The sequence below is a fragment of the Mojavia sp. genome (genome assembly GCF_059505145.1).
In genome coordinates, this window is record NZ_JCACKA010000053.1 from 29,980 (window position 1) to 87,650 (window position 57,671).

52 protein-coding genes and 3 pseudogenes (1 of these 55 running past the window's edge) are annotated in these 57,671 nt (G+C 41.1%); 26 read left to right on the forward strand and 29 right to left on the reverse strand.

Annotation, left to right across the window (positions count from 1 at the left end; genetic code table 11):
• The 9 genes and pseudogenes from AC5JL8_RS10530 to AC5JL8_RS10570 form a co-directional block, all read left to right on the forward strand.
• The coding region (locus AC5JL8_RS10530; protein ID WP_495879723.1) for a WD40 repeat domain-containing protein at nt 1–879 on the forward strand (879 nt) is incomplete at its 5' end.
• Between the two features lie 126 nt (nt 880–1,005).
• Nucleotides 1,006–1,243, forward strand: a pseudogene (locus tag AC5JL8_RS10535) (DUF4277 domain-containing protein); the annotation flags it as partial.
• A gap of 122 nt (nt 1,244–1,365) precedes the next feature.
• On the forward strand, nt 1,366–1,509 hold the full coding sequence (locus AC5JL8_RS10540; RefSeq protein ID WP_495879724.1) for a hypothetical protein: 144 nt from the start codon (nt 1,366–1,368) through the stop codon (nt 1,507–1,509).
• Nucleotides 1,510–1,807: 298 nt separating this feature from the next.
• The gene (locus AC5JL8_RS10545) at nt 1,808–2,035 is read left to right on the forward strand and encodes a hypothetical protein (protein WP_495879725.1); all 228 of its coding nucleotides are present in this window, start codon (nt 1,808–1,810) and stop codon (nt 2,033–2,035) included.
• Nucleotides 2,036–2,220: 185 nt separating this feature from the next.
• Nucleotides 2,221–3,501: an acetyltransferase gene (locus AC5JL8_RS10550; protein ID WP_495879726.1), complete on the forward strand. Its 1,281-nt coding sequence runs from the start codon at nt 2,221–2,223 to the stop codon at nt 3,499–3,501.
• 19 nt (nt 3,502–3,520) lie between these two features.
• Complete coding sequence (locus tag AC5JL8_RS10555; RefSeq protein ID WP_495879727.1) at nt 3,521–4,042, forward strand: hypothetical protein; 522 nt, start codon at nt 3,521–3,523, stop codon at nt 4,040–4,042.
• A gap of 293 nt (nt 4,043–4,335) precedes the next feature.
• Nucleotides 4,336–4,515: pseudogene (locus AC5JL8_RS10560) on the forward strand (hypothetical protein); the annotation flags it as partial.
• A gap of 495 nt (nt 4,516–5,010) precedes the next feature.
• Entirely contained in the window at nt 5,011–6,186 is a 1,176-nt protein-coding gene (locus AC5JL8_RS10565) for a homospermidine biosynthesis protein (protein ID WP_495879728.1), read from the forward strand.
• Between the two features lie 561 nt (nt 6,187–6,747).
• Complete coding sequence (locus AC5JL8_RS10570) at nt 6,748–7,359, forward strand: exopolysaccharide biosynthesis protein (protein WP_495879729.1); 612 nt, start codon at nt 6,748–6,750, stop codon at nt 7,357–7,359.
• A gap of 119 nt (nt 7,360–7,478) precedes the next feature.
• On the opposite strand, the gene AC5JL8_RS10575 is transcribed toward AC5JL8_RS10570, so the two are convergent.
• The 3 genes from AC5JL8_RS10575 to AC5JL8_RS10585 form a co-directional block, all read right to left on the reverse strand.
• Nucleotides 7,479–11,486 carry a DUF2157 domain-containing protein gene (locus AC5JL8_RS10575; RefSeq protein WP_495879730.1) on the reverse strand — a complete coding sequence of 1,336 codons (4,008 nt, stop codon included), beginning with the start codon at nt 11,484–11,486 and terminating at the stop codon, nt 7,479–7,481.
• Nucleotides 11,487–11,928: 442 nt separating this feature from the next.
• Complete coding sequence (locus AC5JL8_RS10580) at nt 11,929–12,672, reverse strand: DsbA family protein (RefSeq protein WP_495879731.1); 744 nt, start codon at nt 12,670–12,672, stop codon at nt 11,929–11,931.
• Between the two features lie 380 nt (nt 12,673–13,052).
• Nucleotides 13,053–14,486, reverse strand: coding sequence for a deoxyribodipyrimidine photo-lyase, 8-HDF type (locus AC5JL8_RS10585; protein ID WP_495879732.1), 1,434 nt, complete (start codon nt 14,484–14,486; stop codon nt 13,053–13,055).
• 407 nt (nt 14,487–14,893) lie between these two features.
• Between AC5JL8_RS10585 and AC5JL8_RS10590 the strand changes: the two genes are divergently transcribed.
• A complete protein-coding gene (locus AC5JL8_RS10590) occupies nt 14,894–15,448 on the forward strand; it encodes a 1,2-dihydroxy-3-keto-5-methylthiopentene dioxygenase (RefSeq protein ID WP_495879733.1) in 555 nt (184 codons plus the stop codon).
• Nucleotides 15,449–15,800: 352 nt separating this feature from the next.
• Nucleotides 15,801–17,624: a tetratricopeptide repeat protein gene (locus AC5JL8_RS10595; protein ID WP_495879734.1), complete on the forward strand. Its 1,824-nt coding sequence runs from the start codon at nt 15,801–15,803 to the stop codon at nt 17,622–17,624.
• A 235-nt stretch (nt 17,625–17,859) separates the two neighbouring features.
• Here the strand turns inward: AC5JL8_RS10595 and AC5JL8_RS10600 are convergent, their stop codons facing one another.
• Entirely contained in the window at nt 17,860–18,255 is a 396-nt protein-coding gene (locus tag AC5JL8_RS10600) for a hypothetical protein (RefSeq protein ID WP_495879735.1), read from the reverse strand.
• Nucleotides 18,256–18,899: 644 nt separating this feature from the next.
• Here AC5JL8_RS10600 and AC5JL8_RS10605 point away from each other — a divergent pair.
• The 4 genes from AC5JL8_RS10605 to AC5JL8_RS10620 all read left to right on the forward strand — a co-directional run bounded on the left by AC5JL8_RS10605 (nt 18,900) and on the right by AC5JL8_RS10620 (nt 22,371).
• Nucleotides 18,900–19,199: a DUF433 domain-containing protein gene (locus AC5JL8_RS10605; RefSeq protein ID WP_495879736.1), complete on the forward strand. Its 300-nt coding sequence runs from the start codon at nt 18,900–18,902 to the stop codon at nt 19,197–19,199.
• The gene (locus AC5JL8_RS10610) at nt 19,196–19,561 is read left to right on the forward strand and encodes a DUF5615 family PIN-like protein (RefSeq protein WP_495879737.1); all 366 of its coding nucleotides are present in this window, start codon (nt 19,196–19,198) and stop codon (nt 19,559–19,561) included. Before AC5JL8_RS10605 ends, AC5JL8_RS10610 begins: the two co-directional genes overlap by 4 nt.
• 582 nt (nt 19,562–20,143) lie before the next feature.
• Nucleotides 20,144–21,484, forward strand: a complete 1,341-nt coding sequence (locus AC5JL8_RS10615) for a sensor histidine kinase (RefSeq protein WP_495879738.1) — start codon at nt 20,144–20,146, stop codon at nt 21,482–21,484.
• Between the two features lie 206 nt (nt 21,485–21,690).
• Nucleotides 21,691–22,371 (forward strand): response regulator, encoded by a 681-nt coding sequence (locus AC5JL8_RS10620; RefSeq protein WP_495879739.1) that lies wholly within the window; start codon nt 21,691–21,693, stop codon nt 22,369–22,371.
• Here the strand turns inward: AC5JL8_RS10620 and AC5JL8_RS10625 are convergent.
• Nucleotides 22,368–22,667, reverse strand: a complete 300-nt coding sequence (locus tag AC5JL8_RS10625) for a hypothetical protein (RefSeq protein ID WP_495879740.1) — start codon at nt 22,665–22,667, stop codon at nt 22,368–22,370. The genes AC5JL8_RS10620 and AC5JL8_RS10625 overlap by 4 nt on opposite strands.
• Before the next feature lie 850 nt (nt 22,668–23,517).
• Here AC5JL8_RS10625 and AC5JL8_RS10630 point away from each other — a divergent pair.
• A complete protein-coding gene (locus tag AC5JL8_RS10630) occupies nt 23,518–24,210 on the forward strand; it encodes a sugar transferase (protein ID WP_495879741.1) in 693 nt (230 codons plus the stop codon).
• An 815-nt stretch (nt 24,211–25,025) separates the two neighbouring features.
• Here the strand turns inward: AC5JL8_RS10630 and AC5JL8_RS10635 are convergent.
• The 8 genes from AC5JL8_RS10635 to AC5JL8_RS10670 all read right to left on the reverse strand — a co-directional run bounded on the left by AC5JL8_RS10635 (nt 25,026) and on the right by AC5JL8_RS10670 (nt 33,662).
• Entirely contained in the window at nt 25,026–25,967 is a 942-nt protein-coding gene (locus AC5JL8_RS10635; protein WP_495879742.1) for a tetratricopeptide repeat protein, read from the reverse strand.
• A 526-nt stretch (nt 25,968–26,493) separates the two neighbouring features.
• Nucleotides 26,494–27,360, reverse strand: a complete 867-nt coding sequence (locus AC5JL8_RS10640; protein WP_495879743.1) for an MBL fold metallo-hydrolase — start codon at nt 27,358–27,360, stop codon at nt 26,494–26,496.
• Between the two features lie 416 nt (nt 27,361–27,776).
• Nucleotides 27,777–28,838: an NAD(P)-dependent alcohol dehydrogenase gene (locus AC5JL8_RS10645; RefSeq protein WP_495879744.1), complete on the reverse strand. Its 1,062-nt coding sequence runs from the start codon at nt 28,836–28,838 to the stop codon at nt 27,777–27,779.
• 412 nt (nt 28,839–29,250) lie between these two features.
• Complete coding sequence (locus tag AC5JL8_RS10650; RefSeq protein WP_495879745.1) at nt 29,251–29,937, reverse strand: HAD family hydrolase; 687 nt, start codon at nt 29,935–29,937, stop codon at nt 29,251–29,253.
• Nucleotides 29,938–30,033: 96 nt separating this feature from the next.
• Nucleotides 30,034–31,719, reverse strand: coding sequence for a glycosyltransferase family 39 protein (locus tag AC5JL8_RS10655; RefSeq protein WP_495879746.1), 1,686 nt, complete (start codon nt 31,717–31,719; stop codon nt 30,034–30,036).
• 299 nt (nt 31,720–32,018) lie between these two features.
• On the reverse strand, nt 32,019–32,399 hold the full coding sequence (locus tag AC5JL8_RS10660) for a hypothetical protein (RefSeq protein WP_495879747.1): 381 nt from the start codon (nt 32,397–32,399) through the stop codon (nt 32,019–32,021).
• A gap of 240 nt (nt 32,400–32,639) precedes the next feature.
• Nucleotides 32,640–33,041 (reverse strand): fasciclin domain-containing protein, encoded by a 402-nt coding sequence (locus tag AC5JL8_RS10665; RefSeq protein WP_495879748.1) that lies wholly within the window; start codon nt 33,039–33,041, stop codon nt 32,640–32,642.
• Between the two features lie 315 nt (nt 33,042–33,356).
• Complete coding sequence (locus tag AC5JL8_RS10670; protein ID WP_495879749.1) at nt 33,357–33,662, reverse strand: hypothetical protein; 306 nt, start codon at nt 33,660–33,662, stop codon at nt 33,357–33,359.
• Between the two features lie 309 nt (nt 33,663–33,971).
• On the opposite strand from AC5JL8_RS10670, the gene AC5JL8_RS10675 reads away from it, so the two are divergent.
• Nucleotides 33,972–34,193, forward strand: a complete 222-nt coding sequence (locus AC5JL8_RS10675) for a hypothetical protein (protein ID WP_495879750.1) — start codon at nt 33,972–33,974, stop codon at nt 34,191–34,193.
• A 22-nt stretch (nt 34,194–34,215) separates the two neighbouring features.
• Here AC5JL8_RS10675 and AC5JL8_RS10680 read toward each other — a convergent pair whose 3' ends face one another.
• Nucleotides 34,216–34,485 (reverse strand): hypothetical protein, encoded by a 270-nt coding sequence (locus AC5JL8_RS10680; protein ID WP_495879751.1) that lies wholly within the window; start codon nt 34,483–34,485, stop codon nt 34,216–34,218.
• 157 nt (nt 34,486–34,642) lie between these two features.
• Between AC5JL8_RS10680 and AC5JL8_RS10685 the strand changes: the two genes are divergently transcribed.
• Nucleotides 34,643–35,068 (forward strand): hypothetical protein, encoded by a 426-nt coding sequence (locus tag AC5JL8_RS10685; protein WP_495879752.1) that lies wholly within the window; start codon nt 34,643–34,645, stop codon nt 35,066–35,068.
• A 236-nt stretch (nt 35,069–35,304) separates the two neighbouring features.
• Here AC5JL8_RS10685 and AC5JL8_RS10690 read toward each other — a convergent pair whose 3' ends face one another.
• The gene (locus tag AC5JL8_RS10690; protein ID WP_495879753.1) at nt 35,305–36,618 is read right to left on the reverse strand and encodes an MFS transporter; all 1,314 of its coding nucleotides are present in this window, start codon (nt 36,616–36,618) and stop codon (nt 35,305–35,307) included.
• Nucleotides 36,619–37,416: 798 nt separating this feature from the next.
• Here AC5JL8_RS10690 and AC5JL8_RS10695 point away from each other — a divergent pair.
• The gene (locus AC5JL8_RS10695; protein WP_495879754.1) at nt 37,417–37,683 is read left to right on the forward strand and encodes a type II toxin-antitoxin system HicA family toxin; all 267 of its coding nucleotides are present in this window, start codon (nt 37,417–37,419) and stop codon (nt 37,681–37,683) included.
• Nucleotides 37,667–37,879, forward strand: a complete 213-nt coding sequence (locus tag AC5JL8_RS10700; RefSeq protein WP_495879755.1) for a type II toxin-antitoxin system HicB family antitoxin — start codon at nt 37,667–37,669, stop codon at nt 37,877–37,879. The genes AC5JL8_RS10695 and AC5JL8_RS10700 overlap by 17 nt, the downstream gene beginning before the upstream one ends.
• 1 nt (nt 37,880) lies before the next feature.
• On the opposite strand, the gene AC5JL8_RS10705 is transcribed toward AC5JL8_RS10700, so the two are convergent.
• The gene (locus AC5JL8_RS10705; RefSeq protein ID WP_495879756.1) at nt 37,881–38,192 is read right to left on the reverse strand and encodes a hypothetical protein; all 312 of its coding nucleotides are present in this window, start codon (nt 38,190–38,192) and stop codon (nt 37,881–37,883) included.
• 1,044 nt (nt 38,193–39,236) lie between these two features.
• On the opposite strand from AC5JL8_RS10705, the gene AC5JL8_RS10710 reads away from it, so the two are divergent.
• Nucleotides 39,237–40,334, forward strand: coding sequence for an AI-2E family transporter (locus AC5JL8_RS10710; protein ID WP_495879757.1), 1,098 nt, complete (start codon nt 39,237–39,239; stop codon nt 40,332–40,334).
• Between the two features lie 32 nt (nt 40,335–40,366).
• On the opposite strand, the gene AC5JL8_RS10715 is transcribed toward AC5JL8_RS10710, so the two are convergent.
• The 6 genes from AC5JL8_RS10715 to AC5JL8_RS10740 are packed head-to-tail and all read right to left on the reverse strand — an operon-like array spanning nt 40,367 to nt 46,848.
• The gene (locus AC5JL8_RS10715) at nt 40,367–41,632 is read right to left on the reverse strand and encodes an HhoA/HhoB/HtrA family serine endopeptidase (RefSeq protein WP_495879758.1); all 1,266 of its coding nucleotides are present in this window, start codon (nt 41,630–41,632) and stop codon (nt 40,367–40,369) included.
• Nucleotides 41,633–41,664: 32 nt separating this feature from the next.
• Entirely contained in the window at nt 41,665–42,264 is a 600-nt protein-coding gene (locus AC5JL8_RS10720) for a DUF2238 domain-containing protein (RefSeq protein WP_495879759.1), read from the reverse strand.
• 38 nt (nt 42,265–42,302) lie between these two features.
• Nucleotides 42,303–43,655 (reverse strand): DUF2254 domain-containing protein, encoded by a 1,353-nt coding sequence (locus AC5JL8_RS10725; protein WP_495879760.1) that lies wholly within the window; start codon nt 43,653–43,655, stop codon nt 42,303–42,305.
• Nucleotides 43,652–44,659: a mechanosensitive ion channel family protein gene (locus AC5JL8_RS10730; protein ID WP_495879761.1), complete on the reverse strand. Its 1,008-nt coding sequence runs from the start codon at nt 44,657–44,659 to the stop codon at nt 43,652–43,654. The genes AC5JL8_RS10725 and AC5JL8_RS10730 overlap by 4 nt, the downstream gene beginning before the upstream one ends.
• A 32-nt stretch (nt 44,660–44,691) precedes the next feature.
• On the reverse strand, nt 44,692–45,507 hold the full coding sequence (locus tag AC5JL8_RS10735) for an ion transporter (RefSeq protein ID WP_495879762.1): 816 nt from the start codon (nt 45,505–45,507) through the stop codon (nt 44,692–44,694).
• 57 nt (nt 45,508–45,564) lie between these two features.
• Entirely contained in the window at nt 45,565–46,848 is a 1,284-nt protein-coding gene (locus AC5JL8_RS10740) for a TIGR00341 family protein (RefSeq protein ID WP_495879763.1), read from the reverse strand.
• A 512-nt stretch (nt 46,849–47,360) separates the two neighbouring features.
• On the opposite strand from AC5JL8_RS10740, the gene AC5JL8_RS10745 reads away from it, so the two are divergent.
• On the forward strand, nt 47,361–48,320 hold the full coding sequence (locus tag AC5JL8_RS10745) for an S-layer homology domain-containing protein (protein WP_495879764.1): 960 nt from the start codon (nt 47,361–47,363) through the stop codon (nt 48,318–48,320).
• A gap of 109 nt (nt 48,321–48,429) precedes the next feature.
• Here AC5JL8_RS10745 and AC5JL8_RS10750 read toward each other — a convergent pair whose 3' ends face one another.
• Both AC5JL8_RS10750 and AC5JL8_RS10755 read right to left on the reverse strand, forming a co-directional pair.
• Nucleotides 48,430–48,690 (reverse strand): hypothetical protein, encoded by a 261-nt coding sequence (locus AC5JL8_RS10750; RefSeq protein WP_495879765.1) that lies wholly within the window; start codon nt 48,688–48,690, stop codon nt 48,430–48,432.
• 82 nt (nt 48,691–48,772) lie between these two features.
• Nucleotides 48,773–49,963, reverse strand: coding sequence for a M48 family peptidase (locus AC5JL8_RS10755; protein ID WP_495879766.1), 1,191 nt, complete (start codon nt 49,961–49,963; stop codon nt 48,773–48,775).
• Between the two features lie 277 nt (nt 49,964–50,240).
• Here AC5JL8_RS10755 and AC5JL8_RS10760 point away from each other — a divergent pair.
• The 4 genes and pseudogenes from AC5JL8_RS10760 to AC5JL8_RS10775 all read left to right on the forward strand — a co-directional run.
• Nucleotides 50,241–50,345 (forward strand): annotated as a pseudogene (locus tag AC5JL8_RS10760) (glucose-1-dehydrogenase); the annotation flags it as partial.
• A gap of 27 nt (nt 50,346–50,372) precedes the next feature.
• Nucleotides 50,373–51,089: an NADPH-dependent FMN reductase gene (locus AC5JL8_RS10765; protein WP_495879767.1), complete on the forward strand. Its 717-nt coding sequence runs from the start codon at nt 50,373–50,375 to the stop codon at nt 51,087–51,089.
• Between the two features lie 49 nt (nt 51,090–51,138).
• Nucleotides 51,139–51,636 (forward strand): quercetin 2,3-dioxygenase, encoded by a 498-nt coding sequence (locus tag AC5JL8_RS10770; RefSeq protein WP_495879768.1) that lies wholly within the window; start codon nt 51,139–51,141, stop codon nt 51,634–51,636.
• A 60-nt stretch (nt 51,637–51,696) separates the two neighbouring features.
• Nucleotides 51,697–52,395: a type 1 glutamine amidotransferase gene (locus AC5JL8_RS10775; protein ID WP_495879769.1), complete on the forward strand. Its 699-nt coding sequence runs from the start codon at nt 51,697–51,699 to the stop codon at nt 52,393–52,395.
• Nucleotides 52,396–52,676: 281 nt separating this feature from the next.
• Here the strand turns inward: AC5JL8_RS10775 and egtD are convergent, their stop codons facing one another.
• From egtD to AC5JL8_RS10800, 5 genes are all read right to left on the reverse strand, one after another.
• Nucleotides 52,677–53,693: an L-histidine N(alpha)-methyltransferase gene (gene egtD / locus AC5JL8_RS10780; RefSeq protein WP_495879770.1), complete on the reverse strand. Its 1,017-nt coding sequence runs from the start codon at nt 53,691–53,693 to the stop codon at nt 52,677–52,679.
• Between the two features lie 155 nt (nt 53,694–53,848).
• Nucleotides 53,849–56,557 carry an MGH1-like glycoside hydrolase domain-containing protein gene (locus tag AC5JL8_RS10785; RefSeq protein WP_495879771.1) on the reverse strand — a complete coding sequence of 903 codons (2,709 nt, stop codon included), beginning with the start codon at nt 56,555–56,557 and terminating at the stop codon, nt 53,849–53,851.
• Nucleotides 56,558–56,829: 272 nt separating this feature from the next.
• Nucleotides 56,830–57,225, reverse strand: a complete 396-nt coding sequence (locus AC5JL8_RS10790; RefSeq protein ID WP_495879772.1) for a hypothetical protein — start codon at nt 57,223–57,225, stop codon at nt 56,830–56,832.
• Nucleotides 57,226–57,228: 3 nt separating this feature from the next.
• The gene (gene vapC / locus AC5JL8_RS10795) at nt 57,229–57,627 is read right to left on the reverse strand and encodes a type II toxin-antitoxin system VapC family toxin (protein WP_495879773.1); all 399 of its coding nucleotides are present in this window, start codon (nt 57,625–57,627) and stop codon (nt 57,229–57,231) included.
• Nucleotides 57,614–57,671, reverse strand: partial view of a type II toxin-antitoxin system VapB family antitoxin gene (locus AC5JL8_RS10800; protein WP_495879774.1) — the 3' end only. It continues 155 nt past the right edge of the window; 58 of the gene's 213 nt are visible here — the last part of the coding sequence; the start codon falls outside the window, past its right edge; the stop codon is at nt 57,614–57,616. Before AC5JL8_RS10800 ends, vapC begins: the two co-directional genes overlap by 14 nt.

Genomic DNA, 57,671 nt, shown 5'->3' on the forward strand with positions numbered 1-57,671 from the left:
GAAAAAGAAGTTAATTCTGTCGCCTTTAGCCCTGATGGTAAGTGGATTGTCAGTGTCAGCAATGATTCGACAGTGCGCTTGTGGGATATTAACGGCAACCCCATTGGTCAACCTTGGCGCGGACATGAAAAAGAAGTTAATTCTGTCGCCTTTAGCCCTGATGGTAAGTGGATTGTCAGTGCCAGCAATGATTCGACAGTGCGCTTGTGGGATATTAACGGCAACCCCATTGGTCAACCTTGGCGCGGACATGAAAAAGAAGTTAATTCTGTCGCCTTTAGCCCTGATGGTAAGTGGATTGTCAGTGCCAGCAATGATTCGACAGTGCGCTTGTGGGATATTAACGGCAACCCCATTGGTCAACCTTGGCGCGGACATGAAAAAGAAGTTAATTCTGTCGCCTTTAGCCCTGATGGTAAGTGGATTGTCAGTGCCAGCAATGATTCGACAGTGCGCTTGTGGGATATTAACGGCAACCCCATTGGTCAACCTTGGCGCGGGCATGAGTATTGGGTAAATTCCGTAGCTTTTAGCCCTGATTGTAAACTGATTGCCAGTGGTAGTCTTGATGGAACAGTGCGCTTGTGGGACTGTGGGTGGCAAGAATGGTTGCAAGTTTGCTGTAACAGGTTACATTATCATCCCATCTTTCAAAATCCTGAAAATGGCAGTGATGTAGAAATTGCCCACCAAACTTGTCAAAAATATGTATGGAATCCACAATGCCCTAAACAGTTGAACAACCAAGGTGCAGCAAAGCTAAAAGAGAAAGCTTTTTCAGCAGCTTTGGAGGACTTTAACCAAGCAGTTCAACTTAATTTCACATCGCACTGGAAACATCACCTTGCTTGGCAATCAGTATGGACAGAGAACCAATAATCCCTCTTTCAAGAAACATATTACTTAAGCGTGTGCTGACTGAACTCGATTACATGACAGAACGGCGTTGTTGCATGTATTTTAGATTCCGCAGGTAAGCAAAGAGATTAATGGTGTTTTTTATTCATGACATCATTAATATCACAAATCAGCTTACAAGATATTGACCACTGTGGGCTAGTAGCGGGAATCATAGACCAGATATGTTTGGTAGAGCAAATCAACCAAATACTAGGAACACATCACCAAGAAATTGTCAGTCCAGGTCAAGCAGTCAAAGCTCCCGATCGTTAATGGCTTGGGTTTAGTAAGTGCGCCACTATACTTGTTTGAGAAGTTTTTTGTAGGCAAGGTCACAGAGCATTAACTATTACGGTAATAGCTGTTGAAGTTCCAGAGTTGACCGAGCAGGAGCAGAGCGTAGACGCGCAGCGGCTTGTCGTAGACATCGCCTGCATCTAGAGCGCAAAGTGGAGAGAGCGGTTTTTGAAGCGGGTAAAGCACTTATGGAGTTGCGCGATCGCCTCCGGCACTGGCGAAGCCAATCGCCGACTGTACCGTTCAACGCATAAAACCTTTGAAGACTATTGCCGCGATCGCTTTGGTCATAGTCTTCAAGAATTGAATTAAATATTCATCCTCCCCAAGGTAGAATTTGAATTATTTTTTTACCTATACTGATTATCTTTTACTAGCAGCAATTAATCTAATTTCTTCCTTAAGATAGATAACTTTTTTTAGTAAATCATTTCTCGTCCAACACAGTTTTCCATAATAAACTTAATATTATTTTTATTATTTCCATAAATTTTATCAATATCTAAAACTCTAGTGTTAAACAGCAAATAATATTACAATGAATTCTTAATTGCTTGATGTATTAATTTGTACTCCATTAGATGTGAAAGTTATTAGGTATCAAGAAATAATGTTGAAACGTCGCACAATACTAATTGGTTTAGCTGCGCTTGGCTTAACGTTAGCTGTTAGTACACAAGTTCATGGACAGTCCACAACTGGGCCAGATGCTTGGGAGACTGTCTACAATAATGCAGTAGCCGGGGCAACAACGACAATTTCAGTCCCGCTTTTGCAGCCTTTATTATCACTTGTCTTAGACACCTTCTACAAATTGGCAGGTTATTGGGGCGGTTAATTCTTTGTCTCATACCTAAAAAGAGTCTAAATAGAAGCTGTTGCAGTGTAGTTTTTTGGTAATTTCTCAGCCTGCATGGACGCTCTGCGTCTTGTCGCTAGAAATCGCTTCAACATATCTCGTATTCATTAACGCAGATTTTCCCATAGCCAAATATTTCATAAACCGTGAGGACTTTTCTTTCTATGTTCAAACCTCGCACAATTTTTAGTGCCTTAACTGCGATTATCCTAGCGTTTGCCATCAGCACACAGATATATATACAACCCGCAGTAGCTGCTGGAGGAACGTGTAATCCAACTGTGGGAAACCTACCTATATGCCCAAGTACAGCACCTTCCGAGTCAGCTAGTTTCATTGACCCAACTGCAACAATCATCAATCCCACAAATATTACCTTAGGGGAAAATGTCTACGTTGCCCCATTTGCCCAGTTAGACGCTACTAATGGCCCCATTAGCATTGCGGCCGATTCTAACGTCCAAGACCAAGTGAAAATTACAGCTTCGGGAACAGGAGTGCAAGTAGGTGAGCGTGTGATTATGGCACACTTGACCACAATCAAAGGTGCAGCTAAAATCGGGCTTCAAGGCTCAACCGGGCCTTTTACCGACCCAATTACTAATACTCAGTTTAGCAACACTGTTCCAGAGACATTTCTCGCCTTCAACTGTGAAGTAGACGGTGCAACTATAGAAAGAAACTCAGTAGTCAACTTTCTCTCGCGGGTTGGCCCTGGCGTTACCTTGCCGTCTGGTAAAGTTGTCTTGCCTGGTAAAAACGTCACAACTAACCTAGAAGCTAGTAGCGGCACCTTTGGAAAGGTTGCAAACCTGACACAAGCCGACGTTAGATTGATGGAAGGTGTCGTTGAAGTCAATGAAGCATTGGCCAAAGGTTACGCACAATTAGCCAGAGCAGACTTGTCAAATGTAAAAGGAATTAATTACGCTCCCGTCACCTCTTTTAACTCTGGAGGTCTGCCACAGATAGGTGGAATTTCGACTCGTGATCCAAACTTTCGTAACCGCATCATCGGTAATGTGATTATAGAAGATTCTTTAGCAACGCTCAACAACAAATTGGCTAATAGAATTTCGCTGCGTGGTGATGAGGGTGAACCTATTCATATTGGTCAAATTGCTGGTATGGCAAACGATGTTGTCTTTCATGCGTTAGCATCAACTAACTTGACTCTTGGTGATGGTATTGGTTATGGGCCTCGCGTTCTAGTTCATGGCGGTAGGCAGGTTATCAATGGTGTTTCTAATGGCCCTGAGACTCGTGTAGGTGATGACGTAGGGCTGGGGCCGAACGCCTTGATATACAGTGCAGTTATCGGCGACAACTCAGCGGTTGGGCAAAAAAGCGCAGTCTTCAACTCTACAATACCTCCCAGAACGCATATCCGTTCTCGAACAATCTATGCCGACAACGGCAACCTGATTTTACCTGTGGAGTGGTAAGCAACTGAACTTTTGCATCATGATGAATCGGAAAATATTGTCGGTGCAATTACAATGCCTACGATTGATTGTGCTGTTCACTTTGATATTTGGGCTGGTACTAAGTGTTGATGGTGGTTACTCTTTAGCTGCTGACATATCCGCCAATCAGCCCCAGGTGGTACAACCTCCAGTCACAGGACTTGTCTCTACATTGTCGGATGAAGTCGAGGAATTACCAGCAGAGTTAATTCGCTGGTCAACCTACTGGCAACTTTGTTGGGAACCATATCCTGAAGCTAAAGAATACGAACTGCAAACGGTGCTTATGCAAGGGAAATCTCCAAAGTTGAAACGTCAAAGCGATCGCTGCTTTCGTATACAAGCTGCATCTAATGAAAACCATTTGTCACAAGGATTACTCAACCGTGATTTAATCTTGTTAATGCATAAAATTCAGCTTGGTTATCGAGTGCGAGCCGTCTTAGATAACAACCGCGTCAGTGAATGGTCTCAAGTCATGGCGGTCGGTGCAACTACTATTTCTAGCGTTGCTGATTAAGCATCCCCGCTCTCATAACCCGCATTTCTCACAAGCTTCAGGCGTTTGATGGAGCAGAGGGGTAGAGGGGAAAGAACTTGTACAAGAACTCTCCTTTGCTCCCCTGCACCCCTGCACCCTTGCTGGCTCCACACAACAATTTTGGATTGGCAGACTACTAGCCCTTCTTCTTCTCCTGTCGGAGACGCTACGCGAACGGAGACGAAGGCAGGGGAACATCTCACTTTTTAAAGTGGCTCAAACTGGCAATAATCCATTAAGATAAGCACAGCGATGAGCAAGGACTTGAGGTACATTTTCTCGTTCGCCAGCGTGTAGATATTTCTAAGGAATTACGTCACAGTGCGATCACTACTATTGAAGCTGTGCAAACATTAATATTTATGGGTGCAATGCCCAAAGCTATCAAAACAAAACGGTGTGACGGATGCAGTCTATATTCGCACGTTGAAATTTCACTTACTCCCTATTAGGGATTGAAACTATTTTGAATACTTGCGGGAGATTGATATTCAAGTTGAAATTTCACTTACTCCCTATTAGAGATTGAAACAAAAAACAAACTGAACTTACACAACAACAAAAGAGTTGAAATTTCACTTACTCCCTATTAGGCATTAAAACATAGTTGCGTCAACTGTTAAGGTATAAACTAGGCATTGCTGAATTAGAATATGAAATGCCAAAATCACCTTTCTTTTTCTTTGTATTTTTGCGACTTTGCGTGAGACAAATTAATATTTCCAATCAGCAACGCCATAAACTACTATACGTTTCCCATGTAACACGCTTGCAGAATTACACTGACAAAAGTTAATAAGTTGTTACACAGCCATAAATGCCCAGAACAAGTAATTTTTGTGTGTTTTGGACAAAATACCTACGATTGCTACCTAAATATCATAAAAGAAGTGGCTGAAACCTAGATAACATTAGATTCGGCGTGTTTACTTTTCAGGATTGTCAAAATGTCAAAACAGCTAGGTCAAAAAATTGCACCGATACCGATGTCAACAGATATTGGAGTGGTTGATTTGATTGATAATTACTTCACCGCTTACAATTCGGCACGTTTGCGAGAAATTTGCCAATTGATGAGTCGTGATGTGCTAACTGATGGCGTAACAGTGGGTGTTAGCCTTTCTGGTGCAATGACACCAGCTGGATTCGGGGTTTCAGTCCTTGCACCTTTGATTCGCAACGGCTTTATTGATTGGATGATTAGCACAGGTGCAAATCTTTACCATGATATGCACTACGGCTTGGGTTTTGAACTATTTGCTGGGAATCCATTTTTGGATGATGTGAAGCTGCGTCAAGAAGGTACTATTCGGATTTATGACATTATCTTTGGCTATGATGTGTTGCTGGAAACTGATGCTTTCATCCGCAAGATTCTACAAGCTGAACCTTTCCAAAAGCGCATGGGGACTGCTGAATTTCACCATCTGCTAGGTAAATATGTCTGGGAAGTAGAAAAGCAATTAGGAGTAAAAAATTCTTGTTTGCTAGCTACAGCTTACGAATGTGGCGTACCTATTTATACTTCTTCTCCCGGAGATAGTTCAATTGGGATGAACGTGGCGGCTTTAGCATTAGAAGGTTCGCAGTTAATTTTAGATCCCTCAATTGACGTGAATGAAACAGCAGCGATCGCCTATGATGCCAGAGAAGGAGAAGGCAAAAGTGCAGCTGTGATTATCGGTGGCGGCAGCCCCAAAAACTTTTTACTACAAACACAACCGCAAATTCACGAGGTACTAGGTCTAGAAGAACGGGGACACGATTATTTTGTACAGTTTACTGATGCCCGTCCAGATACTGGTGGTTTATCTGGGGCAACACCCTCGGAAGCCGTGAGTTGGGGTAAAATTGACCCGGAAGAATTACCTAGCACGATTGTTTGTTATACCGATAGTACGATCGCTTTACCGCTGGTAACAGCATACGTTCTCAACCAGTGCCAGCCTCGTCCCTTAAAACGGCTGTACGATAGACGCGAAGCAATAGTAGAGAAACTACGAACCGATTATCTGGCAGCTAAATCACAACCATCAGATCAAATCCCTGCGGCTATGGCAGAAAGTGCATCCCAGCAAGCAGCTACTTATCCCTGCGGCAGATTAATTCCTAATACTCTTTAATCAGAGGGGAGACGCGGGGAAAATTTATCTAACAGCTTCTCCGTGTCTATCCAAATTCAAGGGCAACAATCATCGCTAAACTAGCCAGATAAAGATTTAGACGGTACAAACCCCTTCAAAAAACAGAATCGAATTTTTGATCGCTTTTACCGTGTTAGCGATCGCACTTACAATATTTACCTAGAGAATTTGTGCAGGTACAATCGGCGCAGTATTACCCAGCAATACGCTTAGAAAAATCGTCATTGCTTTTCCAGCACTGATGGGTAAAATAAAACCTGTTGCTCGTTGGAGATTACGATTTAAGACTAGAAGAATAAACTTCAGTTCATCTGCTCTATGATTTAAGTCCGTTAATTTTCTTATTTATTTTGTATTGCTAACATACAATGTATTGTAATAAATTAAACTTGCTTAACCACAATATTACTGGATCATAAATTTGGTTAATATTACTGCCAGAAAATCACTAAAATACTGATACCAAAATGTGCAGATATAAAACTATGAGTTTGGATTACAGTAAAGTTTAATGAATTATTTTCCCATTACTAAAGCATCATGCACCTAAAATTTTCTCAAGATATTAAGTCATTATTACAACATTTAGCTGAAAAACCTCTGACTCTGGGTGATGTTATTTCAGAAACCTCAGAACGGGGTTTTAGCTTAGTGATTGCATTATTGGTATTACCGTTTTTGGTGCCCACACCACCAGGCTTAAGCACTCCTCTCGGTGTAGCTTGCTTGTTGATGTCAGGACAGATGGCTTTAGGGAGGCGTACACCGTGGCTGCCGAAAAAAATTGCTAGCATCAAATTCCCTAATTGGTTTGCTCAAACACTGTTGCAAAATTTACGACGTGTGACCAAAGTTCTAGAAAAAATCTCCCGTCCGCGTTTTCAGAAAGTTGCTGACAATCAATTAACTTGGCGGTTCAATGGGATATGTCTAACTTGGTTAGCAATATTATTAATGTCACCATATCCTCCTGCTACCAATCCTCTCCCAGCTATGGGAATGTTACTGTTGGCGGTTGCGACTATCGAATCTGACGGTATATTGATGTGCATCGGCTATCTAGCCACCGTTTTGAATACCTTGTTTTTCGGTTTTGCCTTTTACCTTTTATATACAGGGGCTACCTATTTGCTACCTAATATTTTTCGGTAATACTAATAAATGTTAGCCTTTATTTACTAATTGCTGATAGCTTGTTTAAGCTATTCCAGTTGGCGTTCTTTGTCCACCGTGCCTCCTTATGCCAAATTTTTCGCCGCTTGAATGCTTGATTATTCCCATTGCTGAAATTCATCATTAGTATTACGAAGCAGGGAAGTTATTTGAGTACGGCGAGTTTCAAAATTAGCGGCGATAGAAATTAAAGCAATACCAACTAATAAGCCGACAATCCATTTTAAAAATGGATAACGCAAGCTAAAAATTACTAGTTGGTAAATACTGGTAATTAAAAAAGCGGCTGTGCCAATGTAGAGAAACGCTCTTATTCGCAAAGCTAATCCGGCGAAAATGGCAATAAGGCTAAATATTCCCGGAATGATGGCTGAATTTTGATTAAATATGATTGCCCAGCCACAAATTAAGCCACTGGCAAGCATACGGAAGATGTGACGGGCAGTTTTATTTTCCGGTAGCCGCAGTTGGGGATCTATTTGGGCAATATATAGTAGCGAGAAACCAATTAATGTTACATACCATAAAGGATCAGTTAGGCGTAAGTCGTTAAACCAGCGAAACAACGCCCAATCAATCAAAGCAACGCTGATATAGGTAAAGCGGATATTTTCACTAACCTTTGCCAAGAAGATGTAAAACCCAGCTGCGATCGCCAAAGTAATTGGATAAACTTGCAGCTTGGTTTCCCATAAAATTATCAATGGCACAATGTATGCCGCCCATTGCCAAGGTCTTTTAGTCCAACCCCAACTCTCCCAAGGTAAGATGTAGAGAAAATAGGCAACTACACAAGCGATCGCACCGTTCCAAGGCACTAATGGGCCAGTTATAAATTGTCCAATTGCTGTCTCGCGCCAATAAATTCTGATGGCGGCTACTTCTAATAAACCGAGGTAAACCCACATCTCTGCTATTGTGATTCTACCGAAGATGCGCGCAGATGCTTCGGGAATAGAGGAAGTAGGCGATCGCCGCCCTTGAAAAATCGCATATTGAATTAAAACTATTCCTGTGCCCAATCCTACCAAGCGGTTAACTTGAATGGGAGCGCTAATTGCAGCCATCAATAAGCAACTACTCCAAGCCCAATGAATATGAGTAATTCCTTTCAGTTGTTGGAGTGTCAGACGTAAGTAATCTGACAACCAAGGCGATAAAATACGGTATGCCAACATGATGCTAGTACCAAGGGCGGACATGGCAATCAATCCATCGCCAAATGCGCCTCCGGTAGCTTTTGACATTTGATAAAACAAAAGTTCATAGGCAGAAACTGATACACCGATGATTCCTAAGTAAAGTAGGGGTTTGAAGTTCTCATGGCGTCGCCCTACACCAATGACAATTAAAGCTACACCTAAAGACAACAAACCTGTCGAGTCATCAAAGGTATCCAAGCGCAGCAATACACTAAAGACAGCATAAATTAAAGGCAAAATGTGCAGGCTACTCTTGAGTCTTATTTGATATCTGCGTCGCCACCATTCCCCTAAAAGTTGAGTGATTAAACCCAAGGAAATATTAGCGATCGCCATATTCACAGTTGAACGTCCCCAAAATCCTAACAATTCGGCAATCAATAATTCCACACACCAACCAATGCTATAAAATGCCCAATTTGTGGGTTCACGCCAACTACGATAAATAATTGCTACCAAAGTTATGGTAGTGGCAGTTAAGTACAAAAATCCAGGTTCAGCAAGTCTTTGGTAAACAACCAGCGAGTGCAATGTGAGGATAAACAACTCAAAGCCACACAAAGCGATCGCCCACTTATCACTTGCGGCTGCATAAATAGCTGCTAATTCGTTATCTTGTCGCATCAAGGCTGTACGCGTTAACCATAAACTGAAAGTTGCGATCGCAATGACAACAAACCAACCTGCTAAAGCTAAACGTGGTAATCCAGGTAACCCTTCCCAAAGCAACACGCCAATGAAACTCAGCCCAAATCCAACTGTAATTGCAGCTGAGACTTGATATCGTAAATAGCGCGTATTTACAAACATCACAACTGTAGCCACAGCTAAACCAATTAATCTAGTTCCTGGTAGCTGTAAAGTTAGTAACTGGGTTAGTCCTAAAGCCAAGATACTGACGCTACTACTGAACGTGCGACGCTGAGTAGTTGTTTGACTGGCAATACCTGTAAGAGCTAATGGTGTAATAAGCCAAATAATTCCCCAATAATGTTGGCTACGAATAGCGCCATACCAAGATGATTCTGCATTTGCCGACAAGAGGGCGAAGCTAACAAACGCTAGTGCTAAACCAATATGCCATGCACTACGTCGCCATACTCCATTACCAAGGCTAAATCCCCACTCTGCCACCATCAAAACTAACAAAATGCTTGCCCACACTTCTTTACCCAGACTTGGTAACAACCAATTAATTATTGAGCAAAGTGTCAACACTCCCATGATATGAGTTAGGTATACCAAGGGAGGGGAAGTAGAGGAAGGGGAGACGGGGGGAGGGGGGGACAAGGGGAAGGATTCGCTTTGGGTTCTTGCGTCTTGATCAGTGCGGCGTTTGGTGACGACTGCAAGTGTGATTGTAGAAAATAGCAAATTTAGCGATCGCAATACCGGATTAACTAAAGCGATCGTTGTTAAGACAGTTCCCAGTAACAGCGTTAGCAGTTCGCCAAATTTAGCTAAATCTCGCTTGTGGACGCGATAAAAGTTATCGGTTACCACCACCATAAAAATGATGTAAGGAAATAAAGCTACACTCAACAACGCCCAAGGTTCATTTTCAGCTTTGGTGAGTTGGACGCCAAATGCGATCGCTCCTGACTGTACACCAGCAGGTAATAAACGCCAACCCAGCCAAAGCGTTTGTAAACCAATCACAAAAACTGCTGCCAAATCAGCTGGTAAGCTATACTTCTGCAAGCGACTGCCTACAAACTGCAAACCCAAACCACTCACAGCTATTGCTTGCCAGGGATAATTTGATACTGCAACCAACCAACCCAAGAAAAGCAAAACACTACCAAGTCTTTCCCAAAGTAAAAACAATGGCGGAAGCGGCGATATTTCTCCTTGTCCCCTCGTCCCAGCGCCCCCTTCCCCTCTATGTGCTAACCAAGTCATCAACCAGCCGCAAATACCAATAGCTAAACTCAGCTGAGTTACATTTATCTGAGCAACAAAAATTGCTCGGACTAATAAAACTACTAAGGCATAAATAATTACAGCAGCAGGCAAGCTAATACCCACGCCAATACGCCTATTGCCCTCATTTTCTAATGAAGTTGGAGGGGGTTGCTGTCGGTAGCGATTGTGATAAATGGTAATAATAGTTGTTCCTACCATTGCCAAATAAACGGCAATTAAGGGAAAGCCTGGTAATTTCCAACCCCAATGTAAGAACGATAGCCCTAAAATATTTACCAGCAGTAATTTATCAGTTCGTAAATTAGTAAAAAATAGCCGATTATTGCACAGTAAAACAGTAATAGCTGTCAGGGCAGGAGCTGCGATCGCAACTGTTAACCAATCCAAGGGATTGTGCCACAATCCAAAGCTATCCATTGCCCAAAAGTTTACGGGCACTAATAACAGAGTGACAATCAGCAAGGTTTGAGCTGTCAATCTCAGATTGCTTTGCCTAGCAGCCCAAAAGCTGAATCCCCAAAAACTCAAGGTGTAAGCTAATAGAACCCCATATTGTCCAGAAGCGGGGAACCTTTCCCACTGACTCGCAGCAAGTACCCCAGACGATACAACTACCAGAAATACTCCCAAAAACAGCAGCCATCGGACACTCAATTCTGCTCCTAGCGACTGTAACATTGTGGCGATAAAATTCGGTTTAGCTGGTTCTGCTGGCGGTTGTCTGCGGCTAGTCGATTGCAAAGCTGCTACAGGCAACGCTTGCACAGGATCGGAAATAGCTAAAGTTACCTGTGCTTTAGGTAACGTCTGAGGTTGCAATATCACCGGACACACAAGAAACTCTCGGCATAGCTGCCTAACTTGGGCATCGGATATCAAACCCAAGCGCAGCCATATATCCAGCCCTTCTAATAACTGAGGGTGAGAAGATGGCAGCCTGACTTCTATTTTCAGCAGGCGATCGAGGGGTGATGACATAAGCCGCAGCCGTATAAGTATATACTTGAATTTTGTTTTTGATTAAAGTACATTGTGGCTCTATCTGTGCCACTTATTTAGCTGACTGATATAAAACTCTAACTTTTCAATATTTACCAAGTACAATCGCCTGTTTTGAGTTATAAAACAGTAAAAATCTTTTATTCGGTCTATTAATCAGTGCGATTGGGGTTCGTTCAATTGAACCATTAATTATTCTTGATTCAACTAATCCCATCCAAATAATTATTTTTCGTTGTTTAGATGCATTATTGACAGGTGGTTTAATTGCAGGGGGCAGTGAAGGAATACATAAGTTTACGCAGGTCTTTACTGACTTTTTAGAAGCTACTTCTAAACAAGTTAAAGATTCAAGATTACCTTAACAAGACCCAACAATCCAGCCTTCTAAGCTAAACCACCTAATCATTAGACCTCTGAGCTATCTTACACGTGATAAAACTTCTTCTATTTGCTCTAACTCTACTGCACCAGAGAAAGTTTCTCCATTCATGATAAAGAAGGGAGTACCTGATAGTCCTAGTTTACTTGCGAGTTGCATATCTTGAGCGATCGCAGCATTTGCCTTTCGTTGATCGCCTTTAAACTTTTCCACATCCAGATTTAAATTTTGGGCAATTTTCAAATATAAATCTTCGCCTAATTTGCCCTGCTGACTGAATAAAGCATCATGATATTCCCAGAATTTGCCCTGCTGTTGTGCCGCCCAAGCTGCTTGTGCAGCTGGTATAGCTTGTGCATGAATATTAGCAAGAGGTAGGTGTTTATAAACCATTTTCACTTCATCTTGATGCTTGTCCATGAATTCTTTAACAGTGTCATGGGCTTTAGCACAGAAAGGGCATTGAAAATCAGAAAACTCAACTAGCACAACTTTGGCATCTGGTTTGCCAGTGGTAGGAGAGTTAGCAATTATAGTTTGAGGATTGGTTTTTAAGTCTTGCAGAAATATTTGGCGTGTTTGTTGAAGTTTTTCTTGTTCTTGCTTTTGATAAACTTCAAGAGATTCAATAATAGCTTCTGGGTGGTTGCGGAGGATTTGTAATACTTGTGCTTCGATTTGAGGATCGATGCGAGTGGCGGCAAAAGCAGGGTGCAGTCCTTGGCAAATAATCAAGTACAACAGACAAACGACAACTCCGAAATACTGAAGAATACGTAACATGAGGTTTATGTTTTTTAATTTGAGAGTAAAGGACACAACAGAAATCAGGTATTAGCCTGCCCAATTAGATAGACAATCTAGCATCATCCACAGTTTTGGATCTATTACTTGACCAAAAGTATTGTTCCCGTTCACTCACACAAACTCCGGTTATTTGTCACTTGTCCGTTGCTAAAAGCTAGGGTTTACGCACTCAAGCCTGAAACCTTGATCCCCCCTAACCCGCCTTCAAAAGGGGGGAACGTCTAAAGCCACGCCACTGAGGGAGTCGGGGAACCCGCAAGGGCGCAGTGGTCTTCTTTCTAAGGGAGTTGGGGGATCTGAGTGCGTAAGTTCTAAAAGCATCTTCTCGTTCTTTCTTAGCAAATTAAGGGCAATTATCATCCCTGCTTTTGCTGTTGATAATGCTGTTTAAACTGCTGTTGCTGAATTTTATGATCCACAATTGGGTCAGGATAGCCAAGCGCACGACGTTCTAAAGGTGAAATTTTACCAGTAACTAAATATTCTGCATCTAAAGAACGCAATTCTGTCACCCACTGCCTAATATATTCACCTTCTGGATCGAATTTTTGTGCTTGACTAGCTGGGTTAAAAATTCGCAAGGGTTTAGGGTCCATACCACTCGAAGCACTCCATTGCCAACCGCCATTATTAGCAGATAAATCTCCGTCAATCAATCTCTGGAAAAAGTATTTTTCTCCTAATTGGGGATTAATCAACAAGTCTTTTGTTAAGAAACTGGCGACAATCATCCGACAACGATTATGCATCCAGCCGCTTTCGTTCATCTGGCGCATTGCTGCATCCACAATCGGATAGCCAGTTCTCCCCTCACACCAAGCTTGGAACTTTTCGGGGTTGTTTTCCCAAGGGAAGTTTTTGAATGCGTCTCGAAAAGCACCTTCAGCCAATTCTGGAAAATTATACATTGCGTGTTGATAAAATTCCCGCCATGCTAATTCCTGTTGCCATGTGCGGATATTGGCTTCTGCTTCATCGCTGCGGCTGTTTTCTAGCGCTTCTAGTGTGGCTTGCCAAACGGTGCGTATGCCAATAGCGCCAAATTTTAAAGCTGCGCTGAGTTGGGATGTACCGTCAACTGCGGGAAAATTCCGTTGTTCTTGGTATTCAGTGATGTGAGTCGCACAAAATTCTTCTAGCCGTGCTTGCGCCGCCGCTTCTCCTGGGGCAATAACTAAGCCTCCATCCCAGATAAATCCTAACTCTTTTGCTGTTGGTAGTGCGATCGCTCCGGTTTGCTTGGCAATTTCCTGTTCAACTTCCGTCAACCCCTCGACATCATGCAAAGTTTCTACTGGCTTGGCTTTGGTTTTGCTACTCCAATTTTTCCAAAAGGGAGTGTAAACAGTATAAGGAGCATTACCACCTGTGCGAATCTCTTCTGGTGAGTGCAAAATTTGATCCCAATTTTGCTCTAGAAATTGTATACCTTTTTCTTTGAGAGCATCAATCACAGTGCGATCGCGTTCTTGAGAATAAGGTTCAACATCCCAATTCCAAAAAACAGCTTTGGCGTTCAAAGCCGCTGCTAATGCTGGAATTGCTTGCATCGGATTAGCGCGCAGTATTAACAGCTGGCTTCCAGCTTGAGCATATCGTTGTTGTAGTGCCTGTAAACAGCCAATCATGTAAGTTACTCTGACTGGCGCAACATCATCTCTTTCTAAAATATTTGGATCAAGGCAGAATACTCCTACCACTTTAGGACTTTGTTTTCGTGCCGCAGCCAGTCCTGTATTGTCAGAAATGCGTAAATCGCGGCGATGCCAAAACAAAATTAAATCAGACATTCCATACTCATGTTAGTTCGCTTGTACTAGCTTAGAATCTAGCGGCATCAATGAGCATCACTCTACCGACAAATTTCTTTTTTCGTAACTTTAAATGCGAATTACCGAAAGTCGGCGATAAAGCCCACTCCAACAAGAGGAGTGGGATGAGCTTAAACTACTCTGGCCCATTTCCCGTACAAAAGCGCATTGCACGTTATATACAGGACTTACGCACCAATAACGTAATTTCGTCGTCATTGCGACCGTAGGGAAGCAATCCCAAAGTCTTGATTCTCGTTGCGAGTGCGTAAGCCCTAATATATATGCACATAATTTGCAAATACAACCCCGGTTTGTCTATCGGTATACTGGCTAATTAATTAAAAGTTAAGTATACTCTTTTTAACAGTTTTAGTGTTTCTGTTATGGCTATCCTACTGCTTGACGACGGTACAATCGAGAGTGAATTAGACGAGATAACTGATGAACTCGCCCCTCTTGGCATACACCTGAAACACTACGATCCAGGAACCTCGCTTCTCTTCCCCCACCTAATAGAGCAGGATGTTGTTACAGAGTCTGAGAAGCGCTACATTTTAGAACTGCACAATGGCGTCTTTGAGTTTCTTCAGCAAGAAAACGGCTATCTCTGGTGTGACTTGTTAAACGTGCATCCTGGTTCTCCCAATCTCCAGATGCTAATCTCAACCTACAATCGTTATCATACTCACACCGCTGCTGAACCCATTTACGTGCTAGCAGGAGAGATAATCTTCGGTTTCGTAAAACCCGATGGCAATCAGATACAGCTTTTAGTTCAGGCACAAGACTATCTTCTTATTCCTGCTGGAGTCGAGCATTGGTGTAGTCCTACAGCATCTTTAAATTTTAAAGGAGTACGCTATTTCACAACAGCAGATGGCTGGTTACCCAATTATACAGGGACTCAGTTAAGTGATTCTCTAAATAAGCCACGCTAATAGCCGTTGCGATTCGGTAATAGGTAATACAACCTTTTTCCGGCGTTGCATAAATGCGGGATGAATTACGATGTTTAACCAAAGTGAAAGATTGATTTTTCGCGCCTTTGCGCCTTGGCGCAAAGGCGCGAAATAAATTGTACCCCGCCTGAATGTAAGCCACGCAAAAGCTGTGGGGGATTGTGAGCGCAAGTTCGCTTCGCTCCACGGCAGGGGGAAGGAGACATTTCCCCTGCTCCCTGCCCCCTTCCTCTCTGCTTCTTCTGTTCAAAAATTAGGTAGTAATCCTATAGTAGTTGGAAATCATGCTGTCGCTTAAAGCGATGGAAGTGTTAAAACCCCAAAAAATTACATGAATGTCGAAGATTATTTAAATCAGGGATTAAATAAAAGTTTTCAAGGGGATTATCAAGGAGCAATTGCAGATTATACCCAGGCAATAGAACTTAATCCTGACTATGCAGAAGCTTACTATAACCGGGGTATTATTCTCAGCGGTAATCTTAAAGATTATCGAGGAGCCATTGCAGACTTTGATCGGGCAGTACAAATCAATCCCAATTTTGCGGAAGCTTACTGCAATCGAGCTAATGTTCGTTACTGGTTAGAAGATTATGAAGGAGCGATCGCAGATCATAGCCAAGCATTACAAATCAACTTTAACCTGGCCGAATCTTACCACAGTCGGGGTAAAGCCTACTTTGCTCTCGGCAACTATGAAGCAGCGCTTGCAGATTTTCACCAAGCAATTCAAATTAATCCCCAATTAGCTACTTATATTAATATTGATATTGCCAATGCTTACCATAATCGCGGTGTGGCTCGTTGCGATCAAGGAGATAATCAAGGAGCGATCGCAGATTTTAACCAAGCCTTACAACTACAACCAAATTTTGCCGCGGCTTACAGCAATCGGGGCAATGTTTATCATATCTTAGGTGAGTATATCCAAGCCGTAGCCGATCACGACCGAGCATTACAGCTAGATTCCAACTTGGCAGAAGCTTACCATAACCGAGGTAATGCCCGTTATGCTCTCACAGATTATCAGCGAGCGATCGCCGATTATAACTCTGCATTAAAAATTAACCCCAACTTTGCCGGAGCCTATTATAATCGGGGTCTTGTTCATGCTCATCTCAAAGAATATCAGCAAGCAATTGCCGACTTTAACCAAGCTCTGAAACTCAATCCTGATGATATCCAAGCCTACTATCAACGGGGTCTTGTCCGTAGCGCTTTAGGAGATTATCAAGAAGCAATTGCCGATTATAACCGAGCTTTACAGGAAAATCCCACACTAGATTTAGTCTATGGCTTTCGGGCAACTGCTCGCCGCCAAATGGGAGATTATCAAGGAGCTATTCAAGATAGTACTCGACTATTGCAACTTAATCCGCTGATGGCTGAGGGATATTGCGATCGCGCTGCGGCTCGTCGTAGTCTAGGAGACTATCAAGGAGCAATTAAAGATTACGATTGGGCATTGATGTTCGATGCCAATTTAGCCGAAGCTTATTATGGTCGAGGGATTGTCCGTGAAGCTTTGCAAGATTACCAAGGCGCAATCACAGATAACACTCAGGCAATAGAAATTACACCCGGCTTTTCTCAAGCTTACTGCAACCGGGGTAATGCTCGCCGCCAACTCGCTGATCAACAAGGCGCAATTGCCGATTATGACCAAGCAATACAACTAAATCCCGAATTGGTGGAAGCTTACTACAACCGAGGTTCGCTCCGCTATGCCTTGGAAGATTATGAAGGTGCAGTAGCAGATTACACTGAAGCTTTGCGGCTTCAACCCCACTCTCCCGCATTTTATAGCGATCGCGGTAATGCTCGCTATGCCTTACAAGACTATCAAGGAGCAATCGAAGATTACAATCAAGCAATAGCGATCGAGCCTAGCTTTGCGGAAGACTGGTTTAACCGAGGACGTAGCCGTTCTCTACTAGAAGACTTGCAGGGAGCATTGACAGATTTAAACCAAGCCTTACAACTGCAACCACATTGGACAGAAGCCTATCTTGTAAGAGCTGATGTCCACCGCAATCTGGGAGACAATGAAAACGCAATTGCCGATTTCCAAGAATCTGCCAACCTCTATTACAAACAAGGAAATATACAATATTACCGTCAAATTCTGAAATTGATTGCAGAACTTCAGTATTAGCAGTAGGGTGGGCATCGCCCACCAAAACCATATCTGATGCACATTTGAAGTACTGATGGGCAGTGCCCTTGAAAGAGCGCTGGTGTTGGGTGCTGAGTAATATCATGTCCGCCTAATTAGTTATAATTCCCGCATCTGTGCAAAAACCGCAAAATCCTCTTTCCCCCTGCTCCCTTGCGGTCTTATAAGTCTTTCACCAGACACGATATAATAATTTCTCCCCAATCCCCAGTCGCTACGCCGTTGTCACATCCTTACCAGATTTTGCCTTTGCTACAGACTTGAGACGAGTAGCTGTGCTTTTACGAATGCGATCGCTTTTCCGCACACCACCCGCCATCATATATTCGTTGCTGTCTTTACCGTATTTGAAAGCAACTCCCAGCAGCATTCTTTCCGAAAAACTACTCAAACTTTTTTCCATCTCCTCAATTTCAGTTCTGGTAGAGTTAATCATTGCTAGAGTGGTATTATAAGCGTCTATACTATTACGTAATGTCTCCATTAGTTGTGTCATATTTTGTAGGTTACAAACACCCCCAAAATCGATATTTGGATCAATCGCCTTCAGTCCGGCGATTCTCAATTCAGCTTTTTCTAAAACACGAGATGTCAGTTTTTGACGGTACATAAAGGCACTCCTGTATAAAAATTGTTCTAGAGCTAGCTTGGCTCAATTAAGCTGCATTCTGGTTCAGCATAATTCGCAAAATATTGTATTTTTTACAATGATATTTTTAGGTGATCGCCGCAATTTGCGCTAAATATACCGTATTAATACATAATTTTCTAGTTATATTTTTAGCTACTAGCTTTTGCAGAGACTAATTATTAAATATCCCAATAGTAACCAAATCGTTTCTGAAAAGGAAATTGTGACTGAATGTAACAAAAATTACGGCGTTGGTTATGACAAGCGTGATTTCGGTAGGGCTTTAGCAATGCTAAACCCTAGCGAATGTGCTGGATATAGATTTTTAAGCTTAATAGCGGAAATTAGCACAAAATTCATGTGTAATAAAGAAATAGGTTACACATAGATAAAGTAGTTAATGGAACCTCTAACTACTGCTGCGATCGCAATTGGCTCTGAGCAATATTGCGATCGCAACATACTACGGAATAGGAAAAATTAAATATTTGTGAATTTGCGATTGCCTCCGGCACTGGGCATAGTCCAATCGCATTTTTGCCTCAACTGCATTTTAAATACTGTCAGGCGATCGTAATGTTAACCTAGTTCATGTAAGGACGAAATATTGAGGGAGAAAACCCTTGGTAACTAGCATTGATATCGGTACGCTAATTACAAGAGATCCTAAGTTGCGTGGAGGTCGTCCCATCATTGCGGGAACAGGTTCATCTGTACGCAGAATTGCAGCTTTATACAAGCAAGGTCACAGCGCCGAAGAAATTGCTGCGGATAAACCTCACTTAACGCTAGTACAAATTTATGCAGCACTAACTTACTATCACGCTAACCGAGAAGAAATTGATACAGATTTGGCAGAAGAACAAGCAGCCTATGAGCAGTTAGCAGCACTCCACTACAGCCAAAAACAGAGTCAACAATGAGTTTGATTCGTTTGTATTTAGATGAGGATGCAGAAAGTAACAAGCTGTTGCAAGCTTTGCGTGTTCGTGGTGTGGATGTGGTTACTGTTGCAGAAGTGGGAATGATATCTTGTAGTGATGAAGAACAACTGAATTGGGCTTTAAAAAATCAACGGGTAATTTACAGCTTTAATCTTAGAGATTTTTATCGATTGCACACAATTTTGCTGGAACAAAAAGAATCTCACGCTGGTATTATTTTGGCACAGCAAGGTTACTCTGTAGGTGAGCAAATGCGCCGCCTTCTGAAAATAATTGCAGCCAAGTCATCAGAAGATATGCAAAATCAGGTGGAATTTTTAAGTGTTTGGAGTGAAGAATAGTTTATTAAGGTGATGTCTGAAGACAAGCCCTACGGGTAAATCCTACGGATACGCTGCGCGAACGCCAGTTCCTTTATGCCGGGGAACCCGTCCACCGGACTGGCTCACCGCTACGCGTCTACGCACCTTACCTAAATGCAGACTCAGATCCCCGATTTTTTGAAAAAGTTGGGGAACTGGTTGTTCATGAGGCGATCGCTTTCATTAACAACAGTGCGATAAGTCGGCTTTCGGTAGAACATAGAATTGAGAGGGTCAAAGCATTGATGCATTGATGATATGTAACTCAATATTTTTTTATTTCATCCAAAATTTATATAAAGCTTACCAAAATTTTATGTGTTAATCATTGAAATAACTTTCAATGATACTTGCTAGGAGACTGTAAAGTTAGGGGTGTATTAGGTAATGTTTAGCTTGCTAGGTTTCAAAGCTAAGTCAAACCGGAGGAAAAATCGTTTATTGACCCCTGTGTACTCTAGCTTTTCTATGCTGTTGTGCTTCCTAGTTTTGCAACAATGCTGGAACATTTGGTTGCAGTCCCTTAATCAAAAAGCAGCTAATTGTATAACAAATACTATATTGATAGAGCGTGAAACAGAACGTCTACTTGATGCTTTGATAGAAGAGGAAAGAGCCACCCGGCAGCCCTACTACAGCCATAAAAGAAGCACCTTCTCCAACAGCCTCAATAGGCTATCCAATATTATGCCAGATATCCCTATTATCCAGATTGAGCAGATTTATAAAATCAAAGACTCTTATAACCACTGGCGAAGCCAATTAGGCCAAAGGGATATCCTTGATGCCAAGAAGTCTACCATGCTGAAACAGGCTGCATTAGACTCAGTACGCAATGAAATTAAAATGCTGTCGGAGCAATATGAGAGACTTTTGAGCGATCGCAGGCATCACTTACTGCATCTGTACAGTATATACACTGATGTTAATATTATCAGTACAATCTTGCTCCTGCTAATAATCGGTTGGAACATCTATTTTTTGTATCAACGAGTCGAGCTACCCCTACGTAATTTAATGAAGATAGGCGAGCTGTGGCAGGCAGGTCAACTGGAAGCCAAGTTTGGCTATTCATCTGCTGACGAAATCGGACGACTAACTACAATTCTCAATTCAATGGCAAGCAAGGCTAGCCAGCGACAGCAAAGCCTGAAAGCACAAAACCAAAAGCTTGAAGACCTGATTTGTGCTCTCTCTCACGACCTGCGTACCCCCCTATTGGCTACCCGTAATACTCTAGACTGTATGCTCAAAGGAGCTTTTGGCATTGTCAGCAACTCTTTAAGGGAGGTGCTTGAAGAATACCGCCAAGCTAACGATGATCTTCTCAAACTTGTGGAAATCCTCTTAGACATCTCCCGCTATGAAACTAGTGGCAACACTCACAATCAACTAGTCTGCGATTCCCTAAATTGGGAAAACATATTTGATAAAGTAATTACTTTGATCAAAACCGCTTCAAACAAAGAAATAATTTTCACTTATAAAATCTCTCCATCGCTGCCAATCGTCTACGCTAACAGCTTAGAAATCCAACGGGTTTTACAAAATCTGCTTGATAACGCTGTGCGAGTGAGTCAGCCAAACACAGAAATAGTGCTTGAAGTAGCAACTCTAGAAGAAACCCAAGTCAAGGTTTCTGTACATGATCAAGGCCCAGGTATTGCACCACTAGAGAAGGAAAAACTCTTCCACCGCTTCATTCAAGGAAGAGGTCGGCGTGGAAAATCTGGGCTTGGTCTGTACTTATGTCGTCAAATTGTTGAGGCTTACGGAGGCATGATTGGTGTTGACAGTATCCTTGGAGAAGGTAGCACATTCTGGTTTACCCTCCCAGTTGCTACAGAAAAGGCTGAGTTACGGCATCAAAAGCAATACATTTTAGATAAACCGCAAGCTTAACCTGTGCATAATTATGTCCTTATTTTTTAATCGTAAATTGCTGATATCAAGCCAGACTTTAATACACTTAAGATAAGCTTGGCGGTTACAACTCCAAGCTTTAACTAAAGGTTGCCAATGCAGGCGGGTTTGTAATAGTTGCGGCCCTTAGGGTAACAGCTACTGCTAACTGAAGGGTATTGGCATAAAAAGGATATGTAGGAATAATGATGGGTGAGAGTACCGAGCTGAAAACCATAAGGATTCTAGTGGTCGATGACCATCCTTTGATCCGCCGAGGCATGAAAGGCCAATTTTCTTTAGAACCGGGCTTTACTGTGGTTGGAGAGGCAAATGACGGTGCACAAGCTATTAAATTGGCGGCTCAACTCCAGCCAGATATAATTTTGATGGACATTGATCTACCGATCATAGATGGTATCACAGCTACGCAGCAGATAAAAACTGACCAGACTGCTACTCGTATCCTAGCCTTGAGTGCATTTGATGACGACACCCAAGTGGTAGGGATGCTTGCTGCCGGTGCCGATGGCTACTGCCTCAAAAGCATCAAATGGGAACAACTTGTTGCTGTTATCCAATTAGTCCTCCAAGGTGGTGCCTATTTAGACCCTGCAATAGCTCAAAAAGTTGCGCGGTTGCTCAAGCCAACTTTTGTTTCTCAGGATACCCGTGGAACTGATGTGAGTCAGCGACCAATTCTTAGTACTCGTGAGCGTGAGATCCTCAAATTTATTGCTCAAGGATACTCCAACCAGGAAATAGCTGATAAACTTTTCCTCTCGCTAGGAACTATTAAGTCCTATGTACGTATGCTCCTCAACAAACTCAGCGTTGATGATCGTGTCCAAGCAGCAGCCATAGCTGTGCGCGAAGGGTTAATTTAAGCTTGGACTACTTCATGTAACAAGTCATACAGATCTGTAGGACTATTAACAAATGATTGCCCCTCAAGGGTGAGATCTTCTGACCACAAAATGTAGGGCTGGCATATTTGATGCTGGAAATTCTCAGGTAGAGGTAGACATAGAACTATGATATTAGGAGCAAACAAATTCATCTCCTCATCAGTGGGGACACCATAATAGGGAAATATATATGGGGTTTTCTTTAGGCAATAGCTACTTACACGCTGTACGGTAGTAACATTGCTACCAATGATCATAATTCGATGTACTTGCATAATAACTACAGAATTTACTTAGAAAGTTTTGCGCGTAAGAAGGTTGAATTTTGTATTTAGCACTATCACAACTAAGCTATTCATAATTTTCTGGTTACTTAAATAGCAGTAAAGAATGTAGCTAAATATATGGAATTTAAGGTATTCTGAAAGATTTATTCAACTCAAGTCAATTCATTTACAGATGATATGTTATGTTAATGACTGTATTGTCAGCTTCAAAAAAATTATCACACTGGCTTTGAATCACTTGTAAGAGTGTACCCAAGGTAATAATCCTTTGTAGATACTTCATATTATATTATCAAGCTTAGATGGACTTCACACTACATCCAAGTGGATAGTTAGGCGGACAATTTTATGCTTCCATAAGGATACTGTATATGTATGTCTTTAAGTAGCCATTAGATAGTATTTCCTATGGATGTGGAAGGAAGAAACTGTAATTACACCTAAAAAAATTTTGCAGCAAATATTAAATATTTGTTTTGCAATTACCCATGAATATGCAATGCAAGTACTTTTCAAGCTTTTTATAGATAAAAACTTTGATTATGTTTGAGTTTAGATTCTCAGCAATTTCACTTAATTTATCTAATTTAGGCATAAAGCCTTACTGCAAGTCCATTATCTCTAAACAATCTAACTGACTTTAAATTACGGCACTCTCCTGAATACAGTTAATGTTCGCTCATAAAGTAATAACCAAGAAATACCGTCATTGCAAATATCCCTAAGAACGCTTTTGCTCTTTGACCATATGCTTGCTTAAGCAACAGAGTACTTTGGTAAATTATTGGCTTTTTAAGTGACTGGATTTATAAGCTGACCCACTGAAACTGTAACTACTATGTATAAACTCTCTAATCGCCACTCTACTCGTTTACCAGTTATAGATGAAGCCTACATATCTCATTTTGCTAGTCTGCCAGTTCATCCTTCTGTAACAAGCAAAGTGAAGCGCATGATTGATATCCTGGGTGCTGTTGTAGGATTAGGGATTACGGCAGTCCTAACGATTCCTGTTGCTATAGCCATTCAACTGGATAACCCTGGCCCTATCTTCTACAGTCAAATTCGCTGTGGTCTGAATGGGCGCTCCTTTCGGATCTGGAAATTCCGTTCTATGATTATTGGGGCAGATCAACACAAGCATCTAGTCAAGAATGAAGCCAAAGGCCATCATATTTTCAAAAATAAAAATGACCCTCGCATTACCCATATAGGCAAATTTCTCCGCCGCACGAGCCTAGACGAACTTCCCCAGTTTTGGAATGTACTGCTAGGGGAAATGAGTCTTGTCGGCACTCGTCCACCTACTCCTGATGAAGTGATGCATTACTCAAGCCACCACTGGCAAAGGCTGAATGTCAAACCGGGTATTACAGGTGAATGGCAGGCGAATGGCCGCTCTAGCATCAAGTCTTTTGAGGAGATTGTGCGTATGGATCTAGAATATCAACACAAGTGGTCTATTTTCTACGATATTAGTTTGATACTGAAAACGCTAAAGGTTGTATTTAATAAGAGTGGTGCTTTTTGAATTGTTGTGGGTAGATTGGTAGCTGATTTGTTCGATGTAGTATACGCGATCGCATTTGTTCAACTCAGTCATCACCTGCGATGCGATCGCACATTGAAATCAGCGAAAATAGGTGATGTCTAACCACAAGCCCAGCATTAGCTACTTCTTGAAGAGTTGCCTTTACGTACTAATACCAAGTTGCCTTTTGTTGTAGTAATCTTTCGTTAGAGGAGATTGCTTCGCTCCACTTTGTTTCGCTCGCAATGACAGTTGCTACTTTTGATTGCAACTTGGTACAAGTAGGTTAGCGTAAATATTTATTGATACTATTTTTTACCAAAAAACCCAGTCATGATGACTGGGCTTTTGATGGGGTTATATTTCCCCAATACTTACTTATAGAAGTTATTTATAAGTTGTGTTCTACAGAAAATCACTACACTTGTATGAGTAACTACAGAGAACAACTAACTGCATTACGCTACATTCTATTGAGCGTGCAACTAAATTGGCATAAGAGGATATACTGAAATTTTTTAGAAAGTACCTGCAACTTATGTAATTATACAGGTGATTGCTTTATACCCTTTTGTCAGACAACATTAGAACTCATACCAAGTTGCGTTCTGTTGTAGTAATTTCTCGTTAAGGGAGATTGCTTCACTCCACTTTGTTTCGCTCGCAATGACAAATGTTACCTTTGATTGCAACTTGGTATCAGCTAAAAAAATGTTAGTCTACTGGCTGCGATCGCAAAACTGAAGCGAGGCAAACTCTAGTTTTAAACCTACTATTACTGTAGATGCTCGTTAAGTCATTGATCTGGATAAGTGCTAGAACGAGCTTTTGATGACCTGCCACAGACCACTTACTCTTCGCCAAAACCCAAAGCCGGATGCTACGAGTGCAAGCTTGTGCCAAAGAAGTTCGATTCTATCGTTACAATGCTGCACGTTCGTATCAAATCCCATTTCCTGATATAGTTTGCGGGCATTGCAATAGGCATTTATCGCCTCGGATTCTTGATTGCTTTTTTCTAACGCTAGACCTAAATTAAACCAGACGTTAGCTTCTCCACTACGATCGCTGATTTTGTTTCTGACCAAAAGTGACTGCTGATAAAACTCGATTGCTTGTTGGTATTGCCCCAAGCACTCATAAGCGTTTCCTAGTCCCGACAAACAGATGCCCTCAGAAGAGCGATCGCCGATTAATCTTGTTATATCTAACCACTGCTGGTAAAACTCAATTGCTTTTCGGTACTGTCTTAAAGACTCATAGGTATTACCTAAACTACCCGAAGCAATACCTTCTCCAGAGCGATCGCCGATTAATCTTGCTATGTCTAACCACTGCTGGTAAAACTCAATTGCTTGTTGATAGTGTCCCAACAATTCATAAATATTACCTAAGCTACCCAAAGCAATACCTTCTCCAGTCCGGTCACCTATTCTCCTAGTTATACTCAACCACTGTTGGTAAAACTCAATTGCCTGCTCTGGCTTTTCCAAGCATTGATAAGCATTACCTAATCCAGACAATACTTTGGCTTGTGCATCGCTATCTCCACTTTCCCTAGATATCTCAAGCCATTGCTGATAAAACTCAATTGCTTGCTCTTGCTCTCCCAAAGACTGGTAAGCATTGGCTAACTTCGATAAAAATTTTGTTTGTTCTGTGCGATCGCCTTTTTCTATAGCTATTTTCAAGCACTGCTGATGAAATTCAATCGAGTCAATGTTATTTAAGCTACTAGAGATAGTTTTTTCGGTCATTATTTATAGCAGTGCAAATGATAATTGATTTGACTTGACAAATGGTATTTTCATTGATTTATGACTATATCCGCCAGAAATCACAGGCAGGAGTTAAAACTTTTTACACATCATGGTGATATTCAATAACCCTAAATTTTAGATGTTAGCAGTCTCAAAGTATCTCGAAGAATGTGCATACTGTCAATCTATTTTGCTATCACTATTGGTATTAAAGGTGGTATTAAAGGAACGCTGCCTTTGTGTCCACTTTTATCATTTTTTGTCAAGGGGGTTTTGCACAGATATCTAGGTGCATTGAGATACTTCTATAGCTAAAACCATTATTTAAGAGTTAGGGCAACTAGTAATATCGTGTCCGGTGAAAGACTTATCATTAAGACCGCAGGGAGCAGTGAGCATTTCGCGGTTTTTGCACAGATGCGAGAATAATAACTAATTAAGCGGACATGATATAACCGAAAGTACTTGCTTAAGTTGAAATTGATATTCTTATTGATACTCAACTCATGAAACTCTGTTGAGCTTAGTTTACAAAGCGCGAATTGTGTTCCTGCAATTGCGAATTATTTTGGTCTACGAACGTTTTGAACTCAATAGCATCATGGCTACAAAACAGGCGCACCTCACCACTGTGTTCGAGCGATAACGCACGCAATTTTTGTTGATTATAAAGTCGAGCCTTGCGGTCTACTTCCATCATCCACTGATAGGCACGCAGTCCAGGTGTACAATTTGGCTGAACAGAGCCGATTTCGTGCCGATAAAAGTAAGCATCGCCTGCATGTAGAAGCCAGCCTTGGGATGTTTGAATGGCGATACCTGCATGACCTCGTGTATGACCCACAAGCGGGATGAAAAGAATTTCAGGTGGTAATCCTTCAAGATTGCGTACTGCTTCAAAGCCGAACCAAGGTTCACCCCCAGCCGAATAAAACTTCCAGCTTTTTACCTCATCCCATTGACATTGACGATAGCGTTGGCTTTGAATGAAACCACGCCGCTCCTGCGCCGCTTCCATCTCGCTCTGCATGACATGCACAGTTGCTTCGGGAAAATCCTCCAATCCCCCTGCATGATCAAAATCCAGGTGGGTCAGCACGATATGACGCACATCATCTCTACGAAAGCCGAGTTGCTCGATTTGAGCCAGCGCTGTGTATTTTTCCTCAAGCTGGATGCGATTGAAATTAAGGAAAAACGGGCTAAGTCGTGATGATGCTGCTTGAACATCACGCTGACCAAAGCCAGTATCAATTAGAACTAGCCCTTGTTCTGTCTCAATGAGCAGACAGTGGCAAACGAGATGGGCTACTAAACTGCGGCTAAAGCCATCAAACAGTGAGCCACCAATCGGGCACATACAGCCACAATTGAGATGATGAATGTGCATGAATAGTTTTATCTAGCGCCAGAATAATCCTAACAAGTCCTTTGCTCCTGTTAGTCCTCCATTAGTTGAGACATCATCCAATTTTAAATACTAGTCTTTAGGTTGATGACTAATATCATGTCCGCCTAATTAGTTATAATTCTCGCATCTGTGCAAAAACCGCGAAATGCTCTTTCCCCTGCTCCTCTGCGGTCTTAATGATAAGTCTTTCACAGGACACGATATAACTCAATGTTTAAGCAAAGGCTATAAACACTATTTAACTATAGGATTACTAATTGATTTTTGAACAATACGTAGGGTGGGCATTGCCCACCCTACAAATACGGAGATTTTTTCAAAAATCAAATCGGATTCCTATATTGCGTGGATTAATTCGAGATACTAGTGCAGGGATTGCAACCTTTGCCAATGCTCTATATATTCTCTTGCTTAAGCGATGCAATATCAATTACAAAGCGGTACTTTACGTCGCTTTTGAGCATACGCTCGTATGCTTCGTTAATTTTTTGGATCGGGATGAGTTCGATGTCACAGACAATGTTATGCTCGGCGCAGAAGTCGAGCATTTCTTGTGTCTCCTGAATCCCGCCGATCATCGAGCCAGCAATTTCTCGGCGCTTATAAATCAAGTTGCTGATGTCAGGCGATGGGTGCGGATATTCAGGCAGACCGACCAAGCATAGCGTACCAGCACGTTTAAGCAACTCGGTGTATGCGTCCAAGTTGTGCGGTGCCGAAACTGTGTTGAGGATGAAGTCGAAACTGTTGATGTGCTTGTTCATCTCATCGGCGTTCTTTGAAATGACGACCTCATCGGCCCCAAGGCGCTTGGCGTCTTCCGTCTTACCTGGCGACGTTGTGAAAAGCACAGTATGGGCCCCAAAAGCATGGGCAAATTTCAGTCCCATGTGCCCCAACCCACCAAGCCCGACGATACCGACCTTATCACCTTTACTAACCTTCCAGTAGCGCAGTGGCGAGTACGTTGTGATACCCGCGCACAACAGCGGTGCGACGGCAGCGAGGTCAAGCTTTTCCGAAACGCGTAGTACGTAGTTCTCATCTACGACAATCTGGTTTGAATACCCCCCATAAGTCATCTTCCCTGTCTGCTTCTCCGGGCTGTTGTAGGTGAAGATAATCTCGTTATCGCAGTACTGCTCGAAACTTTCGCGGCAGTTGGGGCAGGTGCGGCAAGAATCGACCATGCAGCCAACGCCCGCAGCGTCGCCAACCTTGAACTTGGAGACTTGATCGCCAACCTTCACTACACGCCCAACGATCTCATGCCCAGGCACAACAGGGTAAACCGTGTTCTTCCACTCGTTACGGGCTGTGTGCAGATCCGAGTGGCACACGCCGCAGTAAAGGATTTCAATCTGTACGTCGTGTCGGCCCAGCTCTCGCCGCTCAAAACTGAACAAGCCCAACGGTGTAGTTGCACTTTCGGCGGCGTATCCAAGACTTTTAATCACAGATAATCTCCTTTTTACTAAGTTGTATTCCAAGGTAAATGAGCAGTTGCACAGTGTCAGTCGGACGATAATATTAGTGATTACAAACGGCTTTGTTGCATGAATGGAGTGGTAATCAGTCTTCGAGTTTGTAACTGTCTGGTTTACCCAAGTGTTGGTTAATATCCAGCGGTGATATGAGCACAATATCTGAGAAATAGTTACATACAGTTGTGGTCAAGTAGAAATCAGTTTTTTACGTGACTACTTTTTAAGAGGATGTCTGAAAACTTTTTGATGTTGTATTTGAGACTTATAGATCCCCCTAAATCCCCCTTTCCAAGGGGGACTTTGATATATTTCCCCCCTTGGAAAGGGGGGCTAGGGGGGATCAAACGAAATATTTAATACTTCTCAGACATCCTCTAAGTGGTTATGCCTTAGTCATTGCTTTGGTTGCGAGAGGTGAGGTGTCATAGTGTGTTAACAAGTCAGCCGGATCGTTGTAAATGGCGATCGCATCCTTTAATTGAGTATTATCAAAACCACCGCAACGAACCGCAATCACGTCAATACCAGCTTGATTCGCAGACTTAATGTCGTAGGGAGTATCGCCCAGCATCACTACCTGGGATGGTTGCATATTCAGCTTGCTCAAAGCTGCTTCGACAATCTCTGGGTCTGGTTTGGAAGCTTCGGCATCGCTAGATGTTGCTGCCTCATCCTGACTGAGTAGGTCATCAACTTGTGCGGCTTTCAACAACACTGACAGTTCTTGAGTTGTTGCTGAACTAGCAATGATTAGACGCAATCCAACAGATTGCATCTTCAATATTAGCTGCCGCGCACCATTAGCGGGAGTCAGATTTGTGCCAAACTTGTTGATGATCAGTTCTTTGCGTTTCTCGGCAATTTTTTTACCTATTCCTTCTTGATCAGAAAGCCCTGGCGCAAACTGAGGAATAATCTGGTCGCCTCCCATACCAATCAACGGTCGGACTTGCTCGAACTTTACCTCATAGCCAAATTCCGCAAATGCTTCCACCCAAGCTTGAGCATGGGCATCGTTACTCAGAACAAGCGTCCCATCTACATCCAAAATTACGCCTTGATATGCCATTGAGAAATCTCTAGGTGACTGTAGTGCCTCTACGCTAATGAAAAGTTGTTGGCATTACCTCTACCTGACTTGTTACTTCCAATGGCAGAATTACTTCTACTGACAATGATAAATTTTGTACTCATAGCCATTCACTGGTACAAATGATTTGTTTTCAGGTAGACATTTTTTCACTTCTTCTGATATTGGGGCATTAAAATTAACTAGCCACAGATCAAAAGGTCGTGGTAGCTGTTTTAATGTATTTTCTAGGGCAAGAGTAGAGGTGTTGGGGTCTTTTTCTTGATGGGCTAACAAAAATTGGGTAGTAGTTTGTGAACCAGAAAATTTTAACTCCCTAGCTATTCCCATCATTTCCCCAGTTTGTACTAAGGTTTTGTGGGTTGTGGCTATGAGAACCGGAACCTGAGAATTTTGTTGAATTATTGGAACTAACAAATCAGGGCGGTAGTATTTTTGATAACCCAGATTACAAATAACTGTGACAGCGCTAATTAATCCCATTAGCCAAATCAACATCACAGCTTTTTTACCAGTTCTTTGCCAACAGACGGCCAGGCTTGCTCCTACTATGATCATCACAGCAGGAAAATAAACAAAGTTGTAGCGAGCGCCTCGTGTCAGATCAATGCCTAAAACATAAGTAAATATGAAGAATAAAGCGATCGCTCCCAAGACTACCCCAGCAAATACTTGAGTCACTAAACTGGTTTGGGGTCGCTGTAGTTGCACTTTCAGACCACGAACTAAAATTGGTATTGCCCATATAAAGAAAATTAACATTCCTAACCCAGAAACAATCACAACTGCTAATTGTGGTGATTCCACTGGGAGCAAAGCAATCATCGTAATCCATGCTGCTAAAGCCTGAAAAATTGGGCTTACCCATTCGATTCCGACGCGCTCACCTTCTTGAATCCACGCTGTTAAACTACTACGAGACCGATTCTCTAAAAAGCTGGGTAGCCAGACTAAACATGATACAAAAGTACCAGTAGCAACAGCATAAATGCGCCACCAAACAGGGAGCAAAAACACTGGTGTTTTTGCTTGCATAGATTCTTGCCAAGCTAAAAGCATTAAAACCAAAGCTTCAGCACACAGAGTCAGAGCAAAAAAGTAATGAGTAGCAATTCCTAAAGCATTAATTCCTACCCAACAGATGATTAGCCAAAGCGGTAATAGTGTACGGTTTTGAATGTGACGTGTGGCAATTACCAAGCAGGACAGGGATGCAATCACCCATATCATTGCTAATGTGTAATGACGTGCTTCTTGTGCTAAGAAAATCCCGTAGGGTGAAACTGCCATCATCGCAGCAGCTAGCTGTCCTACCAATCGGGAACGGAAAGCTAACCTACCCAAGCCATAAGTCAGGGGAATTGAGATTGCACCTAGTAAAGCTGGAAATGAACGTGCAGCAAATAGCGATACTAACTCTCCTTGGTTGGGAAACAACTTCATCCACAAATGCACCAGCACAAAATACAGTGGTGGATGGGTCTCTTTGGTAATTAGGTTATGGATTACATCCCCTATATCGGCGGTTGGATTTGGTTGTAGGGGTTGCAAGAGAATATCAGGTGCGATCGCCTGATCTAAGGGTACTGGTAAAAAATTATTCCCCAAGCTAAACACCAAAGTCGCAAACTCATCAGTCCAAGGAGGCTTGGCGGTTAAGTTGGTAAAACGCAAGCTAAGGCCGATGATGAACCAGATCACTAACAGTAAAGGATGAAACCAGCGAGCAGAAACGGTAGAGTGCCAATGATACAAACGCATCTATTCTTTGCCAGAAACTAAGTGCCAGAACAAGCAATTTGTATATATTAGACTTCACATTGTCACTTTAAGTTCGTTGACTATTTCACGTCGGTGGCTTACCAGCTAAGTTTTAAGTTAACCCAGAAATTCTAAATCGTACTAACTGCGATCGCGCTCAAACTCAAAAACCCAGTCATTGTGACCGGGTTTGAGTTGGGTATATTCCCACAGGTTACTTATAGAAGTTAGTTATATTTGCTTTGTCTTTGTGTTACTACCACAGTGGACTTAGCAATTCCGGAAAATTAAAAACAATATTACTCGATTCCGAACCAACCGCCAGTATCGCCACCAGCCCAGCCGCCATTGCGTGCAGCAGGAAATGTTTGATTGCAAAGGGTTTTGAACTCAATAGCGGCACTAATATCTTTATCCTCATAACCCTTGGGGTGAAATATCCGCCCGATGTATCGGCCTTGTAATCGAATTTGACCCATTACATAAATTCCACTGCCAACAGAATAAATACTTCCTTTTTGATTGCGAGAATAACAAGCAATGTAACCGCCATCTCTGTTCATGTACTTGTTAACGGTGGGCAAAATTCTCTCTGTATATCCAGGCGCTGCCCAGTTGACAACACCCCCTTCGGTACTAACATATACTCTAAAGTCTTCTGCTAAAAAATAGTTTGTCATTTGAGATGCTACTGTTTCACAAAATACTGAAACTATCAGTGTAGCATTTGTAATTAGCATCTGGGCGAACTAAGGATTTGGGGAGATAAGGGGCTTCCAAGTAAAAAAATATCCCATCGCATTTAGGCAGGAAATTAAGATGCGTTCGCCCTGATTAGATAACTGGAGTTTAGAAATTTTTGGGGCAGCGACTGTAGTTCATCGCTGCCCCAAAAATGTGTTCTCTATGTAAACACTTATTTATGCAGGAATCAATACTGTATCAATGACGTGAATAACACCGTTATCAGCATCAACATCTGGTGTTGCAACAGTAGCATCATTTATCTTGACACCATTAGAAGCATCAATTTTTACGTCTGTTCCTTCTACAGTTGTAGCTGACTTCAGCTTAACAACATCAGCTGCTAGAACCTTACCTGAAACAACATGATAAGTTAGGATTTTTTTCAGTTTAGGAATATCCTGGAGCAAGGCATCCACTGTACCTTCTGGAAGTTTAGCAAATGCATCATCAGTAGGTGCAAAAACGGTAAACGGGCCAGCACCTTTGAGGGTATCGACTAAACCAGCAGCTTTTACTGCTGCAACTAAAGTGTTAAAAGAGCCAGCATTTACAGCAGTATCAACAATGTCAGCCATGTGTTTCAAATCTTTTTTACATTTCTTTACAAATGTAAAATTATTAACAGAAAATAGTATCTATCTATAGACATACACTTACAAATTTAGATTAAAAATAGCAAATATTTATATTTACATATCAACATTTGGTTAAGATAATTTTAAATTCTAATTAAATTCAACTTGAACTAGGAGATATCCGCCCACGCAAGTAAATATGGCTACGCCACGCTGCGCGAACAGGAATTAAATCGGACTGCTATATCGTTCATATATGGAATAAAAATATCCAAACCTGTAAGGAATTTTAGCTGTTTGTGCTATAGCTTGCGATTAATCAATAAAATTTATATGAGCAGCTACAAGCATCTGCGCCTGTCTTAAAACACTGCCGAATAAATAGCTAGGAATTTGCCAAGCCGCAACGGTAACTCCTTTATCTATATCCTGTACACTAATTGCTATTAATTCATGCTCTAGCGGTTCTCCTTGAATCGATCCAGACCAAGTAAAAGCTAATAAAAAATTATCGTGTCCAGGTAAAGATGCGATTAAACAGTCTTCTATTGCTGGATGGCAATTAATCCCGTGTTCATTTGCAAGTGCTACTAATTTTTGGAAATTTTGCGAATTTGTCATTAAAAAGAGGATAGGGGACAAGGGGAGTAATCAGATGCGACTTGTGCCCTCACCTGATTACAAGCTACAGCAGTTATTATTTCTAATTCTTATTTGTTATATATAGCAATCCGATTTGATTTCTGAATCACTCGTAGAGGTAAGGGACTGGGGATTGGGGACTGGGGACTGGGAAGAAGGAATAAAGGTGTACTGAATTTTGTTCAAAAATCAAATATGAGTCCTATATCTGATTTTTTACAGCATTTTTACAGCATTTATAGCTAGCGTCATAAACATATTTAAGATAATTATACTCCTGAAAAAACTATGAGTAAAAAATCATTGAGAGCTATGGTAGAAAAAGTTGCTATTATTGGTGCTCTCCCTGGGAAATTAGCTGCGGCAATTACACTCTCGAATTTTGACTTAAATGTGCAAGTTTACGAAAAAGTTCAAGATTTCCGTCCGGCTGGTACTGGTTTAGGACTAACTCCTAATGGTTTAAATTTTTTAGAGGCAATCGCACCACGAATAATTGCAGTTAGTTAATAAGCTGTTACATCATGTTCGGTTAAAGACTTATCATTAAGGCCGCAGGAGAGCAGGGAGCAGGGAGTAGGGGAGAGCGATCGCAATTACTATTTCGGCGATCGCAAATACTATTTCGGCGATCGCAAATACTGTTTCGGAGAGCGCAAATACTATTTTGGCGATCGCAAATACTATTTTGGCGATCGCAAATACTATTTTGGCGATCGCAAATACTGTTTCGGAGATCGCAAATACTGTTTCGGAGATCGCAAATACTATTTCGGCGATCAGTGTTGCTGATTGCGTTCATGCCGAAACAATAAATTGATATAAATAGATGAGTAAAACCACAGACAAACTCCCAATTATGGCGTTGAACCTTTGATCAAATAAATCCACAAAACTACTCATCTCAGGCAGAAGGACGCAGCACTATCTTGAAAAAGAATGATTCAAGAGGATGTCCCATGTCTCTAAAAACTCGCGGTTCTGCTGCTGTGGACAAAGCCCAACGTCGTCTCGCCCTGCTTAAATCTATTAATGAGAAGCTGGATTTAGGGCACGGATTAAGCATTGAAGCCTACACCCGCCTAATCAATACTACCCGTGCTACCCTAGAAGCTCATAACACGCTTTTGTCCAATATTGAGGAATCGCGTAAGACACTAACTCAGATGGACAAAGCACTCTCGGAAATGTCTGAACGAATGCTTGGTGGAGTCGCAACTGTCTACGGCCGAAACAGCATGGAGTATTCCAAAGCTGGCGGCTCTAATCGAAGGCGGAGTAAAAAATCTGTTTCACAGGTTACTCCAGTTGTAGCAGTTCTTGCCACTCAACCTGTCCAAACTGCAATTACTAACGTTAACGGTAGCTCAAGCGATCGCGGCTAACCATATCGTTACGGCTAAAGGAGGATGGGGAAAGGGGAAAATTGGAAGGGGCAAGATGTATTCATAGTTCTTTCTCCTTGTCCCCTCATTCCTCTTTTTTACAAATAGGACTTACGCACTCGCAACGAGAATCAAGACTTTGGGATTGCTTCCCTACGGTCGCAATGACGAAATTACATTATTGTTGCATAAGTCCTGACAAAGTAAAAGTTATGTTTTTTATTCAAATTTAATATTTATGCTTTTTCTGCAATTAAGCCCATTTGTATGTATATTGGCTTTACTAACTTTGTTATAGTGGGCAATTGTTTAGCAAAAAAATAGGCTCCTAAAATACAGCTAGTTCCACTAAATAATAAAGCATTAGCAACACCAACATCATTAGATAACTCTCCAAAAAATAAATTACCGAAAGGTAGTATTCCTAAAAAACCTGTACTAAATATACTAGTTACTCTACTTCTTTTATCTTCATTGATAATCACTAATTGTATAAAGTTATTAATTGTGGCAAAAGTTAGACTATTATTCATGCCTATGAAAAACATGAGTACCAAGCAAAATTCTAACTTTGTTGACCGAGAAAAGAGTATTAAAGATAAACCTAACATTGCAGCAGAGATGGCTATAATTTTTTCGAGATTAATAACTGTTTTCTGTAAAATAAGAAAAAGACAGGCAATTATAGAACCAAATGCTGAAGCTGTCATCAAAAATCCCATAATTTCAGCGTTACCATTAAGAATTTCTTTTGCGAAAATGGGGATTAAATTTATATGAGTCATTGCCATAAAACAAACTAAGATGTGCAATATTAAAACGTATTTAATTGGCAAAAAATCATATACATACATAAAACCTTCTTTTAGATTTTTCCAAATTTGAAGTTTTTTTGATAGTGAATTAACGATAATTGGCTTCATTTGAATAGTTAAAAGGGCTGACACCAAGGGTAAATAGCTAATAGTATTTATTAAAAAGCATGGAGCTACACCAGCTTTAGCGATTAGTAAGCCTCCAATCATAGGACTGAAGAGTTTAGCTGTATTCATCAATAATAAATGAACAGCCATTGCACTGGTAAAATCTGCTTTTTTTTCAATGAGTCTGGGAAGAATAATCTGGCGTGCTGGTAAATCGAAAGCTTTTACTATACCCTGAAATAAACCGATAACAATAATCCATTCAACAGTGATGCGATCGCTAACAGTTAAAAATGTCAATGCAGAAGATAGCAAAATAAATAATAGTTGAGTAGTTAATAGTACTAATCGCAAATTCCAACGATCAAGCAGTACTCCTGCTATAGGTGTAATAATCAAGCCCATAGCTTGATTTGCAAAACCAATTACACCCACTGACACAGCTGAGTTGGTTAATTGATAAACTAACCATATTGAGGCAATTTGCATCATCCAAGAGCCAAAAAAAGATACGCTTTCTCCAATAGCAAAACAAGAAAAATTTGTAGATTTTAGGGCAGGTGTAACTTCAAAAAAAATAAATTTTAGTTTTTCTTCTTTAAAATTTTCTTGATTACTATGTAACATTGAAATTTCTCGATTTGAAAATATTTGGCACCTTGTTTTGTTGGAATTTAAGACTAGTTCCCATTTTTTACCTGCCTTAAATAGGTAGGGCTATATGTACAAAGTCGTGAGTAACGGGTTTTAAAGGCACTAATTTTCCTTAGCCTGCACAGGCAAACTACGTTTATGTAGTCGCACCATTTGATAGTCACGGCGCTTAGTGCAAGATATGAAACTTACACACCATGAACGGCGAAGTTAGATATTTCAGTCTTTATAGCTGCCGTTAACTGTCCAACCACATATAGTTTTCCCAAAAAAAAGAGATCAGCTGTGTGAAGCATTTAATTTTTTTACCTAGAAAAATTTGGGAAATAAGGGAGATGAAGGGGCATATTATTTTTCGCAGTCCACACAGGTAGACTTTGCTTGTTTAGAGGTTGTTTGAAAAGTGGTTTGTTGTATTAAGCACTGGCTGATCCCCCCTAGCCCCCCTTAAAAAGGGGGGGGGAAACTTCTTAAAGTCCACGGCAGTTGCTACAACGGGGGGAACCCCCGCAACGCACTGCCTCCCCTTTTCAAGGGGGATTTAGGGGGATCTGAAACCTTTTACTACTGACGATAAGACTTTTAAAACATCCTCTTAGCTGGGATTTATAGTCGTTCGGGCTTAGTGCAAGATCAGCTAATGTGCCTTTAAGTAATCCGTAGCGCAAGAAAGACGCAAAGATGGGGAGACACGGAGATGCAAGCAGCAACAAACTCTTACAAAAATATGAGAATATATAAATATTTCGATATTAATAAGTAAGTAAAAGCGTGAGTCAGCAAGACAAACTCTTGGCTAAAATTTTATCTGGAACTTCTGATACAGACATTCCTTTTGCTCAACTTTGGCAACTGTTATACAGGCTAGGCTTTGATGAGCAGATTCGTGGTGGACACTATATTTTTACTAAAGAAGGTGTTGAGGAAATATTGAACCTAGAACACAAGAAAGGAAAAGCCAAAGGCTATCACGTTAAACTAGTTCGTGCAGTGATTCTTAAATATAAGCTAGGAAGTAAAAATGAACCTTCGCTATGAAATAATTCTCTACTGGAGCGAAGAAGACGAAGCATTTATTGCCGAAGTTCCAGACTTACCCGGATGTGTTGCCGATGGCGAAACCTATCAAGAAGCATTGCAAAATATAGAAATTATTATGCAAGAATGGATTGAGATTGCTCAAAAGTTAGGGCGTACAATTCCTGAACCTAAGCAACGCTTGAAATCTGCTTAATTTACAGTTTGTCCTCTTTACCAAACAGTTCTAACAAAGCCACTGTACCCACAAAAAAAGTATAAGTACCATATTGTAGAGGCATCTTTTGTTTTGAAGGCGCATAAAAAGCTGCTATAACTGCCTCAACTAAATGGCTCACAACAGCAATGCGCTCAATCCAGAAAACTGGATTCAGGCTGTTTGGTACTTTAATGTTATTTATGGCTGCATAAATATTCCATAGTTCCAATCCTATTGCACTGGCTATGAGAACTGAAGATATAATCTTGATAATAGGAAAAAAATTGTGTTTTATATTATTTAACTTCATATTACTTACCAAGCATTTTTTATTAACCAGACGTGAGTTCGGCAAACCTCTCCCTTCCAGCCTCCCTCTCCTACAAGCTACCGTGTACACACAAGTCTTTGAGAGTTGTCCCACAGGCTTTTGATCCCCCCAACCCCCCTTTCCAAGGGGGGCTAAAATCCCTCAAAGTCCTCCAATTTATCGGAGGATAATGACGGATCTACAATGATTTCGGTTTAGTACACAGATGTGTGTACACCTCTGTTTTTTCTGGTTCTTTGGGGAATATATCTTCAAACAGTCTCCATTCTAGATCGCTTAATCCTTCAAATCGCCCAGCCATACCCTGATACAACTTTCCGTCATCAACAGCAAATTATCATATCTCCGGTATTAGTGGGATAGGTTCATATTTCTTCATTGATAATTTTGTCTACAAAGCCTTCAAATTCCTGGGGATTACTTAATCCTGGTGCATTAGGAGATGTTATTACAGGCTGCTTTGGTTCAGTTGGTTGCTACTGTTGAGGTTCTGAAAGCGGAAATTGGGGTACATCTCTAGCCAAGCTAGGCAAGCCGGACATCGAAAACAATAGGATGCCTATCAATACCCAAGAAATGAACTTAATCGGTTTATACATGATGCAAATTTCCCAACCCTATTACTTAGATAAGTCTTAGTTGCTGAGGTTCCTACTGTATTACTTCAATAATCCCTGTTCAGGCTCTTCAATATTTTCAGGGCTTTCTCTAAATTGTCTACTCATGTTAAAGAATATTGAGCCAACCATGAAGATAGCTAAACTGACAAAAATCAATACGAAAGCACGTATCAATATATTACTGGGACGTGGTTTTTGCATTTTTATGAGTACAGTCTTCAAGGTTTGCTCATATCAGATTACTCTCTCAAGAAAATACCTAAATTCTGTCGGAAGGCGCATATATCGCTGCTCTTCAAAAATCAGTCTTCTAGTGGCTTTTTAAATATAGCGATACAGCTAACTTGAAGTAATTAAACTCAGCACAATAGCTGGTAATAACAAAAAAAATGGGGGCTAAATTGTGCGATTCGGACAATTAATCGGGTTTCTCGCTCTTGTGATATCTCTTTACATTTTGTGGCAAATTCGGCAAATACTTTTGGTGGTATTTGCAGCGGTAGTTTTAGCTACAGTCCTAAATCAACTAGTGAGCTTTTTTCAAAGATTTCGTATCAAGCGAGGAATTGCAGTTGCCATATCAGTTATTCTTTTATTGGCCGTTTTGGTCGGTTTTTTTGCACTGATTGTGCCGCGTCTTGTTGAGCAATTGCAACAATTTGGTAATATTATGCCTATAGGACTAGAACGGTTGCGATCGTGGAACAACTGGTTACAAAATGTAATTCCTGACCAACTCTTAGAAAATATTCGCGGACTTAGGTATCTGACTCAAGGTTTACAAGATTGGTTAAATCGGTTAATAAACAACTTTTTTAGCTTGGTCAGTAGCTCGCTTTCTATTATTTTAGGTTTGCTGCTTTTTGTAGCTCTTACCATCATGTTATTAGCCAATCCATCGCCCTATCGACAGGGATTTATAATGTTATTCCCTGCCTTTTATCGTCGGCGAGTTGATGACATTCTAAATAAGTGTGCAGTCTCGTTGACTGGCTGGATAAAAGGTACGCTCCTTACTATGCTGGTCATTGCAACATTGAGCTATATTGGACTGTTGATTTTGGGAGTACCATTGCCATTAGTTAATGCTATTTTGGCAGGATTATTAGAATTTATCCCAAATGTTGGGCCAACCTTAAGTGTGATTCCGCCTGCACTGCTAGCATTAAGTGAAGAACCTTGGAAAATCGCTGCTGTTATAGCTTTGTACTTTGGTATTCAGCAGGTTGAAAGTTTAGTTATAGTGCCTTTAGTCATGAAAAGCCAAGCATCTCTTTTGCCAGCAGTTACTTTAGTAGCAGTGGTCTTTTTTGGCAGCTTTTTCGGGTTTTTAGGTGTATTCCTCGCTGTTCCATTAGTAATTGTCTTTCAGACTTGGATTAAAGAAGTTTTGGTCGAGGATGTACTCAACAACTGGCAGGAAAATAAAAAAGATAATCACGAGCAAAAAGTATTAGCTGTGGTAAATGGCAAGTCTGAATCAACTGTTGAAAATAGTTGATAAGTCAGGTAGGCATGACCTACCTGACAAACTTAAGACTGGATATTATTTGGAGATGGCAGTGGTTCAGGTTGTACTGTGAATTGTAAGTTCTGTCCGTTGCGTAGCACTTGGATTTGTAAGTTATTTAAGCCATTCTTTTCGAGAATCTGCTGAATTTCTTCAGATGTGGTAACGGGCTGATTATTAATTGCTTGAATAACATCTCCTGGGCGTAGTCCGATTCTGGCAGCAGGAGAATTAGGGATAACGCGAACAATAAGAATTCCTTGGTCTGCGACAATGCGGGTGTTACTGTTGGGATAATTATTGATTCTTTGCTTGACTTCAGGTGTTAGCGTTAGCATCTGAAGACCTAAGTAAGGATATTCAACTTTGCCTTGAGTAATTAATTGCTGGGCAATTCTTTGAGCTGTATCTATAGGAATAGCAAAGCCAATACCTTCAGCACCCTGAATAATTGCAGTGTTGACACCTATCACTTGACCACGAGCATTTAAGAGTGGCCCGCCTGAATTTCCGGGGTTAATTGCTGCGTCGGTTTGAATATAGCTACTAGGTCTAGTGGAAAGATTTAAAGAACGGTTGATCGCGCTAATAACGCCTACTGTTACTGTTTGTTGTAAACCTAAAGGATTACCGATCGCAACTGCCCACTGTCCTGGTCTTAAAGAATCAGGATTTGCTATTTCTACTGCTGGTAAGTTATTACCAGGAATTTGCACAACTGCAACATCGCTCACCGAATCTTGGCCTAGGACTTTGCCCTCAACAGTACGACCGTCTGAAAATGATACCGTCACCGTATCTGCATTGTTGACAACATGAGCATTGGTGAGAATTCGTCCATTGGGATCGATGATAAAACCAGAGCCTACACCGCGTACTACTCGTTCTTGAGGCTGTGTTGGTAAGGTGTCACCAAAAAAGCGTCTAAAAAATGGGTCATTAAATGCTTCAGGTAATTGTGGTACTTCGCTTTTGATAGTTCGGGAAGTATTAATTTGAACTACAGACGGTTCTACTTTTTCGACAACTTCAACTACAAAATTGTTATCCTCAGCAGTTGGTGTTAGAGGGCGCGAACTTTGATTCTGTGACTCACTAACCGTAGGAGAAGCAACAGTTGAAGGGCGAACTTCTCCAGGCAACTCTGTCGAACAGCTACCCAAAAATCCTACCATTATCCCGATAAAAGATAATAGCAGATGCCTTTGTTTGGCTGACATTAATCTTAGAAATTTTCCTAAATTTGATGTAGTATTTATCTGCCGATTCTCTATATATTTAACCTTCATATTTTTATTCCCAAATATCAAAAAAATGTAACTTAAACGTATGTCTCACTTTGTGAATTGGTTGCATCCGTATTTCTATTTGTCCACTCTCGTAATGCCCAAAGACTAATTAAAGCTGCTAATCCAGCCCCTAGAGAGTCCATAACTAAATCGATAATAGTATCATCCAAGCTTTCAATCACTTGAGTGCTAAGAATTTTCCCCGCAGACCATTCCGCAACTTCCCACAAAGCACCGATAGCAATTCCAAAACTGGTAATTGTCACTAGATACAAGAGTGTATGATTCCGAAATATATTCAACATTGAACTATAGACTAAAAAACTCAGTGCGAGGGTAATTGCAAAAGTCGTATAAGCATGAACTATTTCGTCATAAGGCCCCGGCATACCAAATAAACCCCATACCCAACCAGTAGCATTTAGCAATGCAGCCAACACAAACAAAAAATCAAACAAGGTCGGTAATTTATCATCTCGGACAACAAACACAAAAGATACTGCAAGGAAGAAGGCAAGGCCCAAGGCATTTAACCACTTACCTTGACCTGCTGCGGCTATAACAAAGATTGCTAGTAGAGTTTGCCCTACCCACGCGATAACGCGATAACCTTTCCAATTGAGATTTTTCATACGTATTTACCAAAAAAAATAATTTTACAATGCTATTGTTATGGTGATTTCCAATCTTTAATATTGCTGTCATTATCTAAATTTTTAATAACCTGGTAATATCTTTCTTCTACATCTTTGCGGTCTTGTTCTTGCGAGAGTCCCTCACGGCTATTTTGTAAAATTATTTCCGCATGATGCCGCAGGACTGCTTGATATTTAGAATTCTTAGTGTAAGTAGCAATTGCAGCTATAGCTTCTAACAAACGACTAGTGACTGCGACATCAGAGCATCCATACTGGCGAATTTGGTTAAAAGCAGCATCAGTTAATTCCGCAAACTTTACACTTTCAACAATTACGCGCAGTTTATTATTATCATAGCGATAAGGTGAAGGAAAGCTTCTTTGAACAAGATGACAGAACCCAGCTCTTAATTGGTCAATACAGCGAATTGCAGTAAATGGATCATTGACAGCAGGAGAGAGCGCGCGTAAGGCAATTTCTACTAACTGAACGATGGGAAATTCTACATCTTGTTGCTCTGTACGTTCTTTACCTATAATGTAGGCATTATTAATTTTTTTAACAAGTTTCTGATTTAGTTTGTGACCAGGAAAAATCAAAACTAAATCGCTACCTTGAACTACAAATTTACCTGGTCGAATTTGAAGGCGTATTAGCAAATTATACTTACAAGCAATTTTCATCAATTCTTCATCATCAATTGCTTGTAAATAACCAGTGCTATTTGCTCGAATCGGTAAAGCTTCCTCCTCAAAAGTCATGGGAATTTCTGCAAATCCTTGTCTGTCTTCTGGTTCACCACGCCCTATTTTTTCTGGAAATAGCCGCTCAATTGCTGAATGTAAATCTGCACTAACATTTTGAATGACGTTAGATGCTTGAATTATTGTTGAAGCATGATGAATAAAATAAATCAAAATACCAATGCTAATAATTGCCAGTAAAACACCGACTGTCACCGCAAGTTGTGGCACAAACTGGCTGTATCCATCTCCTTCTCCACGAATCGTTCGTAGTACGAGCAAGCAGTAGATGAACGTACCAATAAATGTGCCAAGCACAACTTGATTACCTGTATCCTGCATGAAATTACGCAGAAGCCGGGGGCCAAAATTGGCGGCAGCCAATTGAAGTGCCACAATTGTAATTGAAAAAGCTGTAGCAGCAACGCTCACCATAGAACCTGCAACAGCTTCTAATAGCGATCGCGCTCCATCAGATCCACCAGTGTAAACCCACCAATAATTAATTTTTAGCTTGTCTGTACGGTCAAGATTAAGCATTGTGAAAGCTAAAGCAGTAGCTCCCACTGCCATAACTGCTGGTATGAACCAGTAACTTGAGTGGAGCTGATCCCAAAGTTTGCTTACTTTGACATTTCTCATTGTTCGTTGATTTGAGAATCTATCTTACCGTTACCATCTTGGGAGGAGCGCACTTGAGCAAGTAAAAGAAGCGAATCACTGATGCGGCGAGGCTTTGGTACTTCACCTTTACCTGCGGGCCAACCTTCGCGCTGACGGGAGCGATCGCCATCTGTCTCTTCGGTCTGGTCGTGGAACAAAATTTGTTGAGTTGGGAAAGGTAAATCAATGCCGTTGGCAACGAGCGTTTTCTTAATTGCTGTAATAACTTTGTCCCGCGAAATCAGATTATCTGCCCGTCGTGGTGGATGAACCCACCAACGCGCACGGATGTTAACAGTGCTTTCGGCAAGTTCCATTACTAGTACATCAGGAGCCGGATCTCTTAAAACCTCGTCTACGCTATGCATTGCGTCTAACATCAACTGCTTGGCTAGGTCAATGTCGTCGTTGTAGCCAATGCCGACATCGTACTCTAATCGCCGATTTTCAAAAGCAGTGTTGACAGTTACCGAATTAGTAAATAACTCAGAGTTAGGAATGACAATCCGCCGACCATCGTAGGTTCTGATTGTTGTTGCACGTGTCTCGATATTTTCAACAGTTCCCTCAAAGCCTTTAAAAACAATTTGGTCATCAATTTGGAAAGGTTCAGTCAGCAGAATTAAAATACCAGCTAAGAAGTTTTGCAAAATATCACGGAAGGCAAAACCAATTGCCACACCGCTAATTCCTAATAGTTGCACCAAATCACCAGCTCTAAATGTAGGAATCACAATGGAAAGGGCGACAAATAACCCAATCAAAATTGTTACCCCTTGCGCTACCCTTCCCAGTACTAATCCTAGATTCCGGGCGTAGCGACGGTTGCGAGTTAACCGCTTGACTAGTGCCTTAATTCTGTTGGCAACAAATAAAAAGAGTATAAAGACAATCAACGCTAAGACAATGTTTGGTAGCAAAGCTATGAAACCGTTGATCATGCTTTGAACCTTATCCCAAGCTGTGGAGATTTCTGCATTCATGAACTTTCCTCATTCATTAATCTTTGCTAACGTCATCGCTCTGAACTTTGATGCAATAATTCTTGAATTTCCTGCCGCAATGCTACGATTTCACCCTGAAGCACTTGAATCGATTTCGCTCCAGCTAACTCTGCTTCGTCATCATCGGCATCACGACCAATAAAGAATGTTGCTAGAGTTGCAGTAACGTAGCCAAACACGGCAAACGCATACAACGCTAAGAAAAAACAAAGCACCCGACCTTCAGGGGTTTTAGGCCAATACTCAGAACCCATTGTTGTTATGAGCATTGCTGTCCACCATAAAGCAGTGCCGTAGTTATGTAGCCCTGATTCTATAGGCACTTCATTCTCAAACGCATACATCCCTGCTGCTCCGATTAAAGTAACAATCATTGTTAATGCCACAACATAACCAAACCCTCGACGGCTAATACTTGCTGAGAGAACTCGCATTCCTCGGTTAGCACGAGTCATAACTCGCAACAGTTGTAGTCCTCGCACAGCCCGTGCTGTTCGGAGTATTTTGATGACTCGGATAATCCGAAAAGTTCGCAGCGCTGGCAAAAATAGAGAAATAGCTGTTAGCCAGCTGCTTTTGATGTAGGAAATTTTATGAGGAGCGATCGCTAGTTTCAGGAGAAAATCTAATATAAAAATAATCCAGATAGTGATGCTAACGGCTTCCAGTAAAGAATTTAACCCCCAGATGATTTCGATGATGAATAGTGCTAACCATACAAAGCCCAGCACCAGCATTGGAGTTTCTAACCAATCTTCTAACTGTTGCAAGACTTCGTTACGTTCTTTTTCTAGGGCTTGTTTTTCTAAAAGCTTTGAACTACTCATAGTATTAATTCGTAATTCGTAATTCGTAATTTAATGTCGAATTTTAGAGAATTGATTTTATTGTTTACTAGCAGGGGTTTCTAGTACGCTAACATCCACTAAAGGTGTGACGTTAAAATCCTGTTTCAATAATTGAGTTTGAATTGATTGGGTAAGGCGATCGCGAATTTCTTCACTAGAGGCTGTAACTTCCGGTTTACGCTGCACATAAACAACAGATAGCAGGGTATCCTGACCTTCAATATTGGCTCGTGTGAAGCGCACATTCGACTCGACTAATTTTGCTAAACCAACTTGTTCCACAGTTTTCTGGACTTGGGCGTTGGCACGTTGGGCACGACTAGAGCGTTGTAAATTGGGAGAATTAGAGAACTGCCAAGTTAGTAAACCTGCCAATGCTATGACAGTGATCACCAAGGCAGAAAAGAATACCCGTTTTTTACCACGCTGATAGCGAGTTCCTTGAGCAGACAGCCCGAACATTCGGAACAAGAGGGATGCTGAAAAATTAATGCCGCATAATTGCAAAAACAGTAAGAATAGCCCCGAAATTGCCATATCCCACCTGCCAATTGCACTTGCCATACCCACAATTCCCGCAGGTGGAGCTAAAGAAGCGGCAACTAACATCCCCGTTGCTGCCCCAGATACTAAACTACTCCGTTCTGATTGCACTAAGTTGAGCGCCCCTGCTGCTCCGGCTGCCAATGGCAAAAGCACTGCCACTGCTGAAACCTGGCTGCTTCCTACCATTAAACTGGTGGGAATTTCTTGACGCAGTATCAGGCTAAGTAGCCAAGTAGTGACAATTGTGACTGCTAAAGCTGCAAAATACCGTAAAATACTCCGCCCCAGGAGTTTGCGATCGCCCCATGCAGTAGCGATCGCCGTATTCATTGCCGGGCCTGCAAACGGTGCAATCAGCATCGCTGCTACTAGTAGGTAAGCTGTATTAGTATACAAGCCAATCCAGACTACAAAGCCTGCCAGTGCTGCATAACCAAGAAAACCTCGCCAAGAGCCAACGCTTTGCAAACCGGAAAGAAAAATCTCAATTGGACTGCGTTCTTCCACATCCACAACTTGTTGCGGTGCTTTCGACGCAGGGGGTTGCAGAGTCATCACACCAGTTGGTATGAGCGTGATCTGTACTTTGGGCAAGTCTTGCAATTCCTCTAGGACTTTCCCAACTTCTCGATTAGAAACGTGAACAATCACTACATCAATCGGTTCTTCTGCATTTCCTTCAAAGCGTGAAAGATTTGAGCCGTTATGAGATTTGGCGATGTCAATAACTGCTTTTCCGTTTCCCCGTGGCACTTGGATAATGAGTTGACGCATTTTACCCCCTGGCGCTAACCATCTTGCTTTTTAAGGCGATAACTCTACTACCCAAAGAAATACTTTTTTTAAATGTATCTCATACATACTCAAGTAATACTTGATTTTTATCCGTAAAGTTGGTAGAGATTCGTAAAATAACTGATAATTGAAGCAGTAAAACAGGTTATCAAGGAAAATTTTATTTGATTAAGGTATCGTTTGAGATTTAAACTAAATCTAAATAGTGGAAAACCTGTGGAGAACTCTGCTAAATTTTTCTTCTCGAACCCAAACTTGAGACTTTTACTACCTAAATTGAAAATTATTCGATTAACATGAGCCGTTATTAAAAAATTGACGATTTTGTTATTTGAGAATGTTGCGTTATCTATAACTAAAGGAATAAGTCTAATCACCCAAAAGTAATATTTTTCGTTGTGGGATAGATTTATCCACTAAATCTCCACTATTTATTAATAACCATTGAAGTATTAGAAAATTAATTATTTAAAAAATAGGAGGCATAGATAATGACGCGGTTAACTCAGTTAGCATCAGCAGGCGTATCTTTACTAACTTTAAATTTAATAGTACTTGCAGTTGGAGCATTAGATACTTATGCTCAATCTTCCCCTGCAACTACCTTTAGTGACGTTCAACCTAGTTACTGGGCGCAGCCATTTATTCGGAGTTTAGCTGCAAGAAATATAGTGACTGGGTATCCTGATGGTACATTTCGACCAGAACAGGCAGTAGACCGGGATGAATTTGCAGCCATCATTCGTCAAGCTTTTGACCAACCGCCAATTCGTCAGATAGAAGGTGGTGCTGTATATAAAGATGTTCCTGCTAACTATTGGGCTACTCGTCCCATTGAAGAAGCATATCAGCAAGGATTTATGACAGGTTATCCTGGTGGTTACTTCCGTCCAAATCAATCTGTTACCAAGGTTGAGGCTATAGTTGCTTTAAGCAAAGGTTTGAATCTAACTGCTGGTACATCAGCAGTTACTGTACCCATAACCACGCAGAGTGCAGTTCCTCAACAAAGCACACGCAGAGCCACAAAAAGACCTATTTTCTTACCGCTTGCAATTACTAGTTTGATGCAGCCTTTATTAATACCAAAAGCCCAGGCTGCACCAGCTAATGCTGTGACTCCTTCAACACCTTCAACAACTGATCAACAGGCAGTGGCAGCGAATCTTAATCGTCCTGCGTCATTTATTATTACTAATACTTATGCAGATGCCAATAGAATTCCCCAATATGCTGTAGGAGATGTAGCAGCAGCAACCAAAAAAAATATAGTGGTGAATTATCCAAATCCCAAAGTTCTTAATCCCAGTAAACCTGCCACTAGAGGAGAGATTACAGCTTTAATTTATCAAACTTTGGTTGCTCAGGGAAAAATAGAACCACTTGCTAATAATTCGCCTGCCAATAAATATATTGTTCGTGCTGATAGTAGCAATCGAAATGCTCAATAACTGTGATTTATCGAAGGAAACAATCGCTAGTTGGATTAATTGTAGAGCCTGGTCTTACTCTTAAGATTTTGATATCCCGAAAATATTTTTGCAACATAACTACCTAATGTTAATCACTGTCTTGATTTCCTGGTGTTTCAACTTGTAATTTGTTACCCTCTTTCTTAACTGAAAAGTCAGGCTCGCTTTTGCTGTTTTGAGCAAGTCCAGCAGCGCCAGCAATTGCCGTACTTGCTAGACCCAAACCAGCAGACGATTTTGCATCATTAGTATTTGGAGAAAATAAAACCGCAACACCAATTACAGCTCCAATGCTAGCCATAAACATAGGGGTTATAGCTCTAATTACTTCTGGGGTGAAAGATTTCATATAAGTTCAGTTATATAGTTGGTTTTTATCTAGAACTAAATACTTGCTAGACAACCTCGATTCCAGAATTTATATCCAATCTCTAATTTTTTCCTGATGCTAACTTTTGTAACCATCCCTGAGCTTCTTTGTATAACTTGAACTTATTTTCATGAGCGCGAAACTCAGGAGTGTGAACCATTCTTCTACCATTCACCCACTTCGTACCGTGGTACTTGTGCAGTAGTTCGTGATATAACACAAACTCAATTACAAACTCAGGTATATTGGCATTATCAAGAGTCAAGCTCATCACCACTCTATCTCTAGCTGGTTCATAGTGCCCAAACTTGCGGTAAGTATTAATCTTGCTCCATGCTAGGCGAGGTTTAGCAAGAGTTGCAGCAAAATATTCATGGTTGAGTTTGTTAAATAACTCATCCAGGTTATAAAACTTACCTTGGGGATTTTCGGCGATTACTTCAACAATTAAATCAAGTGTTAGCAGTACATTGCTGTATTCTTCTGAACTAGCAAATGCCCTAATAATTTGTGTATTATCTTGACTCTTGCCAAAAAGAGCAGTTTTTACCAAAGCTTGCAAAACTTCATCTGAGGCATTGATGAACCCTTCACTAATCATGAGATTGGCAGCGTTACCATTTCTTTTACCTTTGTATAATCCTGGTAAATTAATAAATGCGATCGCTATTTTTACCGACTCTTGACCATGTGTCATCAAGATTTCTTTGGCGATTTGCTGCACACGAGAAGTAGTTTTAAGGTGAAGTTGCAAATTATATTCATCAGTTAAAAACTTCATCCAAGAGAAAATTTGACGCGATGAACGAGTCAGATTTGCTGGCGTTGCTTGTTGGTTAGAGCATATTCTTTCAATTGTTGTTACTGTTCTTACCAAATTTTGAGTTAGTTGCTGTATTTCAACAGAATTTAGGGTGGGAGATGAGGCAACATTAACAATACTCTGCAAAATATAATCTTGTTGTGCTTTGATGTTCTGAATGCGGATACTCTCAACGTGCGTTTGAGTTGGATGACTAGAAGTAGTAGGCAAGTTTTTTAAATCAATATTTTTAAGAAAATAGTAAGCCTCACGGGATTGTTTTGGTAGATGATGAGGAGTTATTTTCGCTTCAGCGCATAACCGCTCAATAGTTGCAACTGAGCTTGTAATAAATTGTTTGAAATCAGCAACCTTTTGAGGCGATATCCCAGTTTTTAATTTTTCTTGTGCTGTTTGAGCAGTTTTCAAGATTCCGCGAATTTTTATCATGCTGTTTTCTGCTTTTGCAACCCATATAAACTTGTGAGGTCTTAGCTACCAAGAGACTAAGATAAACCAATACGATTAGGAAATGCTTCGCTATCTGAGCGGCTTGAGCCAATCGTTTATTTCTTGTGCTAACCAAGTGCATTCAGAGATAGCGGTTTTGCAGAATTTCTCCGGCTGACCAGGAGTAGTTTGCCTGATTCATGTCCTCAGTATAATCGTACAATCTTAAACATAGTTACGATGGTAGAACGTCGCATATTGGCAGTAGTCCATACAGTCTAATGTGGCCCCAGGAGTAATAAAAACCCCCATTAACGCTAAATTGTTGAATGATCCAGAAAAGTTGGGAGCGCTGTTACAAAATATTCCTCTTGGTCGTTTGGTTAAGAACAGTAGAGAGAACAAAACTATGCTAGATGCATCCCTATTTATCCCTGTGATTCTCGGTACTCCTCGTAAAGGTCGCCAGAGTGAGTATGTTGCAAAATTTATTGTTGAGCAGGTAGCAGCCCGCGATCGCCTGGAAACCGAACTGATAGATATTAGAAATATGGCGATCGCTACTGATGATGCAGGTGAATCTATCAAAGACCCTCAGTTTTCTGCAACCATCGAACGCGCAGATGGATTAATCATTGTTGCACCAGAATACAATCATGGCTATCCTGGTTTACTCAAACACGTACTTGATACCTGCCTAAAAGAATATATCCATAAAGCTGTCGGGCTGTGTGGTGTTTCGTCAGGGCCTTTTGGTGGCACAAGGGTCATCCAAAACTTATTACCTGTAATGCGTGAGTTGGGGTTAGTAACTATTTTCTATGACCTCAACTTTAGTAATGTTCAAAAACTGATTGATGAGTCAGGCAATTTAATTGATAAACCAACTTATATTCGGCGCATGGAAAGGTTTATGGACGAATTAATTTGGATGTCAACTGTTCTGAAATATGGGCGGCAAACAGTTAGTCTAGAAAAGAAAGATACTACCCAAACTCAAGTTAATCTTCATGCAAACAAGCCTTGCCCAGAAATGGCTACTCGCATGAATGCAGATGTAATGGACACTGTGCTTCAAGTCGGTGTATGTCCAGAGACTGGCAAGGTAGAAGCTAACTTGGCTTGAGAGAACGTATTAACAACAAAGACAGTTATATCTAAGGAAGGAAATTGCAATGACAATTAATCTGCAAGGAATATTGCAGCAGCCAGGACAAGGTTCCTCATACTGGGTACTTGGGGACTTGTATACTTTTAAAGCCTTGGGCGAAGATACTGGTAAAGCCTACGCCTTAGTTGAGATTATCGTTCAACCCCAAAGCGGCATACCACCTCACATTCATAGTCACGAAGATGAAGCTTTTTATATTCAAGAGGGAGAACTAGAATTCCAGTTGGATCAACAGACGGTTGTTGCGACTGCTGGCACTTTTCTCCATTCTCCCAAAGGTCAACTCCACAGATATGCAAATATGGGGTTAAAACCTGCTAAATTACTGTGTTGGGTGACGCCAGCAGGGTTAGAGAAGTTTTTTATGGAAATAGGTGTGCCAGCAATAGATATAACCCACTCACCTACTGTCAGTCCCGCAGACATCGAAAAAGCGATGGCAACTGCCCCAATTTACGGACTCGAAATTATTTCCCCACCTAATGAAATTTCGCACATATAGCCCAACGCATAGACAGAAGATAACAATTCAAAATTCAAAATTCAAAATTCAAAAATAAATATGAAAATCCATTACTTACAGCATGTACCCTTTGAAGGACTTGCCAGCATCGAAAGGTGGGCAGTTAATAAAAATCACTCTTTATCAGCAACCAGGTTCTATGCTAATGACTCTTTACCTCAAGTTGATGATGTGGATTGGGTTGTAGTGATGGGTGGGCCAATGAATATCTATGAAGATAACAAATATCCTTGGTTGACTGAAGAAAAACGATTTATTGAGCAGGCAATCAAGAAAGATAAAACAGTTCTTGGAATTTGTCTTGGCTCACAGTTAATCGCAGATATTTTAGGTTCAAAAGTATATCAAGGGCAATATAAAGAGATTGGTTGGTTTCCTATTGAGATTACAAACGAAGCCAAGTCTTCGACTATATTTGATGAGTTACCGCGGCAATTTACAGTCTTTCACTGGCATGGTGACACATTTGACTTACCGCAAGGCTCAACTCGATTAGCTTACAGCGAAGCTTGCCAAAATCAGGCGTTCATCTATGGCAAAAAGGTGTTAGCCTTACAGTTTCATCTTGAGTCAACTAAAGAAAGTGTTCGTCAGATTATAGAGAACTGTGCAGATGAATTGATTGAGGATAAATATATCCAGAAGCCGGAGGAAATGCTGGCGATGGATAATAATTTTGTCGAGATTAACACTATCATGGATAGCTTACTAAACAACCTTTACCGTCAAGATAAGTAGAAGAGCAAAAAAAATTATTTATTGTTTATTGACCAATAGTTCCTTACCTTAATGGTACAGAGCAAGCAAATTTATCTGTGGAATCAATCCAAAATCTAAAATCCAAAATTGTTTGACATCCTGCGGTTAGCTGCAACATTGAATTTGTACGCAGGATATCTTAATTTGAGTGACTGTTACAGTCAGGACTTACGCAAAATTATGAAAAAACGAACCGCAAAGAACACAAAGGACACTAAGTTATAAGAGTTTCAGAGAGTTATTGCGTAAGTCCTAACAGTTTACGGACACTCATTATTTATACATTGGCGTTGGCAAAGTAGTAAGCCAAACCACGCTTGAGGATCAGTCCATACTTGTAATGCTTGGAAGGCGTGGTTCTCTAAAACAGAGATTAAAGTTGGTATGTAAAACTTACGGGAAATTTCGGTGCGAATAGTTTCTCCTGCTTGAAATGAAACTTCAAAATCTAAAGCTTCTAGCACTGCGGTTTGAGTTTTCAGGCTACGAAGATGCATTTCAATTTGGTTTTCTACCCGATTATAAAAAGCTAAGTGAGCAAATTGGTCGATGACGAAGTTACTTTGAAAACGTTGATTGAGATGGCGTAAGATATTGAGGTTAAAAGCGGCGGTTACTCCTTGAGAATCGTTGTAAGCTGCTTCGAGGATTTCTATTGGTTTTTGCAGATCTACTCCTAAAAGAAAGAATTCTCCAGGTTTTAAGGCTTGTTGAACTTGAGTTAGGAATTTATTGCATTGTTCCTGATTCAAATTGCCTAAAGTACTTCCTAAAAAAATGAGCATCCGATTTTGTAATTCAGCAGGGGGAAGCTGTGCTAATGCTTGCTCATATGTTCCTGCTAAACCACAAAGCTTTAATTTGGGATATTGACGTAGCAAATCTAAAGCGGTGGTTTTAAGAATGCCAGCACTGACATCAATTGGATAATATTGTAGTTCTTGATTGATTTGGCTGTATGCTTCTAAGAGCAGACGAGTTTTGCGTGAACTACCACTACCTAATTCGATTAAATGACAGGAGCCTGTCATTTGAGCAATTTCTAAAGCGTAATTTTCTAAAATTGCTTGCTCAGTGCGAGTAGGATAATATTCTGGCAAGTCACAAATCTGCTCAAATAATTCTGAACCTCGGTCATCGTAGAAATAACGGCATGGCAAACTTTTAGGAGTTTGATTCAGCCCTTGAATTAAATCTGCACTTTCATCAACTGATGCGATCGCAGAATTCAAATTAATCCAACGAAGGCGAGAATTCTCCTTTTGTTCAATCTTCAATTTATTTGCCTCCTTTAATTGGGTTATGTTTTGATTTACAGCCACAACGAAGAGTCCTGAGTTAAAAGTACTAAGTTTTGAGCAAAAGATTTATTACTATATTCACTCAAAGCTCAATACTCAACACTCAGCACTATGAGTTGATTTTTACTTCCTTATACTAAGGCGATCGCCTCATTTTTTTTATCTATCTCAGGTTTCTGATTTTGTCCTTCATACTCAGCAAATTGCTGGATCAATTTAGCAACCAAACCTGTCCATCCAGTTTGATGGCTTGCTCCAATTCCGGCTCCGTTATCGCCATGAAAATACTCATAAAAAAGAATCAAATCTCGCCAATGCGGATCGGTTTGGAACTTTTGTGTATTACCATAAACGGGACGTTGTTCAGAGGAATTTTGCAAGAAAATTCGGGTTAGTCTCTGAGATAGTTCACATGCAACTTCCCAAAGCGTCATCATTTTACCAGAACCTGTAGGACATTCGACTTGGAAATCATCTCCTAGATAATGATGAAGCTTTTGTAGGGATTCAATTAGTAGGAAATTCACCGGAAACCAGATGGGGCCGCGCCAGTTAGAATTACCACCAAATAAACTACTGCTAGATTCAGCAGGTTCATAATCTACGCAAAATTTGGCCCCATCGACATCAAAAATATAGGGATGTTCAGCATGAAACCGAGAAAGCGCCCGGATGCCGTAGGTTCCGAAAAACTCATTTTCATCGAGCATTTTTTGCAGAATGCTTCTGAGTTTATCTTGTGAAACAATTGCCAGCAATCTTCTTGCGCCCACCCCTTTAGTTACCATACAAGCGACATTTTGCTTCAAGTCAGGTCGGTTTTTGATGAACCATTCTAGGCGCTGTTTAAAGCCGGGAAGCGCTTCTAAGGTTTCTGGTTCAATGGTTTCAATTGCAAATAGGGGAATTAGTCCCACAATTGACCGGACTTTTAAAGTAATCTGTTGCTCCGGTAAATGCAGTACATCGTAGTAGAATCCATCTGCCTCATCCCATAAACTAACTTCTAGTTCGCCAATTTTGTTCATGGCATTGGCAATATAAAGGAAATGCTCAAAGAATTTTGTGGCGATGTCTTCGTAAACAGAATTGGTTTTTGCCAACTCTAGAGCGATCGCCAACATATTTAGGCAATACATCCCCATCCAGCTGGTACCATCAGATTGATCGATGTGTCCACCTGTGGGTAAAGTAGCGCTGCGGTCAAATACACCGATATTATCTAAACCGAGAAATCCTCCCTGAAAGACGTTATTACCTTCAGTATCTTTGCGATTCACCCACCAGGTGAAATTGAGCATCAACTTTTGAAATACCCGTTCTAAAAACTTGCGGTCAGACCGTCCATACATCTTTTGTTCAATCTTATAAACGCGCCAAGTTGCCCAAGCATGAACAGGCGGATTAACATCGCTAAACTGCCACTCATAAGCAGGAATTTGTCCGTTTGGATGCATATACCATTCCCGCGTTAAAACGTCCAATTGATACTTGGCAAAATCAGGGTCAATCATTGCCAAAGGAATAGTATGAAATGCCAAATCCCAAGCAGCAAACCAGGGATATTCCCACTTGTCAGGCATGGAAAGGATATCTTCATTGTAGAGATGGAACCATTCCCGATTTCTACCTTTTTGACGTTCTGGAGGAGGTGGTGGTGTATTGCGATCGCCCTTGAGCCAATCTTCTAAAATGTAGTGGTAAAATTGCTTGCTCCAAAGCATCCCAGCAAATGCTTGTCGCTGCACATTTCGCATATCTTCACTGAGTGAAAATGGCGTAATGCGCTGATAAAATGCATCTGCTTCTCGTTGCCTATCTAAAAAGATGGCATCGAACTCTTTACCAAATGGTTCAGCTAAATTCGGCACATCGCACAAGCGTAATCTAATAGTTTTAGTTTCCCCTGCGCCAACGGTTAACAAATAGTCAGCAGAGGCTTTCGTGCCAACTTTATCAGGATTTACTGCTTCTTTTATTCCATCCACTATGTAATCATTAATGCCATCTTTAACATAGGCAGATGTATTAGCAGAACCAAACAATCGCTGATTATTTGTCTCATTTTCTGTAAATAGTAGCTCGTTTGCTGCCTCACAATACAGCCATCTGCCTCCTAAAGTTGGATGAGATGCGGCAATAATTTGCCAATCATTACCTGATTTAACTTGTTTAAGAATAGGTTTACTGTTATCTCCATTCCAACACCAAGTATTGCGAAACCAGAGAGTAGGTAATAGGTGCAGTGTTTTTACTTCTGGCCCTCGATTGACTACTTTAACTTGGATGAGAATGTCTTCAGCATTATGTTTAGCATATTCAATGAAGACATCAAAATAGCGATTGTCATCAAATATACCTGTATCTATAAGTTCAAATTCTGGTTCTTGGCGATTTCTGCATTGATTTTCGGCTAATAATTCAGAATAGGGAAAAGCTTTTTGAGGATATTTGTACAATGCCTTCATATATGAATGAGTCGGGGTACTGTCCAGATAAAAGTAATAATCTTTGACATCTTCCCCATGATTACCTTGGCTTCCTGTTAGTCCAAAAATTCTTTCTTTGAGAATACAGTCTTCACCATTCCAAAGCGCGATCGCAAAACAAAGACGCTGGTGGTTATCAGAAATACCAGCAATACCATCTTCGCCCCAACGATAAGCACGGGAACGAGCCTGTTCATGAGTGAAATAGTCCCATGCAGCACCATTTGGGCTATAGTCTTCTCGTACTGTACCCCACTGGCGATCGCTCAAATAAGGCCCCCATCTGCGCCAATGAGCTTTATGAGTCAAAGCTTCTTCTAATCTGATTTCTTCCTGAGTTGGAGTTGTCATAATTCGCTCCACCTTGTGTTTTTCAACACCTTAATTCAGTTAATTTTTATTTGGAGTATCTCTTTCTCATCCTAGATGATGCTGAAGTATTGATACGCAAAGGTGCAAAGACGCAAATTTGAATTTTGAATTTTCAATTGGTATTACTTCATTAAAATGCAGATTTGGAGAATTCATTGAAAAACGAGCGATCGCTCAAAGCGTAGCACTCAAGGCGATCGCCAGTTTAGAACATTAATTCAGCAGATACCGCCTCGAATGAATTCCGAGTTTTATAGCGAAATCTCATAGTAAGGTAACGGATTTTGCCCTGCGCCCATTAGCCAACGCGCATCGGGTTTCCAATTATCCGATCGCAGCCGTTCCCCTACAATTGCGGTATTTTTGTAATTGAATGTCTCTAATAAGGCTTTTTTCTCCGTGAACGAGGCTTTTATCCTCGTGAACGAGGCTTTTATCCTCGTGAACGAGGCTTTTTTCTCCGTGAACGAGGCTTTTTTCTCCGTGAACGAGGCTTTTAGCTCCGTGAACGAGGCTTTTAGCTCCGTGAATGAGGCTTTTAGCTCCGTGAATGAGGCTTTTAGCTCCGTGAATGAAGCTTTTGTCTCCGTGAATGAAGCTTTTGTCTCCGTGAACGAGGCTTTTAGCTCCGTAAATGAGACTCTCAAGGCTCAAGGTTGGAAGCGAAGGTGTTGGAACGATAGCACTTGGGCAATTGTCTCAAAATCGCGATCGTTATGAATCAGAAGTAGATTATTTTCCAGTGCAGCTTGAGCGATGCAGCAATCAATTGGGCTGCGAACCGTCAGTCCTTGGCGGCGCAAGTCATAGTAAATGCGAGCAGCGGCCTGCCAGGAATGAGGTGTGGGTTCAATGTAATCTTGTGTTTCGAGGTAAGTGGAGAGGAGAGTCCACTCTTGCTCGTTTAAACTCCCTTGAAGCAATTCCAACTGAGTGAATCGGGTGAGAAAAACTTCACGAGCGGCAATCAGAGTTTCAAGCTGTTGACGAACTTGACCGCTGCGATTGCGGAACACGCCGATCCAAACCGATGTATTAATCAGCAGCATGACGAGTTTCGCGCAGAGCTTTATGGTCGAAGTCCGGGGCAAAC

Coding starts and splice junctions, on each gene's coding strand:
- AC5JL8_RS10700 (WP_495879755.1), top strand. CDS start 37,667: ATGAACCTTCGCTATGAAATAATTCTCTACTGGAGCGAAGAAGACGAA.
- AC5JL8_RS10625 (WP_495879740.1), bottom strand. CDS start 22,667: ATGCAAGTACATCGAATTATGATCATTGGTAGCAATGTTACTACCGTA.
- AC5JL8_RS10775 (WP_495879769.1), top strand. CDS start 51,697: ATGAAAATCCATTACTTACAGCATGTACCCTTTGAAGGACTTGCCAGC.
- AC5JL8_RS10640 (WP_495879743.1), bottom strand. CDS start 27,360: ATGCACATTCATCATCTCAATTGTGGCTGTATGTGCCCGATTGGTGGC.
- AC5JL8_RS10555 (WP_495879727.1), top strand. CDS start 3,521: ATGATGAATCGGAAAATATTGTCGGTGCAATTACAATGCCTACGATTG.
- AC5JL8_RS10665 (WP_495879748.1), bottom strand. CDS start 33,041: ATGGCTGACATTGTTGATACTGCTGTAAATGCTGGCTCTTTTAACACT.
- AC5JL8_RS10600 (WP_495879735.1), bottom strand. CDS start 18,255: ATGTACCGTCAAAAACTGACATCTCGTGTTTTAGAAAAAGCTGAATTG.
- AC5JL8_RS10730 (WP_495879761.1), bottom strand. CDS start 44,659: ATGAATGCAGAAATCTCCACAGCTTGGGATAAGGTTCAAAGCATGATC.
- AC5JL8_RS10725 (WP_495879760.1), bottom strand. CDS start 43,655: ATGAGAAATGTCAAAGTAAGCAAACTTTGGGATCAGCTCCACTCAAGT.
- AC5JL8_RS10715 (WP_495879758.1), bottom strand. CDS start 41,632: ATGAAGGTTAAATATATAGAGAATCGGCAGATAAATACTACATCAAAT.
- AC5JL8_RS10745 (WP_495879764.1), top strand. CDS start 47,361: ATGACGCGGTTAACTCAGTTAGCATCAGCAGGCGTATCTTTACTAACT.
- AC5JL8_RS10550 (WP_495879726.1), top strand. CDS start 2,221: ATGTTCAAACCTCGCACAATTTTTAGTGCCTTAACTGCGATTATCCTA.
- AC5JL8_RS10675 (WP_495879750.1), top strand. CDS start 33,972: ATGAGTAAAAAATCATTGAGAGCTATGGTAGAAAAAGTTGCTATTATT.
- AC5JL8_RS10575 (WP_495879730.1), bottom strand. CDS start 11,486: ATGTCATCACCCCTCGATCGCCTGCTGAAAATAGAAGTCAGGCTGCCA.
- AC5JL8_RS10785 (WP_495879771.1), bottom strand. CDS start 56,557: ATGACAACTCCAACTCAGGAAGAAATCAGATTAGAAGAAGCTTTGACT.
- AC5JL8_RS10610 (WP_495879737.1), top strand. CDS start 19,196: ATGAGTTTGATTCGTTTGTATTTAGATGAGGATGCAGAAAGTAACAAG.
- AC5JL8_RS10585 (WP_495879732.1), bottom strand. CDS start 14,486: ATGTCTGATTTAATTTTGTTTTGGCATCGCCGCGATTTACGCATTTCT.
- AC5JL8_RS10670 (WP_495879749.1), bottom strand. CDS start 33,662: ATGACAAATTCGCAAAATTTCCAAAAATTAGTAGCACTTGCAAATGAA.
- AC5JL8_RS10750 (WP_495879765.1), bottom strand. CDS start 48,690: ATGAAATCTTTCACCCCAGAAGTAATTAGAGCTATAACCCCTATGTTT.
- AC5JL8_RS10565 (WP_495879728.1), top strand. CDS start 5,011: ATGTCAAAACAGCTAGGTCAAAAAATTGCACCGATACCGATGTCAACA.
- vapC (WP_495879773.1), bottom strand. CDS start 57,627: ATGCTGCTGATTAATACATCGGTTTGGATCGGCGTGTTCCGCAATCGC.
- AC5JL8_RS10720 (WP_495879759.1), bottom strand. CDS start 42,264: ATGAAAAATCTCAATTGGAAAGGTTATCGCGTTATCGCGTGGGTAGGG.
- AC5JL8_RS10635 (WP_495879742.1), bottom strand. CDS start 25,967: ATGACCGAAAAAACTATCTCTAGTAGCTTAAATAACATTGACTCGATT.
- AC5JL8_RS10630 (WP_495879741.1), top strand. CDS start 23,518: ATGTATAAACTCTCTAATCGCCACTCTACTCGTTTACCAGTTATAGAT.
- AC5JL8_RS10545 (WP_495879725.1), top strand. CDS start 1,808: ATGTTGAAACGTCGCACAATACTAATTGGTTTAGCTGCGCTTGGCTTA.
- AC5JL8_RS10590 (WP_495879733.1), top strand. CDS start 14,894: ATGGCTATCCTACTGCTTGACGACGGTACAATCGAGAGTGAATTAGAC.
- AC5JL8_RS10685 (WP_495879752.1), top strand. CDS start 34,643: ATGTCTCTAAAAACTCGCGGTTCTGCTGCTGTGGACAAAGCCCAACGT.
- AC5JL8_RS10740 (WP_495879763.1), bottom strand. CDS start 46,848: ATGCGTCAACTCATTATCCAAGTGCCACGGGGAAACGGAAAAGCAGTT.
- AC5JL8_RS10680 (WP_495879751.1), bottom strand. CDS start 34,485: ATGAACGCAATCAGCAACACTGATCGCCGAAATAGTATTTGCGATCTC.
- AC5JL8_RS10660 (WP_495879747.1), bottom strand. CDS start 32,399: ATGACAAACTATTTTTTAGCAGAAGACTTTAGAGTATATGTTAGTACC.
- AC5JL8_RS10770 (WP_495879768.1), top strand. CDS start 51,139: ATGACAATTAATCTGCAAGGAATATTGCAGCAGCCAGGACAAGGTTCC.
- AC5JL8_RS10655 (WP_495879746.1), bottom strand. CDS start 31,719: ATGCGTTTGTATCATTGGCACTCTACCGTTTCTGCTCGCTGGTTTCAT.
- AC5JL8_RS10735 (WP_495879762.1), bottom strand. CDS start 45,507: ATGAGTAGTTCAAAGCTTTTAGAAAAACAAGCCCTAGAAAAAGAACGT.
- AC5JL8_RS10620 (WP_495879739.1), top strand. CDS start 21,691: ATGATGGGTGAGAGTACCGAGCTGAAAACCATAAGGATTCTAGTGGTC.
- AC5JL8_RS10650 (WP_495879745.1), bottom strand. CDS start 29,937: ATGGCATATCAAGGCGTAATTTTGGATGTAGATGGGACGCTTGTTCTG.
- AC5JL8_RS10580 (WP_495879731.1), bottom strand. CDS start 12,672: ATGTTACGTATTCTTCAGTATTTCGGAGTTGTCGTTTGTCTGTTGTAC.
- AC5JL8_RS10755 (WP_495879766.1), bottom strand. CDS start 49,963: ATGATAAAAATTCGCGGAATCTTGAAAACTGCTCAAACAGCACAAGAA.
- AC5JL8_RS10570 (WP_495879729.1), top strand. CDS start 6,748: ATGCACCTAAAATTTTCTCAAGATATTAAGTCATTATTACAACATTTA.
- AC5JL8_RS10595 (WP_495879734.1), top strand. CDS start 15,801: ATGAATGTCGAAGATTATTTAAATCAGGGATTAAATAAAAGTTTTCAA.
- AC5JL8_RS10705 (WP_495879756.1), bottom strand. CDS start 38,192: ATGAAGTTAAATAATATAAAACACAATTTTTTTCCTATTATCAAGATT.
- AC5JL8_RS10765 (WP_495879767.1), top strand. CDS start 50,373: ATGCTAGATGCATCCCTATTTATCCCTGTGATTCTCGGTACTCCTCGT.
- AC5JL8_RS10690 (WP_495879753.1), bottom strand. CDS start 36,618: ATGTTACATAGTAATCAAGAAAATTTTAAAGAAGAAAAACTAAAATTT.